Source organism: Clavibacter sp. AC415, assembly GCF_979252985.1.
On the sequence record NZ_CEEDAR010000015.1, the window covers coordinates 109555 to 164644 of the forward strand.

General features: G+C 73.2%; 59 protein-coding genes and 2 pseudogenes (2 of these 61 running past the window's edge). 32 read left to right on the forward strand and 29 right to left on the reverse strand.

Annotation, left to right across the window (positions count from 1 at the left end):
* Positions 1–383, reverse strand: the 5' portion of a protein-coding gene (locus tag ACZ411_RS06895) for a hypothetical protein (RefSeq protein WP_464169466.1). 10 nt of this gene lie to the left of the window's left edge; the window shows 383 of its 393 coding nt (coding positions 1–383); the start codon lies at positions 381–383; the stop codon falls past the left edge of the window.
* Positions 384–884: 501 nt separating this feature from the next.
* Here ACZ411_RS06895 and ACZ411_RS06900 point away from each other — a divergent pair.
* The 4 genes from ACZ411_RS06900 to ACZ411_RS06915 all read left to right on the forward strand — a co-directional run bounded on the left by ACZ411_RS06900 (position 885) and on the right by ACZ411_RS06915 (position 3955).
* Positions 885–1766, forward strand: a complete 882-nt coding sequence (locus ACZ411_RS06900) for an ABC transporter ATP-binding protein (RefSeq protein ID WP_094114886.1) — start codon at positions 885–887, stop codon at positions 1764–1766.
* A 53-nt stretch (positions 1767–1819) separates the two neighbouring features.
* Positions 1820–2890: an ABC transporter permease gene (locus ACZ411_RS06905; RefSeq protein WP_094116879.1), complete on the forward strand. Its 1071-nt coding sequence runs from the start codon at positions 1820–1822 to the stop codon at positions 2888–2890.
* Positions 2887–3354, forward strand: coding sequence for a small multi-drug export protein (locus ACZ411_RS06910; RefSeq protein ID WP_104290989.1), 468 nt, complete (start codon positions 2887–2889; stop codon positions 3352–3354). Before ACZ411_RS06905 ends, ACZ411_RS06910 begins: the two co-directional genes overlap by 4 nt.
* Positions 3355–3550: 196 nt before the next feature.
* On the forward strand, positions 3551–3955 hold the full coding sequence (locus tag ACZ411_RS06915; RefSeq protein ID WP_094114885.1) for a hypothetical protein: 405 nt from the start codon (positions 3551–3553) through the stop codon (positions 3953–3955).
* Positions 3956–4888: 933 nt separating this feature from the next.
* Here ACZ411_RS06915 and ACZ411_RS06920 read toward each other — a convergent pair.
* Complete coding sequence (locus ACZ411_RS06920) at positions 4889–5167, reverse strand: hypothetical protein (protein WP_464169469.1); 279 nt, start codon at positions 5165–5167, stop codon at positions 4889–4891.
* Between the two features lie 135 nt (positions 5168–5302).
* Positions 5303–6001 carry a hypothetical protein gene (locus ACZ411_RS06925; RefSeq protein ID WP_464169471.1) on the reverse strand — a complete coding sequence of 233 codons (699 nt, stop codon included), beginning with the start codon at positions 5999–6001 and terminating at the stop codon, positions 5303–5305.
* 161 nt (positions 6002–6162) lie between these two features.
* On the opposite strand from ACZ411_RS06925, the gene ACZ411_RS06930 reads away from it, so the two are divergent.
* The 6 genes from ACZ411_RS06930 (at position 6163) to ACZ411_RS06955 (ending at position 14426) form a co-directional block, all read left to right on the forward strand.
* A complete protein-coding gene (locus ACZ411_RS06930) occupies positions 6163–6834 on the forward strand; it encodes a hypothetical protein (protein ID WP_464169473.1) in 672 nt (223 codons plus the stop codon).
* A 66-nt stretch (positions 6835–6900) separates the two neighbouring features.
* Positions 6901–9006, forward strand: coding sequence for a tubulin-like doman-containing protein (locus ACZ411_RS06935; protein ID WP_464169475.1), 2106 nt, complete (start codon positions 6901–6903; stop codon positions 9004–9006).
* A gap of 99 nt (positions 9007–9105) precedes the next feature.
* A complete protein-coding gene (locus ACZ411_RS06940) occupies positions 9106–9360 on the forward strand; it encodes a hypothetical protein (RefSeq protein WP_464169477.1) in 255 nt (84 codons plus the stop codon).
* Positions 9357–10154, forward strand: a complete 798-nt coding sequence (locus ACZ411_RS06945; RefSeq protein WP_464169479.1) for a hypothetical protein — start codon at positions 9357–9359, stop codon at positions 10152–10154. The genes ACZ411_RS06940 and ACZ411_RS06945 overlap by 4 nt, the downstream gene beginning before the upstream one ends.
* Complete coding sequence (locus tag ACZ411_RS06950; protein WP_464169481.1) at positions 10139–13456, forward strand: hypothetical protein; 3318 nt, start codon at positions 10139–10141, stop codon at positions 13454–13456. Before ACZ411_RS06945 ends, ACZ411_RS06950 begins: the two co-directional genes overlap by 16 nt.
* A gap of 676 nt (positions 13457–14132) precedes the next feature.
* The gene (locus ACZ411_RS06955; protein WP_464169483.1) at positions 14133–14426 is read left to right on the forward strand and encodes an HNH endonuclease family protein; all 294 of its coding nucleotides are present in this window, start codon (positions 14133–14135) and stop codon (positions 14424–14426) included.
* Positions 14427–14508: 82 nt separating this feature from the next.
* Here ACZ411_RS06955 and ACZ411_RS06960 read toward each other — a convergent pair whose 3' ends face one another.
* The 12 genes and pseudogenes from ACZ411_RS06960 to ACZ411_RS07015 form a co-directional block, all read right to left on the reverse strand.
* On the reverse strand, positions 14509–15159 hold the full coding sequence (locus tag ACZ411_RS06960) for a bifunctional 4-hydroxy-2-oxoglutarate aldolase/2-dehydro-3-deoxy-phosphogluconate aldolase (protein ID WP_104291132.1): 651 nt from the start codon (positions 15157–15159) through the stop codon (positions 14509–14511).
* Positions 15156–15461 (reverse strand): PfkB family carbohydrate kinase, encoded by a 306-nt coding sequence (locus ACZ411_RS06965; RefSeq protein WP_464169485.1) that lies wholly within the window; start codon positions 15459–15461, stop codon positions 15156–15158. The genes ACZ411_RS06960 and ACZ411_RS06965 overlap by 4 nt, the downstream gene beginning before the upstream one ends.
* Before the next feature lie 202 nt (positions 15462–15663).
* Positions 15664–16053, reverse strand: coding sequence for a PfkB family carbohydrate kinase (locus ACZ411_RS06970; RefSeq protein WP_464169487.1), 390 nt, complete (start codon positions 16051–16053; stop codon positions 15664–15666).
* Complete coding sequence (gene kduI, locus ACZ411_RS06975; RefSeq protein WP_094114879.1) at positions 16050–16895, reverse strand: 5-dehydro-4-deoxy-D-glucuronate isomerase; 846 nt, start codon at positions 16893–16895, stop codon at positions 16050–16052. Before kduI ends, ACZ411_RS06970 begins: the two co-directional genes overlap by 4 nt.
* 68 nt (positions 16896–16963) lie before the next feature.
* Positions 16964–17728 (reverse strand): 2-dehydro-3-deoxy-D-gluconate 5-dehydrogenase KduD, encoded by a 765-nt coding sequence (gene kduD / locus ACZ411_RS06980; RefSeq protein ID WP_464169489.1) that lies wholly within the window; start codon positions 17726–17728, stop codon positions 16964–16966.
* The gene (locus ACZ411_RS06985; protein ID WP_464169620.1) at positions 17725–18354 is read right to left on the reverse strand and encodes a fumarylacetoacetate hydrolase family protein; all 630 of its coding nucleotides are present in this window, start codon (positions 18352–18354) and stop codon (positions 17725–17727) included. The genes kduD and ACZ411_RS06985 overlap by 4 nt, the downstream gene beginning before the upstream one ends.
* Positions 18355–18370: 16 nt before the next feature.
* A complete protein-coding gene (locus ACZ411_RS06990) occupies positions 18371–18601 on the reverse strand; it encodes a hypothetical protein (RefSeq protein WP_464169491.1) in 231 nt (76 codons plus the stop codon).
* Positions 18598–19779, reverse strand: coding sequence for a glycoside hydrolase family 88 protein (locus ACZ411_RS06995; RefSeq protein ID WP_464169493.1), 1182 nt, complete (start codon positions 19777–19779; stop codon positions 18598–18600). The genes ACZ411_RS06990 and ACZ411_RS06995 overlap by 4 nt, the downstream gene beginning before the upstream one ends.
* Positions 19780–19802: 23 nt before the next feature.
* Positions 19803–20474, reverse strand: coding sequence for a YesL family protein (locus ACZ411_RS07000; RefSeq protein WP_104344937.1), 672 nt, complete (start codon positions 20472–20474; stop codon positions 19803–19805).
* Position 20475: 1 nt separating this feature from the next.
* Positions 20476–22329 (reverse strand): ABC transporter permease, encoded by a 1854-nt coding sequence (locus ACZ411_RS07005; RefSeq protein ID WP_464169496.1) that lies wholly within the window; start codon positions 22327–22329, stop codon positions 20476–20478.
* 55 nt (positions 22330–22384) lie between these two features.
* Positions 22385–23686 (reverse strand): ABC transporter substrate-binding protein, encoded by a 1302-nt coding sequence (locus tag ACZ411_RS07010; RefSeq protein ID WP_094114872.1) that lies wholly within the window; start codon positions 23684–23686, stop codon positions 22385–22387.
* A pseudogene (locus ACZ411_RS07015) lies at positions 23683–25880 on the reverse strand (DUF2264 domain-containing protein). Before ACZ411_RS07015 ends, ACZ411_RS07010 begins: the two are co-directional and overlap by 4 nt.
* A gap of 236 nt (positions 25881–26116) precedes the next feature.
* Here ACZ411_RS07015 and ACZ411_RS07020 point away from each other — a divergent pair.
* The 4 genes from ACZ411_RS07020 (at position 26117) to ACZ411_RS07035 (ending at position 30239) form a co-directional block, all read left to right on the forward strand.
* Positions 26117–27817: a heparinase II/III domain-containing protein gene (locus tag ACZ411_RS07020; protein ID WP_464169499.1), complete on the forward strand. Its 1701-nt coding sequence runs from the start codon at positions 26117–26119 to the stop codon at positions 27815–27817.
* Positions 27814–28974, forward strand: a complete 1161-nt coding sequence (locus ACZ411_RS07025; RefSeq protein WP_104344934.1) for a substrate-binding domain-containing protein — start codon at positions 27814–27816, stop codon at positions 28972–28974. Before ACZ411_RS07020 ends, ACZ411_RS07025 begins: the two co-directional genes overlap by 4 nt.
* 112 nt (positions 28975–29086) lie before the next feature.
* Complete coding sequence (locus tag ACZ411_RS07030; RefSeq protein WP_464169502.1) at positions 29087–29686, forward strand: hypothetical protein; 600 nt, start codon at positions 29087–29089, stop codon at positions 29684–29686.
* Between the two features lie 109 nt (positions 29687–29795).
* Positions 29796–30239, forward strand: a complete 444-nt coding sequence (locus ACZ411_RS07035) for a DUF805 domain-containing protein (protein WP_104291143.1) — start codon at positions 29796–29798, stop codon at positions 30237–30239.
* Between the two features lie 48 nt (positions 30240–30287).
* On the opposite strand, the gene ACZ411_RS07040 is transcribed toward ACZ411_RS07035, so the two are convergent.
* Both ACZ411_RS07040 and ACZ411_RS07045 read right to left on the reverse strand, forming a co-directional pair.
* Complete coding sequence (locus ACZ411_RS07040; RefSeq protein ID WP_464169505.1) at positions 30288–31316, reverse strand: Asp23/Gls24 family envelope stress response protein; 1029 nt, start codon at positions 31314–31316, stop codon at positions 30288–30290.
* A 122-nt stretch (positions 31317–31438) separates the two neighbouring features.
* Complete coding sequence (locus tag ACZ411_RS07045) at positions 31439–31888, reverse strand: Asp23/Gls24 family envelope stress response protein (RefSeq protein WP_094114864.1); 450 nt, start codon at positions 31886–31888, stop codon at positions 31439–31441.
* 216 nt (positions 31889–32104) lie between these two features.
* Here ACZ411_RS07045 and ACZ411_RS07050 point away from each other — a divergent pair, with 216 nt between their 5' ends.
* The 5 genes from ACZ411_RS07050 to ACZ411_RS07070 all read left to right on the forward strand — a co-directional run bounded on the left by ACZ411_RS07050 (position 32105) and on the right by ACZ411_RS07070 (position 35886).
* The gene (locus tag ACZ411_RS07050) at positions 32105–32728 is read left to right on the forward strand and encodes an RNA polymerase sigma factor (RefSeq protein ID WP_464169507.1); all 624 of its coding nucleotides are present in this window, start codon (positions 32105–32107) and stop codon (positions 32726–32728) included.
* Entirely contained in the window at positions 32719–33363 is a 645-nt protein-coding gene (locus ACZ411_RS07055; RefSeq protein WP_094114863.1) for an Asp23/Gls24 family envelope stress response protein, read from the forward strand. Before ACZ411_RS07050 ends, ACZ411_RS07055 begins: the two co-directional genes overlap by 10 nt.
* Positions 33360–33713, forward strand: a complete 354-nt coding sequence (locus ACZ411_RS07060; protein ID WP_104345086.1) for a hypothetical protein — start codon at positions 33360–33362, stop codon at positions 33711–33713. Before ACZ411_RS07055 ends, ACZ411_RS07060 begins: the two co-directional genes overlap by 4 nt.
* A gap of 69 nt (positions 33714–33782) precedes the next feature.
* Positions 33783–35063, forward strand: coding sequence for an NAD(P)/FAD-dependent oxidoreductase (locus ACZ411_RS07065; RefSeq protein WP_464169510.1), 1281 nt, complete (start codon positions 33783–33785; stop codon positions 35061–35063).
* A 166-nt stretch (positions 35064–35229) separates the two neighbouring features.
* Positions 35230–35886, forward strand: coding sequence for an NUDIX domain-containing protein (locus ACZ411_RS07070; protein ID WP_464169512.1), 657 nt, complete (start codon positions 35230–35232; stop codon positions 35884–35886).
* Here the strand turns inward: ACZ411_RS07070 and ACZ411_RS07075 are convergent.
* Positions 35883–37271: a DUF2254 domain-containing protein gene (locus ACZ411_RS07075; protein ID WP_464169514.1), complete on the reverse strand. Its 1389-nt coding sequence runs from the start codon at positions 37269–37271 to the stop codon at positions 35883–35885. The genes ACZ411_RS07070 and ACZ411_RS07075 overlap by 4 nt on opposite strands.
* A gap of 130 nt (positions 37272–37401) precedes the next feature.
* Here ACZ411_RS07075 and ACZ411_RS07080 point away from each other — a divergent pair, with 130 nt between their 5' ends.
* The 3 genes from ACZ411_RS07080 (at position 37402) to ACZ411_RS07090 (ending at position 40309) form a co-directional block, all read left to right on the forward strand.
* On the forward strand, positions 37402–37968 hold the full coding sequence (locus tag ACZ411_RS07080; RefSeq protein ID WP_464169516.1) for a TetR/AcrR family transcriptional regulator: 567 nt from the start codon (positions 37402–37404) through the stop codon (positions 37966–37968).
* Positions 37969–38105: 137 nt separating this feature from the next.
* On the forward strand, positions 38106–39155 hold the full coding sequence (locus ACZ411_RS07085) for a zinc-binding dehydrogenase (RefSeq protein WP_464169518.1): 1050 nt from the start codon (positions 38106–38108) through the stop codon (positions 39153–39155).
* A 50-nt stretch (positions 39156–39205) separates the two neighbouring features.
* A complete protein-coding gene (locus ACZ411_RS07090) occupies positions 39206–40309 on the forward strand; it encodes a threonine aldolase family protein (RefSeq protein ID WP_464169520.1) in 1104 nt (367 codons plus the stop codon).
* Between the two features lie 42 nt (positions 40310–40351).
* Here ACZ411_RS07090 and ACZ411_RS07095 read toward each other — a convergent pair whose 3' ends face one another.
* Complete coding sequence (locus ACZ411_RS07095; RefSeq protein WP_464169522.1) at positions 40352–40576, reverse strand: hypothetical protein; 225 nt, start codon at positions 40574–40576, stop codon at positions 40352–40354.
* Positions 40577–40603: 27 nt separating this feature from the next.
* Here ACZ411_RS07095 and ACZ411_RS07100 point away from each other — a divergent pair, with 27 nt between their 5' ends.
* Complete coding sequence (locus tag ACZ411_RS07100) at positions 40604–41059, forward strand: VOC family protein (RefSeq protein WP_464169524.1); 456 nt, start codon at positions 40604–40606, stop codon at positions 41057–41059.
* A 139-nt stretch (positions 41060–41198) separates the two neighbouring features.
* Positions 41199–41351 (forward strand): hypothetical protein, encoded by a 153-nt coding sequence (locus tag ACZ411_RS07105; protein ID WP_464169526.1) that lies wholly within the window; start codon positions 41199–41201, stop codon positions 41349–41351.
* A 53-nt stretch (positions 41352–41404) separates the two neighbouring features.
* On the opposite strand, the gene ACZ411_RS07110 is transcribed toward ACZ411_RS07105, so the two are convergent.
* Entirely contained in the window at positions 41405–41911 is a 507-nt protein-coding gene (locus ACZ411_RS07110) for a DUF6578 domain-containing protein (protein ID WP_104291302.1), read from the reverse strand.
* 571 nt (positions 41912–42482) lie between these two features.
* Positions 42483–42860, reverse strand: coding sequence for a nuclear transport factor 2 family protein (locus tag ACZ411_RS07115; protein ID WP_464169529.1), 378 nt, complete (start codon positions 42858–42860; stop codon positions 42483–42485).
* A 143-nt stretch (positions 42861–43003) separates the two neighbouring features.
* Here ACZ411_RS07115 and ACZ411_RS07120 point away from each other — a divergent pair, with 143 nt between their 5' ends.
* The 3 genes from ACZ411_RS07120 (at position 43004) to ACZ411_RS07130 (ending at position 44358) form a co-directional block, all read left to right on the forward strand.
* The gene (locus ACZ411_RS07120; RefSeq protein WP_464169531.1) at positions 43004–43231 is read left to right on the forward strand and encodes a hypothetical protein; all 228 of its coding nucleotides are present in this window, start codon (positions 43004–43006) and stop codon (positions 43229–43231) included.
* Positions 43232–43354: 123 nt separating this feature from the next.
* Positions 43355–43567, forward strand: coding sequence for a hypothetical protein (locus ACZ411_RS07125; RefSeq protein WP_464169533.1), 213 nt, complete (start codon positions 43355–43357; stop codon positions 43565–43567).
* Between the two features lie 332 nt (positions 43568–43899).
* On the forward strand, positions 43900–44358 hold the full coding sequence (locus ACZ411_RS07130; protein ID WP_464169535.1) for a hypothetical protein: 459 nt from the start codon (positions 43900–43902) through the stop codon (positions 44356–44358).
* A 120-nt stretch (positions 44359–44478) separates the two neighbouring features.
* Here ACZ411_RS07130 and ACZ411_RS07135 read toward each other — a convergent pair whose 3' ends face one another.
* Positions 44479–45351 carry a hypothetical protein gene (locus ACZ411_RS07135; protein WP_464169537.1) on the reverse strand — a complete coding sequence of 291 codons (873 nt, stop codon included), beginning with the start codon at positions 45349–45351 and terminating at the stop codon, positions 44479–44481.
* A 180-nt stretch (positions 45352–45531) separates the two neighbouring features.
* Between ACZ411_RS07135 and ACZ411_RS07140 the strand changes: the two genes are divergently transcribed.
* Positions 45532–45816, forward strand: a complete 285-nt coding sequence (locus ACZ411_RS07140) for an AAA family ATPase (protein WP_464169539.1) — start codon at positions 45532–45534, stop codon at positions 45814–45816.
* Between the two features lie 102 nt (positions 45817–45918).
* Positions 45919–46107 (forward strand): hypothetical protein, encoded by a 189-nt coding sequence (locus tag ACZ411_RS07145; protein WP_464169541.1) that lies wholly within the window; start codon positions 45919–45921, stop codon positions 46105–46107.
* Between the two features lie 54 nt (positions 46108–46161).
* On the opposite strand, the gene ACZ411_RS07150 is transcribed toward ACZ411_RS07145, so the two are convergent.
* Entirely contained in the window at positions 46162–46515 is a 354-nt protein-coding gene (locus tag ACZ411_RS07150) for a hypothetical protein (RefSeq protein ID WP_464169543.1), read from the reverse strand.
* Positions 46516–46680: 165 nt separating this feature from the next.
* Between ACZ411_RS07150 and ACZ411_RS07155 the strand changes: the two genes are divergently transcribed.
* On the forward strand, positions 46681–47115 hold the full coding sequence (locus tag ACZ411_RS07155) for a hypothetical protein (protein ID WP_464169545.1): 435 nt from the start codon (positions 46681–46683) through the stop codon (positions 47113–47115).
* A 180-nt stretch (positions 47116–47295) separates the two neighbouring features.
* On the opposite strand, the gene ACZ411_RS07160 is transcribed toward ACZ411_RS07155, so the two are convergent.
* Together ACZ411_RS07160 and ACZ411_RS07165 are read right to left on the reverse strand one after the other, a co-directional pair.
* The gene (locus ACZ411_RS07160) at positions 47296–47745 is read right to left on the reverse strand and encodes an FAD-dependent monooxygenase (protein WP_464169547.1); all 450 of its coding nucleotides are present in this window, start codon (positions 47743–47745) and stop codon (positions 47296–47298) included.
* Between the two features lie 53 nt (positions 47746–47798).
* A pseudogene (locus tag ACZ411_RS07165) lies at positions 47799–48605 on the reverse strand (FAD-dependent monooxygenase); the annotation flags it as partial.
* On the opposite strand from ACZ411_RS07165, the gene ACZ411_RS07170 reads away from it, so the two are divergent.
* Positions 48536–49081, forward strand: a complete 546-nt coding sequence (locus tag ACZ411_RS07170; protein WP_464169549.1) for a MarR family winged helix-turn-helix transcriptional regulator — start codon at positions 48536–48538, stop codon at positions 49079–49081. The pseudogene ACZ411_RS07165 and the gene ACZ411_RS07170 overlap by 70 nt on opposite strands.
* Positions 49082–49150: 69 nt before the next feature.
* On the opposite strand, the gene ACZ411_RS07175 is transcribed toward ACZ411_RS07170, so the two are convergent.
* Positions 49151–49621, reverse strand: coding sequence for a hypothetical protein (locus ACZ411_RS07175; RefSeq protein ID WP_464169551.1), 471 nt, complete (start codon positions 49619–49621; stop codon positions 49151–49153).
* 183 nt (positions 49622–49804) lie between these two features.
* Here ACZ411_RS07175 and ACZ411_RS07180 point away from each other — a divergent pair, with 183 nt between their 5' ends.
* A complete protein-coding gene (locus tag ACZ411_RS07180) occupies positions 49805–50008 on the forward strand; it encodes a hypothetical protein (protein ID WP_464169552.1) in 204 nt (67 codons plus the stop codon).
* 773 nt (positions 50009–50781) lie between these two features.
* On the opposite strand, the gene ACZ411_RS07185 is transcribed toward ACZ411_RS07180, so the two are convergent.
* The 3 genes from ACZ411_RS07185 to ACZ411_RS07195 all read right to left on the reverse strand — a co-directional run.
* Positions 50782–53508 carry a phosphoenolpyruvate carboxylase gene (locus ACZ411_RS07185; RefSeq protein WP_464169554.1) on the reverse strand — a complete coding sequence of 909 codons (2727 nt, stop codon included), beginning with the start codon at positions 53506–53508 and terminating at the stop codon, positions 50782–50784.
* A 104-nt stretch (positions 53509–53612) separates the two neighbouring features.
* Entirely contained in the window at positions 53613–54848 is a 1236-nt protein-coding gene (locus ACZ411_RS07190; protein ID WP_464169556.1) for an MFS transporter, read from the reverse strand.
* A 194-nt stretch (positions 54849–55042) separates the two neighbouring features.
* On the reverse strand, positions 55043–55090 hold the 3' end of the coding sequence (locus ACZ411_RS07195; protein WP_464169558.1) for a hypothetical protein. The gene runs 156 nt beyond the window's last position; only the last 48 of its 204 coding nucleotides appear in the window; the start codon falls outside the window, past its right edge; the stop codon is at positions 55043–55045.

The following is a 55090-nucleotide window of genomic DNA, read 5'->3' on the forward strand; positions in this document are numbered from 1 at the left end:
GAGAAGGCGGCGGCCGCGGCCCCCAGCGTGTACCCCTGCTCGCGCAGCCGGTGCACGGCCTCGCGCCGGAGCAGCGCCGCGCGCCGCACCGCCTCCCGGGCCTCGACCTCCGCGCGGGCGCCCTCATCCCACAGGCGACGCACCTCGGCGGGCACCTCCACCTCGACCTGCACCTGGAGGGCCCCGGGATCGACGTCCAGCCACGCGGCGGCGAGGTCACGGGCCTCGGAGGCCAGGCTCGCAGCGGAGACCGCCGCGCCGACGGCGGTCACGGTCGTCCCGTCCGGCCCCGGCTGCGTGAGCTCGGGGATGGTGATGGTCCACCACCTGCCGCCCTCGCGGTGGGCGCGAGCGCGCAGGACGCGCCGGGGGGTCTCGTCCATCTCAGTCGTCCCACTCTCTCGGGGTGTCGGGGAGGATCGCCCGGAGCTGCCGGATGATCCCGAGGGAGACCTCGCCGCCGTGCTGGCTGACGGGGAAGGTCAGGGCCGAGTCCGCGGGCCCTCACATCTCGTGGCTGCCCCACTGCCGCTTCAGGATCCAGCCCCTGCTCCGCAGGAACCGCGCGACGTCCCGGTGCTTCCGCGGGGACGTCACGAAGGTAGACCAGGGTGGGCTGGCAGCGATAGGCAAGGGGCCCCTTGTGCTCGCGACGGCACGCAGATGGACGGATCGGCCGACGGCATCCCGGGAGGATCGCGCGCGCGGCACCCCGATCCTCGCGGCCGACGCCGTGCTGCGGATCCGGCGCCGCTCGCCCACCTGAGGAGGGAGCCGCCCGGCACGTCCCCCACGGGGTTCCCCCGGACGGCGGACTCGCCCGGCGCCCCTCCCCTCCTAGCGTGAGCAGCACGGATCACCCACGCCCACCGAGGAGGCCCTCCGTGCTCGAAGTCCACAACGTCACACGATCGTTCGGGGACCGCCGCGTCCTCGACGACGTGTCCTTCACCGTGAAGCCGGGGAGGCTGACCGGGTTCGTCGGCGGCAACGGCGCCGGCAAGACCACCACCATGCGCATCATGCTCGGCGTGCTCACCGCCGACTCCGGCACCGTGTCGCTGGACGGCCGCGACCTCGGCACCACGAGCCGCCGCACCTTCGGCTACATGCCGGAGGAGCGTGGGCTGTACCCGAAGATGAAGCTGCAGGAGCAGATCGTGTACCTCGGCCGCCTGCACGGCATGAGCGCCGCCGACGCGACCGCCAGCACCGATCGCCTGCTCGACCGGCTCAGCCTCGGCGAGCGCCGGAACGACGCGATCGAGTCGCTCTCCCTCGGCAACCAGCAGCGCGCGCAGATCGCCGCGAGCCTCGTGCACGACCCCGAGGTGCTGGTGCTCGACGAGCCGTTCTCCGGACTCGACCCGATCGCCGTCGAGACGGTGCTCGGCGTCCTCACCGAGCGGGCCGCGCAGGGCGTGCCCGTGCTCTTCAGCTCGCACCAGCTCGACATCGTGGAGCGCCTCTGCGACGACGTGGTCGTCATCGCCGAGGGCCGGATCCGCGCGTCGGGCGACCGCGAGGAGCTGCGCGACCAGCACAGCCGCCCCCTCACGGAGCTCGTCATCGACGGCGACGGCGGCTGGGTGCGCGACGTGCCCGGCGTCGAGGTCGTCGAGTTCGACGGCGGCTACGTGCTCTTCGAGGCCGACGACGACGCCCGCCAGCGGGTGCTCGCCGAGGCCGTGTCCCGCGGATCCGTCACGGGCTTCTCCCGCCGGCGTCCGACCCTCAGCGAGATCTTCCAGGAGGTGGTGCAGTGAGCACCGCACGCACGGCCGGCCGGAACGCCGTCCCGTCCTTCGCCCAGTCCACGATGCTCGTGACGGGCCGCGAGGTGCGCATGCGCCTGCGCAGCAAGTCGTTCCTCATCAGCACCGCGATCCTGCTCCTCGGGATCCTCGTCTCCATCGTCGTCAGCGGCTTCCTCGTCGCCAACGCCGGCGGGGACGAGGACCGGACGCGCGTCGCGGTGGTCGGCACCGCCCAGCAGGCCGTGTCCGCCGCGCCGTCGCTCGAGGGCGTGCCCGCCGACAGCGTCGAGGACGCGCGGGGGATGGTGCGCGACGGCGACGTGGAGGCCGCGGTCGTCCCCGACGACCAGGCCGCCGACGACGCGGGCGTGCTCGTGATCGGGGACGAGTCCGCCCCCGACGGCGTGGTCAGCGCCCTCACCGAGACCCCGCGCGTCGAGCTCCTCGACGAGCCGACCACCAACCCCGCCATCGCGTACCTGGTGGCCATCGCGTTCGGGCTCGTGTTCTTCATCTCGGCGCTCACGTTCGGGCAGATCATCGCCCAGAGCGTCGTGGAGGAGAAGCAGACCCGCGTGGTGGAGCTGCTCATGTCGACCATCCCCGTGCGGGCGCTGCTGGCGGGCAAGGTGCTCGGCAACAGCATCCTCGCGTTCACGCAGATCGCGCTCATCGCCCTGATGACCGGCGTCGGCCTCCTCGTGACCGACCAGACGGCGCTCCTCGCGCTCGTCGGCCCGGCCGTGCTGTGGTTCGTCGTGTTCTTCCTGTTCGGGTTCGTGCTGCTCGCGTCGCTGTTCGCGGCCGCCGCATCGCTCGTGTCCCGCCAGGAGGACGTGGGCGCCGTCACGGCCCCCGTCACCTACCTCGTGATGATCCCGTACTTCGCGGTCATCTTCTTCAACGACAACCCCGTGGTGATGACGGTCATGTCGTACGTGCCGTTCTCGGCGCCGGTGGGCATGCCGATGCGCCTGTTCCTCGGCGAGGCGCAGTGGTGGGAGCCGATCCTGTCGCTCGTCGTCCTCATCGCCACGACCCTGGTGGTGGTCGCCCTCGGGTCCCGCATCTACAGCAACTCGCTCCTCCGCACCGGATCGCGCGTGAAGCTGAAGGAGGCGCTGAAGGGATGATCGAGGCGCTGCAGGACTTCACGGCCGGCCTCCCCGAGGTGCTCCGGTGGTTCGGGGTCATGGTGACCGCGATGATCCCGTTCCTCGAGGTCGAGCTCGCGGCGGTGCTGGGCGTGCTCAGCGGCCAGCACGTCGTGGTCGCGGTGCTCGCGGCCGTGGTCGGGAACGCCGCCGTGGTCGCGCTCATCGTGCTCGTCGCCTCGCGGACCCGCACCCGCCTCACCCGCGACAGCGCGAAGGAGGAGACGCCCCGCCGCGCGAAGGTGCGGCGCACCTTCGACCGCTACGGCGTGCCGGGCGTCAGCCTCCTCGGGCCGATCCTGCTGCCGACGCACTTCACGTCGGCCGCCATGGTCTCCTTCGGCGCCCGCCCCCGCGCGGTGCTCCTCTGGGAGACGATCGCGATCGTCGTCTGGGGCGTCGCGTTCGGCGCCCTCGCGGCGCTGGGGCTCGCGGCGGTCTGAGCCGCGCGGCTCCCGCGCACCCCTCTCCCGCGCACCCTCCTCCGACGCTCCGCATCGACCGGCCGCATCCGCTCCCCCGCGGATGCGGCCGGTCCGCGTCCTGCGACCGTTTGGGCCCGGACCCGGATTCCTCCCATACTGGAAACGCTGTCGCGCGTTCCCCGACAGGACCGCGGCGACGACGAGAGGCAGGACGATGGCCGTTCGACCGTCGACGACCCGCCTCCGGCGGGGCACGGCCGACCCCGTCCCCCTCATCGCCGGGTACGCGCTCCTCGTCGTCAGCCTCGCCCTCGCCGTCGGTGCAGCGCTCCTCGCGAGCGTGCCGGTGACGTTCGGCCCGGTCGCCCTGCCGATCGTGCAGGAGGGCGCCTGGTGGATCCCGCTGCTGGGCTACGTCGCGACCCCGCTCCTGCTCGTCGTCGCCTACGGCCTCGACGTCGTCGGTCAGCGACGCCGGCTGCGCGACGACCGCAACTTCGCGCCCCGGCCCGACTACACGACGCAGCTGCGCCTCCTCATCGCGGTCGGCCTCGTGCTCGGCATCTGGCACACCGTCAACCTGAGCGTGACGCTCTCCGCGTGGTGGGGGCTGTCGTGATGCGCCGCCTCGCCGCGGGCGTCCTCGCGGCGGCGCTCGCGCTGGGCAGCCTCGCCGCCGGCGCCGCCGCCTCCGCCACGGAGACGGCCGGGGCGATGGCCCGGGGACCGCCGCCGCCACGGCTGCCGTGCAGGCGACCGCCGGCGGGAGCGCCACCGGGCTCTCCGACACCGGGCGCGGCGCCATCGACGACCTCCGCACGTGCCTCGCCTCCTCGGACGTCCTGAACGTGTACTACCTGGTCGACAACTCGGGCTCGCTCAGCTCCGGCGGCGCGACCGGGCGGGGCTCCGACCCGGACGTCGCCCGCGCCGACATCCTCGGCGGGAGCCTGGCCGAGCTGGGGGCGCTCGGCGACGACCTCACGGTCAACTGGGGCGCCGCGTTCTTCAGCTCCGCCTTCCAGCCGGCCGTCGGCTGGACCGCGTACGACGACGGCAGCCCCGACCGGCTCCGCCAGACCATCCGCGACAAGCGCCCCACGGGCGACACCGACTGGCTCGCAGCGCTGCAGGGCGTGCAGGCGCAGCTGCAGGACCAGCCGAGCGCGGGATCCGCGTGCCAGCTGGTGCTGTGGATGACGGACGGCCGGATCGACCTCGGGAACGCGTCCGCCACCGCCGACGCCGTGAACGCGCTCTGCGGACGGCCCATCTCCTCGGGCGCCGCACCCCAGGGCTACGGCCTCCTCGCCGCGCTCCGCCAGTCGGGCGTCGTCGTGATCGGCACCCTCCTCGCCGACGGGGCCGCGCGGGACCAGGCGGCGGTGATGTACCCGCTCGTGGAGGGATCCGGCCCGTACCAGGGGTCGACCGTGGCGTGCGGCCCGCCCGAGGCGCCCGAGGGGGCCGTGCGCGGTGCCGTCGTCGACGCCTCCGACCCGGACGCCCTCGCCGCCGTGTTCCTCCAGCTCGGCAGCCGGATCGCGGGCGGCTACCCGCAGCCGCTCGCCGCGGACGGCTCCTTCTGGATCGACGCGGGCGTCTCGCGCGTGCAGATCGTCGTGGCCGACGACGGCTGGTCCCTCGAAGCCCCGGCCGGCTCCGGCCTCGGCACCGTCACCGAGGCCGACCTCCCCGCCGGGGTGACCGTGCGGCAGTCGTCGGGCGCCCGCCTGGTCGAGGTGGACGCCGCCGATCCCGCCCTCGCCGGCCAGTGGCGGCTGACCGCCGACGGCGTCGAGGACGTGTACTTCTTCAGCGACCTGCGCATCGTGTTCGACGACGCCAACGAGGTGACCCGGAGCGCCGACGGCTCGCTGGAGGCGACCCTCTCCGCGCGCGTGGAGCGCGCCGACGGCCGCCCCGCGGACCTGCGTGCCTTCGAGACGGCCGCGTTCTCGGGGAGCTACACGGTCGACGGCGTGACCTCGCCCCTCGACGGCGCCGCGGTCGACGCGGCGTCCGGGGCCGTCACGCTGCCGCTGCCCGACGACGTGGGCGCGTCGGAGCTCCTCGTCACCGCGTCGCTGGATCCGCTCGTCACCTCGCCGCACGCGGTCCAGCTCGCCCCGGTCACCACCCAGCAGCGCATCCGCACCGTCCTGCCCGGGCAGTTCCCGAGCGCGGCCGGTTCCCTGCGGCTCACCGACCTCGAGGGCGCCGACGGCCTCGCGACGGGCGAGCTGACGATCACGGGACCGACCGAGGGCGGCGACGGCACCGTGTGCCTCACGGGCGAGCCCGCCATCACGAGCGACAACGCCGACCGCGCCGGCACCTTCGCGTGGACGGTCACCGCCGCCGACGGCACCGCGCTCTCCGCCGACGACTGCGTGACGGTGCCGCAGGGCGGCAGCACCGTGCTGTCCGTCACCGCCGCGAACCCCACCCCCGCCGACGCGGACGTCTCCGCGACCCTCCCGCTGTCCGTGGCCTCGGGCGCGGGCGACGCCGTGCCGCAGGACGTGCCGGTCGGGTTCCGCTCGACCTTCCCCGTGAACGTGGGCGCGGTGGTGGGCCTGACGCTCGCCCTCATCCTGCTGGGCGTGCTGATCCCGCTCGTCGCGCTGTGGGTGCTCAACCTCGTCACGACGCGCATCGCCATGCGGGGCTCGTTCCAGCGCGCGGTCGTGCCGGTGCGCATCTCCGAGTCGGGCGTGACCGTGGAGGAGGCGCCCGACCGCGTCGCCGAGCGGTTCCGGGAACATCCGGGAGGCGGAGGCGCGCAGCCTCGAGGACGCCGAGCTCGGCGGCCTGAAGGCGGTCGTGCCGCTCTGGCCGCTGCGGGCGCCGACGTTCCGCGTGGGCCCGCCGCCCGGCCGCGTCGTCCTCGCGGGACGCACCGGATCCGGGTCCGCGCGTACCGGCGACCGTCGCGCCGACGGCTCCCTCCGCTTCGCGTCCCTCCCCCTCGACGCCTTCTGGGCCATCACGGCCACGGAGTCGGCGATCGACGCGTCCCGTCCCGGGGAGCCCGTCGCCGGCACCGCCGTGCTCTACCACCGCTACGTGACGACCGAGGACGCCGGGCAGTACGCGACCCGCATCGCCGACCTCGAGCGGGACGCCGCCCCGACCGCGCACGAGACCGTCACCGCCCTGCGCGCGCGACGGGCGGAGCGCCGCGCGGCCGCCGCCCGGACCCCGCGCGGCGGGGACGGCGCGGGGACGACGGGCGCCCGGGGACCCGCCCCGCGGAGCGACACGCGGCCGACGCCGCCGCCCGCGCCCGGTGCCGCGCCCGCTCCGGGAGCCACCGGGTCCGGCCCGTCCGCCCCGCCCCCGCCGCCCCGGCGCGGCCCTGCATCCGGACCCTCCGCACCGCCTCCTGGACGCACCCCGCCGCCGCCCGCCGGAGGCGCCCCGCCGCCGCCCGCCCGGAGCTCCGGGAGCCGTCCCCCCGGCACCCCGCCGCCGCCCCCGCCGCGCACCCGCTGACCCGACCGGCCTCCCGCACCCCCGCCGCGCACCCGCGCACCGCACCACCGACGAAAGCGACACCTCATGCTCAAGCCGTTCCTCCTCATCGGCGTCGGCGGCTCCGGCGGCAAGACGCTCCGCGGCATCAAGTACCAGCTGGAGCTGAAGCTGCAGCAGCTCGGCTGGAAGGACGGGATCCCGGCCGCCTGGCAGTTCCTGCACTTCGACACCCCCACGGTGCAGGACGGCACCGAGTTCCCCGCTCCGTTCCTCCCGCGCCAGGACTACCGCGGGCTCGTCAGCACGGCGGCGACGTACGAGATCATCCACGGCACCATCACGAACGCGCACTCCACGAACCGGGAGCTCGCCGCCGACATCGGCCGCCAGCTCCCCGACCCGCGGTTCGTGCGGGTGGACGTGACCAAGGGCGCCGGCCAGTACCGCGCGGTCGGCCGGGCGGTCGCGCTCGCCGCGACGAAGGACATCGCGGCCGCGGCGCGGAACGCCATCAACCGCCTCAACGACGCGACCGCCCTCGCCGAGCTGCAGACCCTCGGGGCGCACCTCGGCGCGCGCGACGACGGCGGCGACACCAGTCCCACGGTCATCGCCATCTCGTCCATCGCGGGCGGATCCGGCGCCGGCCAGTTCCTCGACGTCATCGAGGTCGTGAAGTCCACCGTGAAGCAGTACCAGTGGGCGAACGAGTTCTTCAGCATCCTCTACGCGCCCGACGTGTTCGACCAGCTCGGCGTCACGGCCGGCATGCCCGGCAACGCGCTCGCGGCCATCGCGGAGACGATGAACGGCTACTGGACCGACACCCCCTCGCCCGCCACCATCGAGCTCCTGCGCACCCAGGGCGTCGCCCCCTCCTACGGGTCGGCGATGGACCGGGTCGGCGCCGCCTACCCCTTCATCGTGGGGCGCAGCAACAGCAAGGTGACGTTCGAGGACCAGACCGCCGTCTACAACGCGGTCGCGACGAGCCTCACCGCGTGGATCACCGACGAGCGCGTGCAGGCCGACATGGTGCAGTACTCCTCCGGCAACTGGCAGGCCCGCTCCGCCGCGAACGTGCTGCCCGACACCACGGGCCTCCGCTCCCCCTCCGGCCGGAACTCCCCGCCGTTCTCCTCCATCGGCTTCGGCCGCGTCACGCTCGGCCGCGAGCGGTTCCTCGAGTACGCCGCCGAGCGCCTCGCCCGCTCCGCCGTCGACCGCATGCTCTACGCCCACACCGAGGACGACCCGATGCTCGAGCGCATGACCGAGCGCGAGCACGTGGAGCGCACGGCCGACAGCGAGTACCAGCGGTTCCTGCGCGACCTCCGCCTCAACGAGGAGACGGAGGCGCACAACGACGTCACCGACGCCCTCCGCGACCGCCCCGAGCTCGACGCGCTGCTGGGCGAGCTGTACCGCCGCGCCGACGAGCAGCTGAACGATCCCGCCTCCCTCGACCGCGCGGGCGGCGCCGACCTCACCACCTGGACCGACCGCCTGATGAGCGCGTACGGCACGCTCAGCCCGCGCCTGCTCCAGCGCGACAGCGACGCCCGCCAGCACCGGCTCGACGAGTGGATCCGGACCATGCCGGCCCACATCCTCACCACCGTGAGCGAGCACGTCGCGGGCCAGGGCCTCCCGGTCGCCGTGGCGATGCTGGGCCGCCTCGAGCGCGCGCTGCAGAGCACCATCGGCGGGCTCGAGGCCGAGTCGCGGCAGAACCGCGAGTGGACCGAGGGCCTCCGCAGCTACGTCGCCGACGACCTGCGGACCTCCATCAACCAGCAGTCGATCCGTCCCGACAGCGACGCGTTCCGCCAGGCGCTGTCCCGGCTGCAGCAGGGCCTGGAGTGGGAGTCGGAGGCGCGGCTGCGCCACTCGGCCGCCGGTCTCCTCACCGAGCTCCGCGACACGCTGCTCGTGCCGCTCGCCGCGCACCTGCAGGGCTCCCTCATCGCGCTCCGGCAGCGGGTCAGCGCCCGGAAGACCGCGGACGACCGGGAGAACGACTACGAGTTCTGGCCCACGCGCGTCGACGCGACCGTGCCCCGGAAGACTACCCGGCGCCCAACGAGCGCCTGCTGCTCGACGCCGGCGACTACCCGGAGGAGTTCGAGCGGCTCGTCCTCGCCTCCGTGGACGGCCGGGCGAAGTACCAGGACGCGGTGCTCGAGGTGATCCGCACCATGCTCGTCGGCACGCGCCTCGGCGAGGAGGACCCGGGGCGACGCCCTGCCGTGGTCCCTCATCGAGAACCCCCGCGCCTGGAAGCCGAAGGTGACGGCCGAGGCCGACCTGTCGCGTGCCGCCCAGACCCCGCGCTTCGAGGTCGCCAGCGAGCCCGAGCACTACGCCGCCCGCGCGCGCGAGTGGATGAAGCGCGACGGCACCCCGTTCAACGCCTACATCGGCGAGGACCTCCGCAGCTTCTTCGACGAGGACGCCCTCGCCCCCGACGTGTTCGCGTCCCGCCGCGAGCGCTTCCGGGAGCAGCTGCAGTCGGCGCTCGGCGCCGCCGAGCCGCCGGCGTGAAGCTGAACCCCGCCCTCCTCCGCACGGTCCACGACAAGGCCGTCAACGAGAGCACGAGCCTCGTCTTCAGCTCCATCCCCTTCCGCGAGGGCACGAAGATGCACGCCGTCACGAAGGGCGTCCTCGCGCAGATGGGCGTCTGGGACGACGCGACGAGCGACTCCTGGTTCAAGGACCAGCGCGTCGACTCGATCGAGGTGTTCGCGATGTCCGGGTTCCCCTACGAGCCCGTGGTCATGGACTCCGTCATGGAGCCCATCACGCGCGGCTGGCTCGAGCAGTCCAACCTCACGTCGAGCCGCGACGCGTTCTGGCAGTTCAAGCGGTTCGCGCCTGCTCGGCGAGTCCATCCCGGCCGACCCGTCGGTCATCTCCGCGATGATCCGCGGCTGGTACGTCGCCAAGACCCTCGGCCGGCTTTCGGTGCACGACGACCGCGGCGAGAAGGGCCCCAAGCTCGGGGTGTGGGATCCGCGCAGCCGCACGGTCGCGCACTTCCCGTACCCGCTGCTCAGCGGCGAGGAGGAGGTGCCGCCGCTCGACTACCCGGGCGTGGTGCTGGAGTCGCTGTCGCTCGCGATGGCGCTCAGCAACAACGCCGGCACGCTCGAGCCCCTGCTCCCGTACCAGGTGCTCGCGGCCCTCGGCGGGTCGGGCGGCACGTCGCGCGCCCTCGGGGACTGGGATCCGCCACGGCGCGCTCGACGCGGGCGCCGACCAGCCGGCCGCCGCCCGGGCCGGCGACGCCGCCGGGACCCTCGAGTCGCGCCGGGACGCCGTGCAGCGCTACCTGAGCGCCGAGCTCGACGGCTTCGAGCGCAAGGTCGTCCACCAGGCCGACCTCGTCTCCGTGTACTCGTACCCCGTCACGTGGGAGATGCGGGACGGGTTCGTCGAGGAGCTGCGCTCGGCTCGATCTCCTCCACGTCCTCCACCGTCCCCGAGGACAGCGGGGTCTGACGTGTCGGACCCCTTCTGGCGCGACGCCAAGGCCAGCGTCGTCCTGCTCCCGAGCGGCACGCAGGGCGAGGACATCCTCGCCCTCGCGGAGCGCTGGACGGGGATGGGCCTGCTGTCCCCCGCGCTGTACGTGATGCCCGAGAACGTGGGCGACTCCACGCAGGGGCCGCCCCGGATCGACGCCATCGTGCTCGGCACCGGGGAGGACCTCGCGCCCCTCGCCGTGAGCGTCGACCTCTTCGAGGCCCTCGCGGAGGAGCAGCTCGCCGTCCTCCGGCTCGTGAAGCTGCGCGCGGCCACGCTGTCGCGCGAGGTGGACGAGGCGCAGGACGCGATCGCGGACCTCGTCCGCTCGTACGTGCGCCTGTCCATGCCGCTGCCGAGCCCGGCCGCGAACATCCGGGAGCAGACCACCACGCTCAGCAACGTCACCCTCGTGTGCGCGCCCAGCGGGTTCCAGCTGCGCCAGCGCGTCGACTGGGCGAGCAGCGAGACGGGGATCGTGGTCGTCGCCTCGCCCGAGGACCGGTCGAGCCCCTGGTCGGGCGACGCCTTCGTGCGCGACGACGAGCGCTTCGTCGGCTTCACGCTCATGCACCTCGCGAGCGTCGCCGGCCTGCTGGGCCGGGCTCCCGACGGAAGCTTCGAGCTGATGGAGCGGCAGACCTCCGGCAGCGACGGCGTCTACGTGTCCCGCGTGTTCCTCAACGCGGTCCTCACCGAGTCGCTCGGCCAGCGGATCGCGGCGGGCGTCCTCCAGGGCGCCGCGGATCCGCGCTCCCTGCTCATCGACCCGTCCGTCAGCCCGCCGCCGCGCGGGACCGCGTACATCGACCCGTCGCAGATCACCGCGTACGTCGACCGCATGGTCGACGGGGCCATGGCGCTGGACGACGGGCTGCTCGCCTTCGACGCCCCCGCCGAGGCCCAGGATCCGCCCCGGCGCCGCTTCGGGTTCTGGATGACGCTGTGGCGCTTCCTCGTCTTCTCCGGCGCCAAGCTCGGCCAGATGCCGTGGTGGACCTGGCGGTGGATCAGCTCCCCGCGCCCATCGGACGCTCACGCGGACGCTGCACACGGAGGACGGATCCGCGGTGTCGGGCCCGTCGTACGCGGAGGTCCTCGACATCCGCGACCGGCAGGTCATCGAGCAGTCCCGGCACCTCCTCGAGGCCGAGCGGACGGCGCGCGCCGAGGCGTCTGTCCCCCGCGGGCCTCGCGAGCGTGCAGGACCACCCCGCGGCTCTGGGCGGGCCTCCGCGAGCTGGTGTTCGGATCCCTCGACGGCAGCGCGGACCTGAGCTCCGCGGGCTTCGCCCCGGTGGAGGGCCAGGTGCCCGTGTTCGGACGCGTGTCGGACGTGCTCGCCCTCCCCGGCGAGCCGTGGCTGTCCGATCGACCGCGACGTGCCGCCGGACTTCCCCGCATCGATCGACTGGTACGCCGTGGCGCTGGAGGACCCGCGCGCCCGCCTCGGCGCGTGGGTCGCCGCCGCCGACTCCCTGCCGCCCGAGCTGGTGCCGGAGACGGATCCGGCATCCGATCCCGCCGGGGACGGCCCGCCCGCCGGCGACGACGCGACCGCCGCGGACGGCGCGACCGCCGACGACAGCGCGACCGCCGCGGCCCGGGGCGTCGACGGGGACCCGGCCGCCGTGGCCGCTCCGCCCGTCGCGACGCCCGAGGCGCGGATCCCCCGCCCGGCTGGCGGCGATCGCGGCCGCCGAGGAGGCGCGCCGCCGCGCGGCCCGCGAGTCCCGCACGGCCGCCCTCGACTCGTACGACGAAGTGGGCCGCCGCGCAGAGCCACTCGTTCGTGTGGCGCCTCCTCGGGCGCCTCGCCGACGAGCGCCGCAGCGCCGACCTGCTCGTCGCCCGGCTCGTCCGCGAGATCGGCGCCGTCGCGCCCTTCGAGCCGGGGACGCTCCTCCGCCTCCGACGCACGTTCCACCGCACGGTGCTCATCACGGTGATCGTCGCCGCGGTGCTCGGCGCCCTGGGCCTCGGCATCCTCCGCGGGCTCGCGGACGCGGCCGTGCGGGATCCGGACGCACAGTACGGCGCCTGGCAGCGCATCGTGCTGTGGGCGCTCGCCGCGGTGCTCGCCGTCGTCGTCGCGGTCGTGCTCGGGGCGCTCGTGCGCTACCACGCGGGCTGGTCGGCGTTCGAGCGGCGCATCGACGTCGAGCGCGCGAAGCTGCGGCAGCTCGGCGCCCGCGCCCGGCGCGCCCGCGAGGAGGGGGCTCGGCTGCGCTCCCTGCACAAGCAGGCGGTCGAGTGGGTGACGCTCCTGTCCACTGCCATCCACCGGCCCTGGCACGTGCCCGCCGCCTGGAGCGAGCGCGACCACTTCGACGTGGTCCGGGGCGCCATGCCGTTCGCCACCCGGATCGCCACCATCGACGACAGCGAGAGCGCCTCCACGCTCCGCATGCGCAGCTCCATGGCCGGGCACCTGCTGCGGAAGGGCTGGCGGCATGACGCGTTCGAGGCGCTCGTGCAGGAGATGGCGGCCGACAACGGGGCGCGCCAGGGCTTCAGCCTCCGCGCGCTCGACGAGGACCTGCCGCACGCGTCGAACCACACCCGGCAGATGCTGCTGCGCGCGCTCGACGACGAGGCCCTCCTCACCCGCGTCGCGACCCCGCGGCTGGTGGACCTCGTGCGGGCGTCGCAGCGCGAGGAGCAGGAGACCGGGCGGCCGAAGGTGCGGCCCGTCGGGTCCAACCCGCTCGACGTCCTCCGCCGGTCCGGCGACCACGGCCGCGCCATCGCCGAGGACGTGCCGTGGGACGACTTCCTGCTCACGTCGCTGTCGCGCGCATCCGACCCGATGACGCCGCTCAGCGTGTCGTCGCTGACGGACCTGCGGCTCCCGGAGCGCCACCACGAGCGGGTGACGTCGTTCCTGGTGATCCCGGAGCGGCTGCGCGACCGCGTCTCCGGATCCCGCGACGCCGACCTGCACGTCGTCCCCGTCACGGCCGCCACCGGCGCGGCCGTGGACCTGGCCTGGCGCGTCGACGTCGTCGGGCCGGTACCGAAGGCCGCCATTCGCCTGTGGGAGGCGGACGGCCGACGCCGGTCTGCGCCGACCGCGCCGCTGTCGACGGACGCCCCGGACACGGGCGTCTGAGCGCGTGAGCGCGCCGCCTCCCCCGCCTCCGCGACCCCGGGGGGTCCCCGTCCGCCGCCCGGCCCGCCGTCGCGCGCGGGCGGCCCGTCAGGGGTGCGCCGAGACCGGCGCCGCGTGCGCCGGGCACGCCGGGTGCGCCGGGCACGCCGGGTGCGCCGGGCACGCCGGGTGCGAGGTCCCGCGCCCGGCGCCGGATCGCGATCGCGGCGGCCGCGGTGGTCGTCGCGGCGTCCGTCGTCGCGGTGGTCGTGTCCGCGGTCGTCGGCGGCGCGGCCGGCCCCGACGACGCGTCCTCGCCCGCGCTCCCCGTCGCGGAGCCGTCGACGCGCACGACCATCCCGTCCGGACCCGCGACGGCACCCGCGCGCACGACGGCGCCGCCCCCGCCGTCGGCCGCGCCCGATCCGCCCGGCTCGGCGGCGCGCGGGGTCCTGTCGGCCCTCCGCGAGGACGACGACCGGGCCGCCGTCCGCTACGACCGCGACCTCTTCGGCGAGCCCTGGTACGACGTCGACCGGGACGGCTGCGACACGCGCAACGACATCCTCGGGCGCGACCTCGCCGATCCGGTGCTCCGGCCGGGCACGGGCGGCTGCAAGGTCACGGGCGGGCAGCTGGTGGACCCGTACGACGGCACCCTCGTCGGGTTCGTCTCGGGCCGGAGTCCTCGCGCCTCGTGCAGATCGACCACGTCGTCGCGCTGGCCTGGGCCTGGCGGCACGGCGCGGAGTCGTGGTCGGACGACCAGCGCCTGCGGTTCGCCAACGACCCGCTCAACCTCCTGGCCGCCACCGAGGCGACGAACCAGGCGAAGAGCGACTCCGGCCCCGCGGAGTGGCTGCCCGCCGACCCCGCCCGGGCGTGCGCGCACGTGGAGCGGTTCGTCGCCGTGCTCGCGGCGTACGACCTCGGCATCGACGCCGCCGAGCGCGACGCGGCGGACCGGGCCCTCCGCGCCTGCCCGGCCTAGCGCCGGCTCGTCAGCCCGGCCTGTACTGCGCGCGCCTGCCCGGCCTAGCGCCGGCGCCTCACCCCGGCCTGGACCCGGCGCCTCAGCCCGCCCGGGTCCGCGCCAGCAGCTCCCCCATCAGGTCGAGCTGGGCCGGGTCCTCGAGGGCCGAGCCGACCGCGGCGACGCGGACGCCCGCGTCGAGGTACTCGGGGAGGTTCCGCGCGTCGAGCCCGCCGGTGGCGACGAAGCGGACCCCGGGGAAGGGGCCGCGCATGTGGCGGAACCAGGCGGATCCGAGCCAGGTGGCGGGGAACGCCTTCATCCACGTGAGCCCCAGCGAGACGCCGAGCTGCACCTCGGAGGGCGTCGCGACGCCCGGCAGGAACGGCAGGCCCTCGTCGGCGGCGGCGGCCACGACGCGCGGATCCAGACCGGGCGACACGAGGTAGCCCGCACCGGCGGCCCGGGCGCGCGCGACCTGGTCGACGCGCAGGATCGTGCCCGCCCCGACGGTCTTGCCGCGGGCGGCGCCGAGGCGGGCGACCTCGCGGAGCGCGACCTCGTCCTCCGGCGTCTGCAGCGGCACCTCGACGGAGTCGATGCCGAGGTCCCAGGCGGTCGTGGCGAGGGCGATCGAGCGCTCCACGCCCATCCCGCGGAGGATGGCCATGAGCGGCGCCCCCGCGAACACGGCGTCGAACGGCGACGCGGCCTCCGGGTCGGGAACGGTGCGGGTGGGTGATCCGGTCATGGTGCCGGTGTCCTCTCGTCGACGGAGTCGCCCGCGTGGGCGAGGGTGAGCGCGGCGCGGTCGTGCCCGCGCCGCAGGCGGACGGCGAGGTCGGCGCCCTGCATGCGGGCCACCAGGTAGCCGCCCGCGAAGGCGTCGCCGGCGCCCACGGCGTCCCGCACGACCACCTCGTGCGACGCCTCGAAGGCCGTGCGGGTGCCCGCGAACGCGGTGCAGCCGATCTCGGCGTCCTTGACGACGAGCTCGGCGACGTCGGGGAACGCGGCCCGCGCGTCCTCCGCGGTGCGCGTGCCCCACCGCACCCTCGGCCTCGTCGCGGCCGACGAGCACCACATCCGCGAGGCGCGCGACGTCGGCGAGCACGGGGACGGCCTCGCCCGCGCTCCAGAGCGCCGGCCGGTGGTTGACGTCGAGGCTCACGGGGATCCCCCTGATCGCGCGCCCGGGCGACGGACCGGCGCAGGAAGCGGGCGGCCTCCGGGGAGAGCGCGGCGGTGATCCCGGTCAGGTGCAGGTGCGCCACCCCGTCGAAGGGCGCCGCGTCGGCGTCGGCCTCGTCGAGGCGGACGCCGCGGAGCCCCGGCGGTGGTAGACGACGCCGCGCCCCGGGTCCTTCACGTAGAGCCCGGTCGGGTGCCGCGGGTCGACGACCACGCTCGACACGTCGATCCCCCGCGCGGCGAGCTGGCGGAGGACCCGCGCGCCGAGCGCGTCGTCCCCCAGCCGGCTGTGCCAGCGCGCCGGCACCCCGAGGGCCGCCGCGTGCGCGAGCACGTTCGACTCGGCGCCGCCCGCGTCCACGTGGAACGCGGCGGCGTCCGTCGCGCTCCCCGCAGCCGGGTACAGCACGGCCATCGTCTCGCCCATGGCGAGGAGCGCCCCCGCCGCGGTCATGCCAGGTCGGCGACCGGGGCCGGGTCCATGTCGTCGAAGGCCTGGTTCTCGCCGGCCATCGCCCACACGAACGAGTACGCGGCGGTGCCGACGCCGGAGTGCAGCGACCAGCTCGGCGAGATGACCGCCTGACGGTCGCCGACGACCAGGTGCCGCGTCTCCTGGCGCTCGCCGAGGAGGTGGATCACGCGCGCGTCCTCCGGCAGGTCGAAGTAGAGGTAGCACTCGGTGCGTCGGTCGTGCGTGTGCGCCGGCATGGTGTTCCACATCGAGCCCTCGTGCAGGGTGGTGACGCCCATGACGATCTGGCAGCTGCGCACCCCGTCCTCGTGGATGTACTGGTTGAGGGTCCGCCGGTTGCTGGTGGCCTGCTCGCCCAGCTCGCGGACGGTGCCCTCGCCGGGCGAGACGAGCACCGTGGGGTACGCGGTGTGCGCGGGCGCGGAGAAGAGGTAGAACCGGGCGCCCTCGGCGTCCGCGTCGCCGTCCGCGGCCGCGTCCGCGAACGCGATGTCCTCGACGCCCCGGCCGAGGTAGAGGCAGGCGCCCGCGACGAGCGTGTGCGTCTCGCCGTCCGCGGTCACCGTGCCGGTGCCGCCCACGTTGACGATGCCGAGCTCGCGGTGCTCGAGGAAGGTCGCGCTCCGGATCTCCGGGTAGCCCGTCAGCTCGAGGCGGCCGCCCGCGGGCACGGCGCCGCCGAGGACGATGCGGTCGTGGTGCGTGTACACGAGGCGGATCTCGCCCTCGACGAAGACGTCGGGGACGAGGAAGGCCTCCCGGAGGTCGGCCGTGGTCATGCCGGGGACCTGCGTGGGGTCCTTGGCGTAGCGCTGTTCCATGTCGGTGCTCCTGTCGGGCGTTCGGGGTCGGGGTCGGTGGTCGGGCAGGGTCGGGCTCGGGGTCGGGCTCAGCGGACGAGCCAGCCGCCGTCGACGGGGAGGACGGTCCCCGTGACGTAGGCCGACGCGTCGGAGGCGAGGAAGACGAAGGCGCCCTGGAGGTCCGCGGGCTCGCCCCAGCGGCCGGCGGGGATGCGGGCGACGATGGACGCCTCCCGCTCGACGTCGGCGCGCAGCGCGGCCGTGTTGTCCGTCGCGAGGTAGCCGGGCGCGATCGCGTTGACCGTCACGCCGGACGACGCCCACTCGTTGGCGAACGCCTTGGTGAGCCCGGCGACGGCGTGCTTGGAGGCCGTGTAGCCGGGCACGGTGATGCCGCCCTGGAACGACAGCATCGAGGCGACGGTGATGATGCGGCCGGATCCCTGGGCGAGCATGATCCGCCCGGCCGCCTGCGTGAGGTGGAAGACGCTGTCGAGGTTCACCCGAAGCACCTCGTCCCAGTCGGCCGCGGTGTGCTCGGCCGCGGGGGCGCGGCGGATGGTCCCGGCGTTGTTCACCAGCACGTCGATCCGCCCGAGCTCCGTGACGACCTCGTCGACGGCCGAGCGGAGCTCCTCCGGCGTGGCCGTGGCCAGGTCACGGCGGATGGGGTGGGCCCGACGGCCGAGCGCCCGCACGAGCTCGGCGGTCTCGGTGGCGTCGCCGCGGTCGATGAGGGCGATGTCCGCGCCCGCCTCGGCGAGGGCGAGCGCGGCACCGCGGCCGATGCCGCGGCTGGTGCCGGTGACGGCGGCCACGCGGCCGTCGAGTCGGAAGCGGTCGAGGATCATCGGGGGTCCTTCCGGAAGGCGGTGGTCAGGGATCCGATGCCCTCGACGCGCACGGTGACGGCGTCCCCATCGGCGAGGGGGCGGTGGGCGGCGAGCGCGTCGGGCAGCTTCTGGGGGCTGCCGGTGGAGATCACGTCGCCGGGCTCGAGGGTCATGCCCTGGCTGAGGTGGTGCACGAGCGCGGACATGGGGAAGACGAGGTCGGCCGTGCCCTGCGAGACGGTCACGCGGCCGTCGCGCACGACCTCGAGGCGGAGGTCGTGCGGGTCGGGCACGTCGTCCGGCGTGACGAGCCACGGTCCGAGCGGCGCGAAGCCGTCGGCGCACTTGCCGAGGGTCCACTGGCTCGACCGGCCCTGCCAGGTGCGCTCGGACACGTCGTCCATGAGCGTGTACCCGCCGATGTGGGCGGCGGCGTCCGCGAGCGGGATGTCGCGGCCGCCGCGGCCGATGACGAGGGCGATCTCCCCCTCGTAGTCCGCGTCGTCCGCACCCGCGGGGATCGTGACCGGGTCGCCGGGAGCGGCCAGCGTGTTCGGGGTCTTGACGAAGACGTCCGGGACCTCGGGGACGGGCCGCTCCGGATCTCCCCGGCGGCACGTGGCCGCGGATCGTACCCGATGCAGAGGATCTTGCCGGGCGTCACCGGGGCAGCAGGCGGAGGTCCGCGACCCGGGGCAGCGCCGCGGCGTCCTGGCCGGAGCCGTCCTCGGCCGCGGCGAGGCGGCGTCGGGCGTCCGCGAGGAGCGCGTCGTCGGCGAGGACCCGGGCGACGGGGACGGCGCCGAGGTCGAGCGCGCGGTCGCCGTCGGGCCGGGGGACGACGACCGCGGTGCGGTCGCCGTCGGGCGAGGAGTGCCGGAGGAGCCTCACCAGTAGGGCCGCCATCCCGGACGGGAGGCGCGGGCGAGCGCCTCGAGGAAGAAGTAGTCGCCCCAGAGGGTGCCCTCGTCGACGCCGACCCCCTTCGGCAGGTCGTAGACGCCGTGGAGGAGCACGGTGTCGGCCGCGTCCGGCGTCGCCGGGGTGCACCGCGCGATGAGCGCGTCCAGCAGCGCGAGCGCGCTGTCCCGCCAGTGCGCGGCCCGCTCCTCGTCGGTCTCGACGGCCGCGAGCTCGAGCAGCCCGCAGACCGCGATCGCGCCCGCGGAGCTGTCGCGGGGTGCGTCGGCGCCGTCCGTGTAGACGAGGTCCCAGTACGGCACGAGGTCGTCGGGCAGGTGCGACAGGAAGTACCCGGCGCAGGCGCGCGCCGCCTCCAGCTGGGCGGGATCGGCGGACACGCGGTAGCTCAGGGAGAAGCCGTAGACGCCCCACGCCTGGCCCCGCGCCCAGCACGAGTCGTCGAAGGCGCCCTGCTCGGTGGCGCCCCGGAGCGGCGTGCCGATCTCGGCGTCCCAGTAGAAGGTGTGGAACGTCGACGCGTCCGGACGCACGATGTGCCGGCGCAGCTGCTCCACGTGGCGGGCGACGGCGGCGGACTTCCGCTCGTCGCCGGTCTGCTCGGCCGCCCAGGTCAGCAGGGGCATGTTCATCAGCGAGTCGATGATGGTGCGGCCGCGCTGCCGGGGATCCCGCAGGTCGCCCCACGCCTGGAGGATGCCGGCCGTGTCGAGGAACCGCGTCATCAGGACGTCCGCGGCCCGCAGCGCGGTGGTGCGCGCCCGCTCGTCGCCGAGGAGGCGGGCGGGGGCGACCGCCGAGAGCGTGTAGAGGAACCCGAGGTCGTGCGTGTCGAGGTCGTCGCCCGCCTCCAGGCGCCGGGCGAAGTCGTCGAGGTGGCCGAGGGCGGCCGCGCGGAAGGCGTCGTCGCCCGTGAGCTCCCACGCGATCCACTGCATGCCCGGCCAGAAGCTCGTGGTCCAGCCCCGGTTCGCCCCCTCGGCGAAGCCGGGCACCGCGGGACGGAGCGGGTAGCGGCCGTCGACCGTGGTGTCGTCCGGGTAGGCGGCGCCGAAGGCGCGGATGCCGCGGCGGACGACCTCGACGGCGTCGCCGAGGGCGCGGTCGACGCTCGTCGTCGTGCCGGAGGGCGGGCGGGTGGATGTCATGACGGGGAGCCCTTCGTCGGGGTTCATGCGGCGACCGGCTGGTCGGCGGGGAGTGCGGGCAGGAGGGTGTAGCGGGCGTTCGACCAGACGAGGTACAGCGCCGGGGCGGCGGAGACCCCCAGGGCGAGCGCCGGGGACAGCGTGAAGAGGCCGGCCTGGACGACGAGCACGACGAGGGACGCCAGGGTCAGGTGCCACCGCCGCACCGCGAGGTACGCGGCCGTCCGGCACGCCGCCGCCAGGCGGGTCCCGGGCGCGTCGACGAGCGCGACGAGCACCACCGGCAGCGTGCCGGCGACCAGGAGCACGACGACGGCCAGCAGCGGGATCACGACGACCCCGATCTGCGTCGGCGCGAGGAAGCGCAGGTCGGCGAGCGCCACGGCCACGACGGCGGTCGCGACCGCCGCGGCGGCCGTGGTGCGGCCCCAGCCGGAGCGCCAGGCACGCCAGAAGGTGCGGAGGATCGCGGATCCGCCGCGGCGCTGCTCGGCGAAGACCGCGAAGGCCCCGCGCACCGCCGGCGCGCACAGCGGGAGCGCGACGGCGATCAGCGGCCACGAGCCGACGGGGTCGGTCGTGATGAGGATCGCCACGAGCGGGAGGCAGCCGACGACCAGCAGCACGTTCGTCGTGAGGATGAGGTGGACGACGCCGAACAGCGAGGCGTAGAGGCCGTGCGGGATCCGGCGCATCTCAGCCCTTCAATCCGCTGGTGGCGATGCCCTCGACGAAGTACTTCTGCCCGAGCAGGAACACGACGGCGATGGGCACGACGGAGATGACGAGCCCCGCGAACAGGAGCGCGTAGTTCGCGTCGTAGAGGCTGGTGACGAAGCTCTGGAGGCCCAGCTGGATGGTCCAGAGGCTGGGGTCGCGGAGGTAGATCAGCGGCCCGAGGTAGTCGTTCCACGTGCCGACGAACGTGAGCAGCGTGAGGCTCGCGATGGCGGGGATCGACAGCGGCACCATGATGCGCGCCCAGATCCCGTACTCGCTCAGCCCGTCGAGACGGGCCGCCTCCGACAGCTCCTCGGGGATGGTCTCGTAGAACTGCTTCATCAGGAACACGCCGAAGGCACCGAACGCCTGGATGAGGATGATCGCCCAGAGGGTGTTCGACACCTTCGCGTTCGACAGCAGGATGAACTGCGGGATCATGTACGACTGCCACGGCACCGCGATGGTCCCGATGTAGACGAGGAACAGCACGTCCCGGCCGGGGAACCGGATGCGGGAGAAGCCGTAGGCGGCGAAGGAGCCGGTCAGCACCTGGAGGAACGTGACGACGACCGCCAGCAGCATGGTGTTGCGGATCCACGTCATCATCCCCGACTGCGCCCAGATGTCGACGTAGTTCGACCAGACCCAGGTCTCCGGGAACCACTTCACGGGCACGGAGAAGACCTCGTTCGGCGTCTTCAGCGAGCTCATGATCATCCAGAAGAAGGGCAGCAGCAGGGCGGCCGCGGCGATGCCCATGACGACGTAGCCGAGGGCGCGCCCGACGGCGCGGGGGCGGGAGCGCCCGGCGGGCGTCCGTCGCGGGGGCAGGGGCTCGTCGACGCGCACGAGCGCGGGCGCCGGCGCGCCCTCGGGGGCCAGGATTCCGGTCATCGGGATTCGCTCCTCTTGTTCAGGAAGAACTGCGCGAGCGTCACGGAGATGCAGAGCAGGAACAGCACGACCGAGACGGCCGAGGCGTACCCGAACTGGTTCTCCTGGAAGCCCTTCTGGTAGATGAACTGGGACAGCACGAGGGTCGCCTGCCCAGGGCCCGCCCTGGGTCATCACGAGGATCAGGTCGAAGATCTTGAACGAGTTGATCGTGAGCATCACGGTGACGAAGAAGGTCGTCGGCCGCAGGCACGGGATGGTGACGTTGACGAAGCGCTGCCAGACGCTCGCGCCGTCGACGCGGGCGGCCTCGTGGAGCTCCCGCGGCACCGTCTGCAGGCCTGCGAGGAACAGGATCATGTAGTACCCCATGTCCCGCCAGGTGCTGATGATGACGACGGACGGCATCGCCCACTCGGACGAGGTGAGCCAGCCGGGCGGGTCGGAGATGCCGATCGCGCCGAGCATCTGGTTGATGGGGCCGTACTCGGGGCTGAAGAGCAGGTTCCAGACCACCGCGATGGCCACGATCGAGGTGATGTACGGGAAGAAGGCGGCCGTGCGGAAGAAGGCGACGCCGCGCAGCTTGTTGTTGAGCAGGAGCGCGAGCCCGAGCGACACCACCAGCGTGAGCGGGATGTGGAGCGCCGCGTAGTAGAGCGTGTTCAGCAGCGCGATGCGGAAGCTGCCGTCGCCGAGGAGCCGCTCGAAGTTGGCGAGGCCGATCCACTTCGCCTGGCCGAACACGTTCCAGTTCGTCAACGACATGTAGAAGAGGGTGATCACCGGCACGAGCGTGAGCGCCGCGAAGCCGAGGAAGTTGGGCAGGATAAAGGTCCAGCCGATGAGCGTGTTCCTCATCCTGTACGCGGAGCGGCGCCGTCTCGGCGGTCGTGTCGTCGTGCCGGCGTCGGCGGCGGCGAGGGTCGTCATGGGACCTCCAGGGTCATGGGCGGTGGCCGGCCCGAGGGCCGGCCACCGCGCGGGATCAGTTGGTGCCGACCTCGTTCTCCACGCGGCCCTCGGCCGTGGAGATCGCGTCGTCGATGCTCGTGGAGCCGGACATGACGGCCGTGTGCAGGTCGAGCAGGATGTTCTGCACGGCGGCGGTCTCGGCGGAGGTGGGGTTCTCCGCCTTCGTGTCGTGCTCCGACCAGGCGGTCTTCGACAGCTCGTCGGCGGGCGCGCCCTCGACGCCGAAGTACGCGTCCGTCACGGCGCTGCTCGTGAGGGCGGGCGTCACGCCGATGCCGGCCATGACCTGCGCGCCCTCCTCGCTGGCGGCGAAGGCGAGGAAGCCCTTCGCGGCCTCCTGCTTGGAGGAGTCGATGGCGGCGTTGACGCCGAAGCCGGTCGGGTCGCCGAACGTCACCGGGGTGTCGCCGGATCCGGTCGTGGAGGAGTCGTCCTGCGGGATGGGCGCGATGCCCCACTCGAAGTCGTCCGAGTCGCCCGAGGCCTGCTGCGCGATGAGCGAGGCGACGAACCAGGTGCCCATGGGCATCATCGCGGCGTTCTGCTTGCCGAACTCCGCCTGGTAGGTCAGCTTGTTCGCGACGACCGTGTTGTAGTCGACCTGCGCGCCCTCGTCCTGGAGCTCCAGGGCCCGCTCGTAGTAGGGCTCGAGGTAGGAGTAGTCGCCCGACAGCACGTCCGCCTTCGGGGCCTGCGCGTTCGCGAAGCCCTGCACGGTGGACTGCCAGCTGTGCTCGTAGGTGCCCGCGGCGGAGCTGCCGGCCGCGGTCAGGCCGTCCTTGAGGGCCTTCGCCTGCTCGGCGTAGTCGTCCCAGGTCCACGAGCCGTCGGGGTAGCCGACGCCCGCCTGGTCGAAGAGCGCCTTGTTGTAGAAGAGGACCCACGCGTCCTGGCGGTACGGGACCGCCCACTGCGTGCCGTCGACCTCGTAGGCGTCCTTCCCGCCGATGCCGTCCGGCAGCTCGACGTCGGAGACGTCGAGGAGCTGGCCGCCCGCCTGGTAGGTCACCACGTTCTTCACGTTCTTCTGCGTGATGAGGTCGGGCCCGCTGCCGGCCGCGAGGTCGGCGGTCATCAGGGTGTCGTAGTTGGTCGCGTCGTACTCCTTGACCTCGACCGTGACGTCGGGGTCCTTCTCGTGGTAGGCGTCGGCGAGGGCCTGGAACTCGGGCGTGGTGCTGAGGCTCCAGCCGGAGAGGGTGAGGGTGACGGGCCCGTCGGCGGGCGTCGCCTCCTCGCTGCCGGATCCCGAGCAGGCCGAGAGGGACAGTGCGGCGACGAGGACGATCCCCGCTGCGGTGGATCTCTTCTTCATGCGTGGTGCTCCTTTGCATCTGCGCCCCGGTGCTCACCGGGGTTCCGCGGGTACCGGGCCGGCCGTGCGGCGCGTCCGGAGTCTGTGAGGCGGTGGTCGGTGACGAGGCCGTCGGGCCAGGTCACGGTCACGCGCAGGTCGTCGCCCTCGCGGGCGGTCACGACGGCGCAGGAGCCCGCGGGCTCGCCTGCGGCCCGGGCGCCGCCGGCCGCGCCGCCCCGCACCTCGCCGGTGAGCGTCGCGTACGCGACGACGGGCTCGCCGACGACGACGGGGAGGGTCAGCACGGGGACGCCGACCCGGGGGCCGAGGGGCGAGGACCCGTCCCGGGCGATCACCTCGGCGTGCGCCGCGCCGTCCGAGAGGAGCTCGAGGCCGCTCGTCCGCCCGGCCGCGGAGGCCGACGCGGCGCCGGCCCCCACGCGGGTGCGCACGTCGTCACCCGCGACCGGCCATCCGCCGATGCGGAGGCGCACGGCGTCCGGGAGGACGCCGTCGGCCAGGGACTCGACGACCGCGACGCGGACCTCCCCCGCCCCGCGGACGAGCGAGTGGACGACCAGCCGGCCGGCCGCGCGGGCCGCGCCCGCGAGCCCCTCGCCGTGGCGGTGGGCGGTGGGCGCCGCCTCGATCCAGTGCGCGTCCCAGCGGGATCCGGCCACGCCCACCCGGCCGTCGGCCTCGATCCCGGCGCCCGCGGGGTCCATGCCCGTGCGCGAGGTGGCCGCGCCGTCGGCGTCGACGAGGGCGACGCCCTGCTCGAGCGGCTCCGCCCAGCCGCGCGCGTCGAGGAGCGGGGAGGTGGCGGTGGAGTAGCCGATGCGCGCGTAGAGCGGCGAGTCGACGGCGACCGCGCCGGCCTCGGCCTTGTCGGTGCCGTGGTTCACGACGCGGACGATGCCGTCGTCGTGCGTGCCCGACACGATCCACCCGGGGGCCGCGATCGCCCGGAGCTGGTCGCCGCGCTCGACGGGCAGCGGCTCCGACGGCGCCGCCCACACCGGATGGTCGGCCGGGAGGGCGATGCCGAGGAGGCCCTTGACCGCCCAGTACGGCGACCCGGGTCCCGAGTACGACTGCGCGAGCGCGCCCCACGGGTGGTGCCAGCCGGTCGAGAGCAGGCCGTCGTCGCCGGGGGCGCCGCGGTCGGCGAAGTGGGCGACCACGGCGTTCGCGGCGTGCCGCAGGAGGCCGGGTGCGTGCGACGGGACCTCGGCGATGACGCCGGCCCAGAACGGCGCCGCCGCCGCGAAGCGGTAGATGAGGCTGCGGCCCTGGAGGAGCGGGGAGCCGTCGGCGCCCACGAGCGCCAGCGCATCCGCGAGGTAGCGGTCGAGGCGGGCGACGTCGGCGGCCGTGCGTCCTCCCGCGAGCTCGTCGGCGCCCTGCATGCGCGACCAGAGCACGGGGAACAGGTGCAGCGCCCAGCCCACGTAGTGGTCGTACGCGCGCCCGGGCCCGTCGGCGAGCCAGCCGTCCTCGCGGACGAGGGAGTCGTGGAGGGCGAGGTCCGCGGCGACGTCGTCGGCCGACCACCGGCCGCCGACCGACCGGAGGAACGTCTCGACGACGATGCGGAACCAGACCCAGTTCGTCCGCGGGTAGGTGTCGTCGCCGACGGCCGGCTCGAGGTACGCGATGAGGCGGGCGCGGGTGAGGGAGTCGAGCCGGTCCCAGATCCAGGGGCGCGTCATGTCGAGGACCAGGGCGAGGGACGCGGCCTCGACCTTGGCCTGCGCATGCTCCTCCATCCGCACCCACCGGTCGGGGCGTCCGGGTCGACGCCGGTCGCGATGCCGCGCGAGTACGCGTCGATGAGGTGGTCGACGCCGACGCCCCGGGCGCCGGCGATGCGGAACCCCGCGAGGAGGAAGGTGCGGGCGAAGCCCTCGAGCCCGTCGACCGCGCGGCCGTAGCCGCCCTCCGCGCCGGGGAGGAGGATCCGGCCGCCGCCGACGCTCGCGTGCACGAGGGCCTGCTCGAGGAGGCCGTCGGCGAACCCGACCCACTGGTCGCGGCTCCACTCGGCGTGCGCGGTCACCTCGGGCACCTCGTTCTCCTTCGAATCGACTGCCCGACGCGACTCCGCGATCGAACAATTCAGGAGAGTACACAGCCCAAACGATCTGAGCAAGCCATTCTTGGCGCTCCATGATCGGTTACGATCGCTTTCATGGTGACGACAGCGGAACATGCGCCGGATGGGATCGACGGGTTCCGGGGTCCGCTCGCCGACGCCTTCTCCCCCTCCGGCCCCCTCTCGGCGCGCGGGCTCCTCGCCCCCGCCGACCGCGCGCTCCCCGTCCCCCGGCCGCCGACCGCGACGCCTGGTCGCGCGTCGACGGCCCGACGCTCGCCGCCGTCACGCGTCGCGCCGAGGCCGATCGCGGGACGCCGTGGCCGCAGCCGCTCGCGAGCCAGGCCGCCCGGGTGCACGGCGACGGCGACCGCGACACGTGGGAGCAGGCCGCGTACGCGCGGCAGCGGCGGCTGAGCCGCGCCGTGCTCCTCGCCGCGACCACGCTCGACGACGCCTGGCTCGACGAGGTCGTCGACGGCGTCTGGATGCTCTGCGAGCAGAGCTCCTGGTGCTGGCCCGCCCACGAGGACGACCGGAGCCGCGACGGGTCCGTGCTCGCCGACGCCCGCGACCCCTTCGTCGACCTGGGCGCCGGCGAGGTCGTCGCCCAGCTCGCCTGGATCGACCACGTGCTCGGTGGACCGCTCGACGACCGCTACCCCGGCGTGCGCGCCCGCATCCGACGCGAGGCGCGCCACCGCGTGCTCGATCCCTTCGCGCGCCGCGACGACTGGCACTGGATCGGGCTCGACGGCGACGTGCACAACTGGAACCCCTGGATCGCCGGCAACGTGCTGGTCGCGGCGCTCCGCCTCCTCGACGACGCGGGCGGGGAGGACCACCGGGCCGACGTCGTGACGCGCGCCGTCGCGTGCCTCGACCGGTACGTGCGGGCGCTGCCCGAGGACGGCGCCGTGGACGAGGGCTACGCGTACTGGTGGAACGGTGCCTGCCGTGCGCTGGAGGCGCTCGACGTGCTCGCGCATGCCACGGACGGCGCCTGGGATGCGGCGTCCGTCGCCGCGCTGCGCGCCACCGTGGCGTTCCCGCACCGCTCCCACCTCGGCGGCGACTGGTACGTCGACCACGCCGACAGCAGCGCACGGCAGGACGCGGAGCAGCCGTGGCACGCCGTGCACCGGGCGGCGCGGCGCGTGGGCGACGACGCGGCGGCCGCGCACGCCGCCGCGCACCGCGGGCCCGGCGTCCCCGCCGCGACGGAGCGCGAGGGCCTCGGCCGGCTGCTGCGCGGCGCCACCGACGCCGCCTGGATCGACGCCGCGCCGACGGATCCGCCGCTCCCCCGGCAGGTGTGGCTCCCGTCGGTGCAGGTCATGCTCGCCCGCGTCGCCGCGGGCAGCGCCGCCGGGCTCGCCGTCGTCGTCAAGGGCGGCCACAACGGCGAGCACCACAACCACGACGACGTCGGGTCGTTCATGGTCGCCTGCGACGGGATCCCCCTCGTCGTCGACGCGGGGCGCCCCACCTACACGGCGGCGACGTTCGGCCCCGGCCGCTCGCGCATCTGGACCATGCAGAGCGACTGGCACAACGTCCCGTCGGTGCGCGGCACGCCGCAGGCCACCGGCCGTCGCGCGACCGCGACGGACGTGTCGGTCGTGCTGGAGGACGCGTCGAGCGCCTTCGAGGCAGAGCTCGCTGCCGCCTACCCGGGAGCGGGCCTCGTCTCGTGGCGCCGCCGCGTCGCGCTGGAGCGCTCCCCCGGGCGGGTCGCCGTGGAGGACCGCTGGGTCCTCGATCCGTGGGAGGGCCCCGGGGAGGAGCCGCCGACGACCCTCCGCCTGCTGCTCGCGGGCGAGGTCGACGCCCGCCCCGGGGAGGCGCTCGTCCGGCACCCGGGATCGGCGCGGGGCATCCGCATCGCATGGGACCCGCGGTGCGCGCACGCGCTCACGGACCAGCCGCTCAGCGACCCCATGCTGACGTCCGTCTGGGGAGATCGGCTGCTGCGGCTCGACATCGACGCGGCGGGGGTGCGGTCGCTGCGTGTGACGGTAGACATGGACACATCGATCGGAGACCGCACATGAGCGATCAGAACGCACCCCGCCCGCTGGCTGCGGAGCGGCGCGCGCACATCCTGTCCGCGCTGGGCGCGGAGGGCGCGGTCCGGATCTCCCAGCTGCGGGAGTCCCTCGGGGCGGCCATGGTCACCCTGCGCCGCGACCTGGCCGACATGGAGCGGGAGGGCCTGCTCACGCGCGTGCACGGGGGCGCCGTCGCGGTCGCGACCACGGGCGCGCCGCGGGCCGCGCACGCGGCGGGCGAGACGCTCGGCTCCATCGCGGTCCTCGTCCCCTCCCTGGCCTACTACTGGCCGGGCGTCCTCCGGGCCATGGAGGCCACGGGCCGCGACCTCGGGTATGAGGTGATCCTGCGCGGCGCCTCCTACGAGCTGCAGGACGAGCGTCCCGTCCTCGAGCGCCTGCTGCGGGACGAACGGGTGAAGGGCCTCATCGTGGCGCCGAACACCGACACCGAGCACGGGCCCGCGGTGATCCGCTGGCTCGCCGACTGCGGCGTCCCGTCGGTGCTCGTCGAGCGGGACGCGGTCCTCGAGCCGGAGGGCGTGCCCGTCGAGTCCGTCACCACCGACCACGCCCTCGGCGCCGTGCTGGCAGCGCGGCATCTCGCCCGGCTCGGTCACCGGAAGGTGGGGCTCATCCTGTCCCGGTCGTCCCCGACGTCCCGCAAGATCACGGCCGGATGGCTGCGCGCCTGCGAGGAGCTCGGCCTCACCCCCGCGGAGCACTTCGAGCAGCAGCTCCCGGACCGCGCGAGCCCGGACTTCTCGGCGGTGGTCAACGCGACGCTCGAGACGGCGCTCGAGAACGGCGTCACCGCGATCCTCGTGCACTCCGATCCCGAGGCGATGGCCTTCGTCGACCTGGCGCTCGACCGCGGCATCTCGGTGCCCGGGGACCTGTCCGTCGTCGCGTACGACGACGAGGTCGCGCGGCTGTTCACCCCGGCGCTCACCGCGGTCAGCCCGCCACGGGCCGGCGTCGGCGAGGCCGCCGTGCAGCTGCTCGTCCAGCGGATCGAGAACCCGGGGCGGCCGTCGCACCGCGTGCAGCTCGACCCGCAGCTGATCGTGCGCGACTCCTCGGCCGCACCCGCCCCCCGCCGTCGCGAGCCCGTGCCGGTCGGCGCCGCGGACCTCGGCCCCGGCGGCATGGGAGCCTGACCCGCCCCCGGGGAGACGTGGTGGGCTCATGCACCTGGGGACGGAGTGAGCACGTAACCCGCTTATCGAGAATCATTCTCATTCCATCGTCATCCGAGTGAGAAGGATCCCCATGCTCCACCTCCCGTCCCCCTCCCGCGCCCTCTTCCGCCGACCGGCCGGCGGCAGCCCGCGACGGCGCCTCGCCCTCGTCGCCGCGGCGGCGCTCACGGCCGTCACGTGCGTGACCGCCGCGGCGGGCCCGGCCGCAGCGGCCGTCCCGCGTCACGACGCGCCCGTCGTCGTCTCGGCCCCGGTCGCGCCGACCGCGGAGACGCCCTCGTCGCAGGCCCCGTCGGCGGACGCCCCGTCGGCGGACGTCGGTCCCGGTTCGGACGAGGCCGCCCTGTCGGTGGGCGCCGCCGTGCGCGCGGGCGCCGGTCGCCCCGCGGCCGCCGTCGCGATGCGCGAGGGCATCATGGGATGGAACAGCCACGGACCCTGGCTCGACATCTCCTACGCGCTGCAGAAGGTCATCATCGCCGTGACCTCGGCGACCGCCACGATGCAGATCTGCCGCATCGGCGGGGAGGAGGGAGCGGCGATGTGCGCCCTCGGCGCGATCTTCTTCACCGGCGTCTTCGAGCTGCTGAAGTCCCACCGCATCTGCCCCGCGGGGGAGTCGTTCCGGCTGTACTACGTCTCGCACCACCCGTCGTACTGCCACCGCTGACCTCCGAGCACGACCGACGCCCGCGTCCGCCATCGGCGGGCGCGGGCGTCGGTCGCGCCCGCCCGGCGCATCCGCCCGGTCGGCGACGCGGCATCGGTACGGTGGGTGGATGACCGACGCGACGCCGCCCGCAGCCCGTCCGCCCCTGGAGCTCCCGCACTACGGCGCCCCGTGGTCCGAGGCGATGCGGCGCTTCTTCCTCAAGTACGCGACGTTCCGCGGGCGCGCGAGCCGCAGCGAGTTCTGGTGGTGGATCCTCACGGGCTTCGTCGTCACGACCGCCCTGGACACGCTGAGCACCCTCAACACGGGCGGGCGCGATCCGATGGACATCGCCGGCCGCTTCGACATCGTCGATCCGTGGAGCGCCGTGAACTCGATCCTGCAGCTGGCCGTGTTCATCCCGTCGCTCGCCGTGTCGTGGCGGCGGCTGCACGACATCGACCGGAGCGGTGCGTGGTCGTTCTTCTTCCTCGTGCCGCTCGCCGGGCCCATCGTCTACGTGATCATGACCGCGTCCGGCCCGCGTCCGACCGGCGCGCGCTTCGACTGACGCGCGGGCCTCGGACGGACGGCCGCCCGACGCCCGCGCCGCGGATCGCTAGGGGCGGTCGGCGGGCGTGGAGCCCTCGTCGTCCCGGTGCGCGTCGTCGTCCCGGTGCGCGGCGTCGTCCCGGTGGGTGTCCTCCCCGTCGACCTCCACGCGGTCGCCCTGCACCTCGACGGTGGCGGGGCCGTCGACCTCGATGCGGGTGGATCCGTCGCCGTGCCCGTCGACGATGACGGTGACCTCGGGGGCGGGGTGCTCGCCGTCGTGGCCGTAGGTGTCGAAGTCGGCGGCTTCGGCAGCGGCACGCTCGTCGAGGCCGGCGCGCTCGTCGGCCGCGGCGTCGCGGTCCTCGGCGGCGTCGCGGGTGGCCTGCGCGTCGGCCCGCGCGGAGTCGGCGAGCACGGCGCCGGCGGCCTTCGCGCGGTCGGCCACCTCGGAGCCGATGCCCTTCGCGGTGTCGGCGGCGCGGGATCCGGCGTCCTGCGCCCGATCCGCGGCGTCGGCGGACGCGTCCCGGATCCGCTCGGACGCCTCGGTGCCCGCCGCGCGCGCGCGGTCGGCCGTGTCGGACCCGGCCGCCTTCGCACGGTCGAGCGCGTCGGACCCGGCCGCCTTGGCGCGGTCGACCGCGTCGGCACCGGCGTCCCTCGCCTTCTCGAGCGCGGCGCCCGCCGGCGACTGCTCGTCGTCGAACGGCCCGTGCACATCCGTGACGCGGATGTTCACGCGCACGGCGCCGGGCGCGATCTGGCGGGCGGCGTGCGCGACCTGCTCGCGCGCCTCGTCGACCACGTCCTGCACGGGGTGCGGGTACTCGACCACGAGGTCGAGGTCGATCACGGTGCCGCCGTCCTCCTCGGAGACCGTGACGCCGGGGCCGGTGCTGGTGCCGCGGATCGCCCGCGACGCGGCGTCGAGGGCCCGCGCGGCGGTGCCGCCCAGGTGGTGGACGCCGGTGACGCCCGCGGCGGTCTCGGCGGCGGCGACGCCGATGCGGTGCGCGGCGGTCTCCCCCTCCGGGTGCGCGGCGTCGATGCCGGACAGGTCGATGGGACGGATGGCGGGTGCGGCGTCGTTCACGGCGGTGCTCCTTCGGTGGTGCGGTGCGGGTGGTGCGGGGCGCGCGGGGCGGGATCCGCGATCCGCCTCCCCCGCGCGCGGCGACGGGACCGGGGCGTCCCCGGTCCCGTCCGCGGGAGGTGCTACTGGACGCGGCTCGTGCTGCCCTCGTCCTCGTCCTTGTCGTCCGACGGGATGTGCACGTCGGAGACGGTGACGTTGACCTCGGTCACGTCCATGCCGACGACCTGCGAGATGGCGTCGGTGACGGACTCGCGGATCCGGTCCGCGAGGTCCTGCAGGGCGACGGGGTACTCGGCGACGACGATGATGTCGGCCGCGACCTGCTTCTCGCCGACCTCGACGGAGATGCCCTGGCCGCGGTCCTGCTGGCCGATGACGTTGCGGATCGCGCCGACGGCACGGGCCGCGCCGTTGCCGAGGTCGTGCACGCCGGGGACCTGGCGGGCCGCGATGCCGGCGACCTTCTCCACGACGCCGTCGGCGATCGTGTTCTTGCCCGAGGCGGAGCCGGCGGGGGTGTGCTTGGCGGCGGCGCGGCTGGAGGCGGTGGCGGGGGTGACGTCGGTCATGTGGTGCTCCTGGTGGTGGGTGGGGCGCGTCCCGGAGGGGATCGCGGTGCCGGCTGGATGACCGGCACGTCAAGGAGACGGGCGGCGCCCCCGGCTCGTCCCGGACGTCCAGCGTTCCTCCAGGCGGGAGCGGCCGCCCTTCGCTCCGCGGCCACCGGACGGCGTGCGGCGTGCGCTTTCCGGCCAGCGCGGGGATCGGCCCCGCGACCGTCGGGCATGCTCGTCCCGGGGCACGGCCGGGAACGCGGACGTGGACGACGACACCGGCTGGAGGCGATCATCGGCACCGACGAGGACCCGCTCCTCCACGCCGCCGACGCCACCCTCGCGTCCCGCGCGGCCGACGGCGACGTGCAGGCGTTCGCGCAGCTCGCCCGCCGGCACGGACCGCTCCTGCGCGTGTACGCGGCGCGCATCCTCGGCTCCGACGTGGAGTCCGACGACGTCGTGCAGGAGGCCTTCCTCACCGGGTGGCGCCGCCTCGGCGAGCTCGACAGCCCCGCGGGCATCCGCTCGTGGCTGATCCGGATCGTCACGCACAAGGCCATCGACCGGATCCGCGTGCGCCGCCACCACGACGACATCGACGACTGGGATCCGCCGGCACCGGCCGCGACCGGTCCCGAGCGCATCGTCGAGACCCGGCTCCAGCTCGACGCGGTGTGGGACGCTGTCGGGAGGCTGCCGGGCGACCAGCGGAGGTGCTGGCTCCTCCGTGAGACGGCGGGCCTCAGCTACCAGGAGATCGCGGACGAGCTCGACCTCCCCCTCTCCACCGTCCGCGGCCTGCTGGCCCGAGCCCGGCGGTTCCTGCTCCGCGAACTGGAGGCATGGCGATGACGGACGACGCGCGCGAGCGCCCCGAGCCGCCCGACGACCTGATCGACGGGCGCACCATCGACGAGCTCGCGGACTACCTCGACCGCGGCCGCACGCCCGCCGATCCCGGCATCGAGGGGTCGGCCGCCTGCCGCCTCGCCCTCGCCAACCTGACCCGCCTCTCCGAGCTCTCCGCCTCCGGCCTGCGCCGCGAGGCCGACCGCGATCCCGACCGCGACGCCGCGTGGATCTCGGGCCTCCTCGACACCATCGGCGCCGAGGTGCGCTCCGGCCGCGACATCCCGATCAGCCACCCGGACGCGGCCCTCCGCCTCACCCTCACGGAGGCGGCCGTCCGCGGCATCGTGCGCCGCGCGGGCGACAGCATGGGCGGCGTCATCATGGGCCGCTGCGTGCTCGACGGCGACGTGGGGACGCCCGGTGCGGTGATCCGCGTCGAGGTGACCTGCGCCATGGAGTTCCCGATGCCGGTCGCCGGCACCGCCGACCGGCTGCGCGAGCGCATCCGCCAGGCGCTCGCCCGCCACACGGAGCTCACCGTGGGCGAGGTCGACGTGACTGTGGACGACATCCGGATGCCCGGCGACCCCGACGCCGCGGCCGACGCCGACCCGACCGAGGAGCCCCGCCGATGACCGACGACGCCGACCTGTCCCGCCGTCTGACCGCGGCCGTGCGCGCCGTCGACGGCGTGACGGGCGTCTACGCCGCGCAGCCGGTCCTCGAGGCCGCCGCCGTCGCGATCGTCGAGCGGCTGCGCCTCGAGGCCCCCGGCATGCTGGTCGACGTCGACCGGGCCGACGGCTCCGTCCGGGTCGCCGTGCACGTGGCGACGGCGGCCGACCGCCCGGCCGCCGACGTGATCCGCGCGGTCGGCGAGCGCGTCCGCGACCTGGTCGCGGCGGAGCCCGACGGGGACGGCACGGTCCTCGTCCACGTCACGGGCCGGCTCGTCGAGGACGCCGTGGCCGCCGGCCCCTCCTGACGATCGCGCCCGCGGGCCCCGTCCCGCCGCTCCGACCGGGATGTCGGACCCCCGCCCTAGGGTGAGGCCATGACCGATGCCTCCGGCACGACCCCGCACCACGACGTCCTCGTCATCGGCGGGGGGAACGCGGGGCTGTCCGTCGCGGGGCGACTGCGTCGCCTCGGCGTCTCCGACGTGGCGGTCGTCGAGCCGCGCGGCACCCACTACTACCAGCCGATGTTCTCCCACGTCGCGGGCGGCACGGCGCGGGCCTCGGAGGCCACGCGGCCGCAGGGCTCCGTCACCCCGCGGGGCGTCACGTGGATCCAGGACCGCGTCGCCGACGTCGACCCGCACGCGAAGGCCGTGACCCTGGCGTCGGGCCGCCGCGTCTCGTACGGGCAGCTCGTCGTCTGCCCCGGCATCCAGAAGGACTGGGACCGGGTGCCCGGCCTCGTCGCGGCCATGGCGTCGCCCGTCGGCATCTCCAACTACGAGCACGCGTACGCGGCGAAGGCCTCCGCGGTGCTCCGCGAGGTGCGCTCCGGCACGGTCGTCTTCACGCAGCCGGCCGGCCCCGGCACCTGCTCGGGGGCGTCGCAGAAGCCCATGTACCTCGCGTGCGACCACTGGCGCGCCCTCGGCGTGCTGGACGACATCCGCGTGGTGCTCGTCGTGCCGACGCCCACCATGTTCGGCATGCCGCTCATCGACGCGGAGCTCGAGCGCAAGGTCGCCGAGTACGGCATCGAGGTGCGCTACGGCCGGGAGCTGGTGGAGGTCGATCCCGTCGCGCGCACCGTCGTCATCGCCGGGGACGACCGCGCCCGCGCGCTCATGGGCGCCGACCGGCCGGCGCGCGCCGCCGACGCCGACGCCGAGGCCGACGTGCACCGCGAGACCCTCGCGTACGACGTGCTGCACGCCGTGCCGCCGCAGTCCGCACCCGACTGGCTGGCCGGCACCGGCCTCGCCGCTCCCGGCGATCCCGGCGGCTTCGTCGAGGTGGATCCGCTGACCCTCCGCCACCCGCGCTTCCCCGACGTGTGGGCCCTCGGCGACGCGGCCGCCACCACCAACTCGAAGTCCGGCGGCGCCCTCCGCAACCAGACCACGGCGGTCGCGAAGAACCTCGTCGCGGCGCGCGAGGGCAAGCCGCTGCCGCAGACCTACGACGGCTACTCCGTCTGCCCGTTCGTGGTCTCCCGCTCCACCGTCGTGTTCGCGGAGTTCGACGACCGGTACCGGCCGAAGCCCACGATCCCGGGCTGGAAGGGCCTCGCGAAGGAGCGCCGCATCACCTACCTCGCCGACCGGTACGTGCTCCCCTGGGTGTACTGGAACCTCATCCTGCAGGGCCGCGCCTGATCCTCCGCATCGCGTCGGCGGCCGGGTCGTCGGCCGCGGGGTCGCCGACCGCCGGGTCGCATCAGCGGGTAGCTCGCGTCAGCCGTCGGGTCGCCGCAGCCGTCAGGCCGACGGATGCGACCTCCGGCGGACGCGGCGCCCCCGCTCCGTCCCCGACGATGGGAGCATGACGCGCCCCGGTGAGACCGTGCCCGACTCGCGGGGCCGCACCGGCCTCCACCTCCGCGGGACGGACCTCGACCGCAATCCCGACGTGGTCGTGAAGCGCGTGGAGGTGACCTCCGACGGGTGGCACGTGCTCCGCCGCACCACCCTCGACCTGCGGCTCCGCGACGGGACGTGGCAGGCCCAGCAGCGCGAGACGTACGACCGGGGCGACGGCGCGACCGTCCTGCTCTACGCCGCCGACACGCACCGGCTCCTCCTCACCCGCCAGTTCCGCTACCCCGCCTACGTGAACGGCCACCCCGACGGGATGCTCGTCGAGGCGGCGGCGGGGCTCCTCGACGAGGACTCCCCCGAGGACGCGATCCGGCGCGAGGCCCGCGAGGAGCTCGGCGTGGAGATCGTCGCGCTCACGCACCTCTTCGACCTGTTCATGAGCCCCGGATCCGTCACGGAGCGCGTCCACCACTACCTCGCGGCCTACGCGCCCGCCGACGTCGTCGGGGCGGGCGGCGGGGTCGCGGAGGAAGGCGAGGACATCGAGCGCGTCGAGGTCACGCTCGAGGAGGCGCTGGCGATGATCACGGACGGCCGCATCGCCGACGGCAAGACGGTGATCCTGGTGCAGCACGTGGCGCTGCACGGCTTCCCGGCCTAGCCGCGCGCGTCCGCCAGCGCCGCCTCGAGCCCGGCGAGCCGCTCCCGCATCGGATCGGCGTCGACCGGCTCCGGATCCGTCCGCTCGTACGACGCCGCGAGCGCCCGCAACTCGTGGTGCAGCGTGCGGCGCACCTCGTCGTCAGCGACCGCGGCCAGCCGCTCGGCGAGGCGCAGCATCGCGCGCATCACGAGCACGTGCCCGACCCCGTACGCCCGCACCGCCAGGAACGCCTCCGACACGAGCGCGGAGGGCCGCGGCCAGCGGATCTCGACGCGCGGCACGCCGTCGTCGTCCCGGAGCACGTCCACCTCGGGCGTCGGGCGGAGGCACAGGGTGCGCAGCGCGCCGGAGAGGGCGTCGAGCGCGCCGACCGCCGTGTACGGGTCGTTCGTGCCGGAGGCGAGTCCGCGCACGCCGATCTCCACCATCTGCTGCACCGCGTAGCCGATGTCCTGGTGCGGCGTGCGGGCGGGCTGCAGGTCGACGGCGAGGCGGGCGGCGGCGTCGGCGGCGTCGGCAGGATCCGCATCACCGCCAGCACCGCCGCCGCCGCCCACGACCTCGAGCAGCGGGTCCCCGTCCACCACGTGCGTCCCCGGCAGCGCGACGACCCGGTACCGCGCGTCGGCGCGCGCGGCGGCCGCGACGAGCGCCGCCAGGTCGACGCCCGCGACGTACCCGGTGCCCGTGGCGCGCACGACGCGCACCGCGCCCGAGGGCACCGCACCCGTCGGCCCCGGACCCGTAGGCCCCGCGTCCGCGCCCACCCCATCCGCAGGCGCCGCGTCCGTGGCCGCGCGCCCCGCCGCGTCGTCCCGCTCCGGCCGCGTCACGTCGATCACGCGCTCCAGGTCCTCGAGCACGCGCGTCTGCAGCGTCGTGACCTGCACGGACACGGCGATGTGGTGGATGAAGTACACGAGCACGGCGACGTCCGCGACGGCGAGCAGCACCGCGGCGCTCACGGCGAGCACCGGCACGAAGCCGACCACGCCGTCGTCCTCCGTGTGGATGGAGCGCAGGACGATGAGCGCGTACAGGAACGTCGAGGTGAGCACGGCGAGCACGACCTGGTTGCCGCGGTCGGCCATGAAGTTCCGCACGAGCCGCGGCCCGTACGCGGACGACGTGGTGGCGAGCACGGAGATGGTGATGGAGAAGGAGGTGGCGGCGACGCCCAGCATCGTGCCGCCGATCGCGGAGAGGATCGCGCGCCCGCCGGTCGCCGACAGGTCCTCGATCAGCGGGATGTCGTCGATCCCGGCCGCGACGAGCAGCCGGTCGACCTCGACGAGCCCCAGGGCGAGGACCACCGCCCCGACGCCCAGCAGCGCGGGCAGGAGCCAGAAGGACTCGCGGGCGTGGAGCAGCCGGGATCGCATGGTCGAAGGCTAGGCGCCACTCCGGGCGGGCGTCGGGTGACGGCTCCGGACGGACATCCCCCGGACGACCGCGCGGCTCCGTCGTCCCGCGGCCTTGACACGGGTCACGAGTTAGTGTTCGATCAGTCACATGACGACGCCCGGCACCCCCACCCGCTCCACCGCCGAGGCGCAGCGCGCGCGGATCACGACCGCCGCCGTCACCGCCTTCGCGCGCACGGGGTACCACGCCACGCCCGTCACCGACGTGGCGCAGGCGGTCGGCGTCTCCCCCGCCTACGTGTTCCGCCTCTTCCCCGGCAAGCTCGGCCTCTTCGTCGCCGCCGTCGACCGGTGCTACGAGCTCGTCGCCGCCGCGCTGGCGGAGGCGGGCGAGCGGACGCCCTCCACCGATCCCGCCGACCGCCTCGACGCGATGACGCTCGCCTACATCGCCCTCATCGAGGACCGGGACCTCATCCGCCTCCAGGTGCACGCCCAGAGCGCGTGCGAGGTGCCCGAGATCCGGGAGGCGGTGCGGCGCGGCCTGGCCGCCGTGGTGCGGGCCGTGACCCTCGGATCCGGCGCCGACCACGCCGCCGTCCAGCGCTTCATCGCCTACGGCCAGCTCTGCCACCTCGTCGTGCAGGCCGACCTCGCCGCCGTGCCGTCCGAGTGGGCCGGCATCATCTCCGCCGGGATCCGCCACACGGGCTGATCCGCGACCGGCGCCCCCTACGCCCGGCGCGTGCGACGCATCCCCTCGCACCTCCGCCCCTCATCTCACCCCACCCCCTCCATCCGCACTCGTCCACCCGCAGTTGTGACTGTCCGATCACTCACCTAGGAGCCCTCATGTCCCCGTCCTCTTCCCCCGCGCCCCTCCGCACCACCCGGGTCGTCCTCCCCGGCGTCGTCGACCCGTCCGGCCTCCGCGTCGAGGAGGCCGCGGTCGACCACCCGGGTCGCGGCCGGGTCCTCGTCCACGTGGAGGCGACCGGCGTCTCCTACGCCGAGCAGTCGATGCGCCTCGGGCGCTACCCCGGCCAGCCGCCGTTCCCCTTCACGCCCGGCTACGACCTGGTGGGCCGCGTCGTCGAGGTCGGCCCCGGCGGCGACGCCTCCCTCGTGGGCCGGCGCGTGGCGGTCATGACGAAGACGGGTGCGTGGTCCGGGTACGCGGTCGTGCGGGAGCGCGACGCGATCCCCGTGCCCGAGGGCGTCTCGCCCGAGCAGGCGGAAGCCGTCACCGTCAACGGGGTCACCGCGTGGCAGATGCTGCACCGGACGGCACGGGTCGAGCGCGGCGGCACCGTGCTCCTCTTCGGCGCGAGCGGCGGGGTCGGCGGCATCCTCATCCAGCTGGCGCACCACGCCGGCATCCGCGTCATCGGCGCCGCGTCCCCGCGCCACCACGACGCCCTGCGCGCGGCCGGCGTCGTGCCCGTCGACTACGCCGATCCGGATCTCGCCCGTGTCGTCCGCGAGCTCGCGCCCGGCGGTGTGGACGCCGTGTTCGACAACATCGGCGGCGCGACCACGCGGCTCGCCTGGAGCCTGCTCGCCCCCGGCGGCGCGCTCGTCGTCTACTCGATCATCAGCGTCCTCCGGGGCTCCGGCAGCATCTGGCCGCCCTTCCTCCGCGCCCTCGCCCAGGTGCTCGCGTGGGATGCCCTCCCCACCGGCCGCCGCGCCGCGTTCTACGACCTGTGGGCCGGCCACTCCACCCGGCCGCGACGGTTCCGTGCGCATCTCGAGCACGACCTCGGGCGCGTGCTCGCCCTCGTGGCCGAGGGGACGGTCACGGCGAGCATCGCCGCCCGCTTCCCGCTCGCGGATGCCGGGGCGGCCCTCGCCCTCGCGGAGTCACGCACGGTCGCGGGCAAGGTGATCCTGACGCCGTGAGCCGGGACCCCGTGATCCCGAGGCCGCAGGCGGTGCGGGAGGATGGACAGGTGACCGACGCGCCCACCTCCCCCGCCTCCGCCTCCCCCCTCCACCTCCACGACACCGCCGCCCGCGGCTTCGCCTCCGACAACTACTCCGGGATCCATCCCGAGGTGCTCGAGGCCATCGCCGCGGCGAACGGCGGGCACCAGGTCGCGTACGGCGGCGACGCGTACACGGCGCGTCTGCAGGAGGCCGTAGGTGAGCACTTCGGGCGCGGCGCCGAGGCGTTCCCCGTCTTCAACGGCACGGGCGCCAACGTCACGGGCCTCCTCTCGATGCTGCCGCGATGGGGCGCGGTGGTCTGCGCGACCACCGCGCACATCAACACCGACGAGGGCGGCGCCCCCGAGCGCGTCGCGGGCATCAAGCTGCTCCAGGTGCCCACCGAGGACGGCAAGCTCACGCCCGAGCTCATCGACCGCGAGGCGTGGGGCTGGGGCGACGAGCACCGGGCCCAGCCGCTCGCCGTGAGCATCACGCAGACCACCGAGCTCGGCACCGTCTACACGCCGGCCGAGGTGCGCGCCATCGCCGACCACGCGCACGAGCGCGGCATGCGGCTGCACATGGACGGCGCCCGGCTGTCGAACGCCGCGGCCACGCTGGATGCCCCCTTCCGCGCCTTCACGTCCGACGCGGGCGTCGACGTGGTGAGCTTCGGCGGCACCAAGAACGGCCTCCTCTACGGCGAGGCGATCGTCGTGCTCGACCCCGAGGCGTCCGAGGGCCTCGTCTACCTCCGCAAGCTCAACATGCAGCTCGCGTCCAAGATGCGGTTCGTGAGCGCGCAGCTGCTGGCGCTCCTCGGATCCGAGGTCGACGGCGTGCCGCTGTACCTCCGCTCCGCCCGCCACGCGAACGGGATGGCCGCGCGCCTTCGGGCGGCTCTCGACGGCGTCGACGGCGTGGAGTTCACGCAGGAGACGCAGGCGAACGGCCTGTTCGCGATCCTCCCCGAGGGCGTCGCCGACCGCCTCCGCGGCGAGTTCCGCTTCTACGACTGGGACCCGGCCCGCCGCGAGGTGCGCTGGATGTGCTCCTTCGACACCACCGAGGACGACATCGACCGGTTCGCGGCGGCGATCCGCCGGGAGGTCGGCGCGGCGTAGCGCCGCCCCCGACAGCCTCCGGGCCGGAGGCCGTCGCGGCGCCTACTGCCTCATCCGTCGCGCTTCCTCGTCGCGTGTCCGCCCAGAGAGGTGGACCCCGATGGTGACCTGGCCCACGACCATGAGCACCACGCCTCCAGCCCGGAGCGCTTCGTGCTCCGTCACGAGGAACGTGATGCAGCATCCGATGGCCAGGACGCGGACCGCCACGCCGATGATGGCGCAGCGCGTGAAGCGGATGACGCGGTCGTGGCGCGGTGACGACATGGAGCCACCGAGCTCGATACTGATGCCATGGCATCACCGCTCATCTCCGACATCGCTCACTCCGGTCTCACCGTGGCCGACCTCGACGACGCGTTGGTGCTGTGGTGCTCCGGTCTCGGGTTCGTGCTGGAGCGCACCTTCACGCTCGACGCGGAGGTCACGGCGGCGACCACCGGCGTCCGGGGAGCCGTGATCCGCGCAGCGACGGTGACGCTCGGCCCCCACCGGGTGGAGCTGCTGCAGTACGACCCGCCCCGACTGCTCGAGTCCGCCGGCTCGCCCGCACACGTCGGCATGGTGCACATCGCGCTCACGGTCTCCGACCTCGATCGCGTGCTCGAGCTCTGCGATGGACACGGCTGGAGACCAGTCGCCACGCCTCACCGGATGACCGGTGGCGCCAGAGCCGGCACGCGCATCATCTACCTCGAAGGCGCCCTCGGCGGATTCCTCGAGCTGATCGCGCCCCCACAGCACCCGTAGTCCGCGTCGGCCATCCGATCTCGTCTGGTCGTCGACCACCGACCGCCGACCGCCGACCGGACGAACCGGCGCCTCCTGATCTCGTCTCCAGGGGAGATCCCTCCCCGGACAGGTCATACGCCCGGCTGCTCCGGTCTTCGTGTTCGCCCTCCAGTACGACGGACCCGTCGTCGCCCGCGTGCTCCTGATGATCGGATCCGGGATCACGGCGCTGCTCGTCGCCGTGAGGGTCGTGCGCGGATCCGTCGCGGTCGGCAAACGATCGAAGCTCGACTCCGACGACAGGGGCTAGGGCTCCGCGGCGACTCCGGGCCTCTGTCCGGGACTGGTGCGGTAGGGGATCCCCTACCAGGACGTGCTGGCGCCGTGTGGTGGCGCCACGTCCGTGTCATCAGCGATGGTGACGATGTACCCGTAGAGCGCATCCGCTGCATCCTGCGACGAGATGCTCGAGTACGAGCCCCACACGACCACCCGCCCATCGGCGTCGCCGGCCGGAGGTGGAGCCTCAGCAGCGGCAGCGGTCCCACCATGGCGCAGCCAGGAGCCCGACGTATCGCGCACGGGATGCATGACTGCTCCACCTGGCTCAGGAACCATGCCCTCATCAGAGCTCAGCTGTCGGCAGCGCACACTGCGGATCTCCGCCACCTGTCCGCGTACCCGCCTCGACGGTTGGACCACTGCGTCTCCGTAGGCATCGAGCTGCCAGGCGATGCCCGTCTGCCGATCCCCCATCAGCCGGGCCATCCAGTCGAGGTCCGCCGGGTAGACCGTCCAATCCACGACGCCATCCCTCTCGACGAACAGGTGGTCCTCCGCGACCTGCCAGTCAGTGAGCCATATCAGCATGGGCCGATCCTCGCAGGAGAAGGACCACGACATAGCGGCGCAGAGCGGTGTCGTGTCATTCGTCCCCGTCCACAGGCACCAGCCGACGGAGAGCTGTCCGGCTGGGGATCCCTACCCGGACCACCGCGACGGCGTCAACGCGGGACAGCGCGCCAGGGGCGCACCAAGTAGGACCTAGGGTCCTGTCCTCGGCGCCGACGGGGCGCGACTACGAGTCGCGCTTGAGGTCAACCGGGGCCTCGCCTGTTGAGTCGGCCAGTGACGCATTGGCCGAGTAGCCAAACGGCCGTGAAGACCCCGAATGCCAGGACGAAGGTCGGCACTGCTTCAAGGTCCGAGAACGCCACCGCCACTGCGGCCACGGGAAGCGCCAGCAGGGATAGCGTGCTGGCGGGGCGGGTGAACAAGCGACGGGCTCGGGTGCGGACTCGGCCCCCATCGCGATCACGTTGCATGCCCGAACTCTCGCATGCCCGCATGCCCGCATGCCCGCGCGCCCAGCTAAACGCATGCGTGCCGAACTCAGTCCTCTGTGGGTACGCGTCCGGAAGAGGATCCTTTAGCGGAACGATCAGGCGTTCGGTGCGGGTGCGAGTGTTGCGCTTCCGGAGACAACCATCCAGCGCCCGGCAATTCGTTGCCATGAGCGGACGTATTGAAGCCGAGCCTCGATCCGTTTGCCGTGGTCGATCACAACGACGTCTACGACGGACCTGGTCTGGGCGCCGCCGGCAAAGGCCAGCGTGCTGCGACTGATTTCAGCGATCGACTCGAACTTCGTCGTGCCCGACGAATGTGCTCCGAGATCTTCGTCCCGGCTGATGATCAAGCCCTCGGGTGTCGTGAAGATCAGCTCGGGTGCGAGCAGTTGACCAAGCGCATCGACGTCACTTGCGCGCATCGCGTCGAGCAATCGATCCTCGGCAGCATCGACGGTTTCGTGGGACATGGCTGGGGACGACATCCGGAAAGAGTATCTCTGCTCGTTGCGCGGCCTGCGTCCGTACGGGGATCCCTGTCTGGACAACGGGGTGCGACAGCCGATGGCCCACGGGTTGCCGCTGAGCAGCAGGCCTGTGAAAGCGTTGCTGCATGCCCTCACTGCGCCGCAGGCTCAACTTCAAGCTCACGCGCTTTGCGATGTTCGGGCTCCTCGCCAGCACCCTGGGCATCGTTTGCATGGTCGTGTTCCTGACATCAGAGAACAAGACGTTCCTGGTTGCCGGACTGGTGTTGGTCGTATCGGGTCAGATCGGCTTGTGGGTGCAGACTCTCGAGCGGATGCGTCAGGAGGACGCGAAGTGGTCGAAGCGCGAATGAGGGCCTAGTCCGGGTAGCCATCCCCTCGGCGTCCTGGTCGCGCGCGCTCGCCCCTGATCCATAGCCGACAGGGATACTCAGTTTTTCCTAGTCGTCAGGCTGTTCCCGACGCAGGGAGAGGTAGTGAGCAGAATATGTCGAAGCCCTTCCGGGCCCGAGTGGTTCCTCTATGGCCTTGGTGTGTTTGTGCTCTGCGGCGTCCTCCTGGGAGTCACGGCGATTGCTGGCGGTGAGCCACTGACCGGCCGGTGGGCGGCCTTCGTGGTGCTCGGCGTGCCCGCAGGTGTGGTGTTGATGCTGATCGGTGTGGTCACGACGTTCCGCAATAGACGCTGATGCAAGCGCGGCACAGGGAGCCGCTATCGCGTCCGGACGGGAATTTCTCTCCGGACGCCGAAGGCGCCGTCGCCCAGCCAACCGATCGGAGTGTCGCGGTCTCGTGCCTGAGAGGCGAATGCAATTTTCTGCGCGAAACATCTGAACGGGAACGACTCAACCAGCTCTCGGTATGGCTATCGCGCCCGAAGAGCGCGCATACTCCGGCCATGAAGCGTAGAAGCTCGAGTCTTGCTGTAGCGGGTGCAGCTCTGCTACTTGCTGGTTGCACCACGGCCAGCGCAGGGCCCCCATCAGACGCTCCCGAGGACGAGCTGACTGCGACGGTACTCGTGCTCGAAGACGAAGGTGGCTCCGGACCGATGCTGTGTGCGGGGGCAGTTGCTGCGTCATCACCTCCCGGATGTGCTGGATCCGCGATCGACGGGTGGAACTGGTCAGACGTCGACGACGAGACATCGGAGAGTGGGGTCACTTGGGGTGACTACGTCGTCTTCGGCACCTGGGATGGAACACGCTTCACGATGACGCGCCCAGCCGAGCCGGCTCCCGCAAACGCGAACGAGGCCTCCGTGCCGCGCCCAGACCCGGCTGACCAAGACGCCGTGACGCGTGCCATCGAGGACTACAGTTCCAGGCCGTTCTCGCCGACTGGAATGCTCGCAGTAGGCGACAGGGACGGTCGGGCGGCTGTTGACGTCTTCTATGACGACGGCACCATGCAAGCGGAAGCTGACGCCCTCTACGGAGAGGACGTCGTCGTGGTCACGTCTGCCCTGCGTCCGGCGTGAGCCCCAGCGGCTGAGGCCGCAGATGACGCCCCCCCCCCGACTTGGCGTTTACCGGTGGTCTGGGCGCTCCCAGCCATGTTCGCCAGGGGACCGCTACCCCTACCCGGACGCGCCGCGCAGCTAGTCCTCGAGTGCGTCCGGCTGCGGCAACCCGGCGAAGGGTGCCGCGCGGCGTTCGAACTCCGCGCGGTCTCCCGAGGGCAGGAGCCCGCTGGCTCCGAAGCTGATGTTGACCGAGTTCTGCTCCCACCCGTAGGCGGCGGCGCCCTCGTTCCGCTTCGCGAACGTGCCGTCCGCGTCTAGGGACATGTCCTGGAGCGAGAAGAACATCCATTGACTTCCGGGCCCCTCGGCTCCCCCAGCCACCAGCACCTGGTCCTCCGGTCGCGACCCTCCGTACATCTCGACGAGGTCTTCGGGATCTTCCGGCCACCGTTCCTGATCCAGGTACGGCTCGGACCAGCCGTGGGCGACCAGCACCTCGCTCATGATCCGCATCGCCTCTCGCTTGCCGGTCCATGTGTGCGGCACCGCATCCGACTGCCACGTCGGCAGGTTCACCCCTCGCAGCATGGACGGCCCGCCCCACCTGTTCTCGGTCTCGAACGTGATCGACTCCGCCTGAGCAGGATCCGGGCCCGACGACCACGACATCCCGAACCTCGAAGCCAGCCGGTCCGTCATCTCCCGCACCATCGACTCCTGCGTAGCGATCGCCTCATCGAGCGGAGGAGCAGCCAGCGCTTCGGCGGCGCTCCACTCCGCATGCCCGGGGTGTTCACGCCACTGGATGCGCTCCTCGGTCCCGTCCGCCCGCACCACGGTGGTCACGACGGCCGGCGGCGACGTCGCCCAGACCGCAAGCCCCACGAGGGCTGGTACCCCGATGATCAGGGAGGCAATCAGCCAAGTACCGAGGCGTGTCGCTCGGCTCATCGGCGCTCTGCGTGCAGCAGTCGCCAAGCGATTGTGGCCGAGCTCGTGAGGTTCCATCGGTTCAGCTTCTCGGTGAGGGGCTCGTGCCCGCGTCCCTCCATGGAGTGACTGATCCCGCGCCAGGGGCGCATGACCTACACCGCAAGCTGGATTCATGAGGACAACCCGTCGCAATGAGCTATCCCTGACCGGACGGCTCTGCGAGGGCCAGCCGCAGGACTCCCTTAGCCTGACCGAATGGATCAAGGCGACCTCCTCGACCACATCTCGCGCCGCGCGCGGGAAACGGGGCACCCGCTCGTCATCGGCATCTCGGGCTACTGCGGGTCCGGCAAGTCGACACTCGCACGCGAGCTCGTCGCAGAGCTTCCCGAAGCCATGCGGATCCGCGGCGATGACTTCCTCGACCCCGTCCGCTCACACGGCCGGTCGACGGATTGGGACGGCGTGGACCGGCAACGGCTCGCGACCACGGTGCTCGTGCCGTTCAGAGATGAACAGACCAGCGAGTTCCGACGGTAAGACTGGTCCGCACGAGCCCTCGGGGCAGCTGAGCCGCTCCCCCACGCAACCATCCTCGTCGTCGATCTGATCGGGCTCTTCCACCCCGACACGCTTCCCTTCATGGACGTGGCGATCTGGTGCGACATCGACCTCCACACGGCCGCGACACGCGGCATGGCCCGCGACGCCGAGCTCGGCCGCGACCACGAGGCGCTGTGGCGCGACGTCTGGCTTCCCCACGAGATCGACTTCGCCGCACGCTTCACCCCACGAGCGAGCGCGTCAGTCATCTACAAAGCGTCCCGCTAGGGATCCCCTATCGGACCATGTAGCGGCTTGGTGGCCACGTGCGGCGTTGGGCTCTTAGATGTCGGTGTCGCCGATCCAGCGGATCTCCTCAGAGTTCGGGTGCACTTGACCTGCCCAAGGGACTGTCCTTGGCTCACCCGAGCCTGACGGGTCGATGAGGTCGCCATGCCAGGCCTCCTCCGCAAGCGTCGCGGGGGCGATGTCCGAGAAGAGTGCGGCGTAGTCCCTCAAGCCGTAGAGGCGGCCGAGGAGAGGGCCGCCTATTCGGTCGCGGTAGAGGATGACCGCGTCCACGTCCGTCACTGGCTTGACCGCGACGAGCTCCATCTCTAGCCGTGCTTCCGCTGCGCCGAAGCACTGCCTGATCTGGGCGATGAAGGCGAGGGTGAAGACGCGGTCGACAGGCATACGATCCGCAGGCATAGGGCCAGCATCATGCGCGCAGAGACTCACATCAAGTGCGCGCCGGTGCGATGTCCGCGCTGCGTATGTGCGACATCGGAGTGCGCCAGGTGGGTGTCCGCTTGACGCCGCTCGCTCCAGCAGTAGTCGGCCTGTTGCCATCATGCTGAGATGACCATCTCTGAGGACCAGCTCGACCAGCTGTTGGAGCTCGGTGACCCGAACACGAACCTCGCGCTGGCGCACGCGATCGCGATCATCGCGCAAGACGAGGCGCTGACCGGTTCACAGCTGTCTCGCCTTGCCGAGGTGGGGGAGGAGTTGATCGTGGCCGCGGTCGTGTTCAACTACTCGGCACCGACGGCGGCGATTCGCCTGGCCGTGGAGAAGTACCCGGATCTCCGGGAAGTCGCTGAGGGGAAACCGAACGCTCCCATGGAGTGGAAGCTCGATCTGACCGCCCCTGACGTGACCGCCCTGTCGCTCGAGGTCTTCTTCTCTGACGTGGCGGCGACGAAGGCCGAGAAGGCCAAGGTGAAACGTCGGTTAGGCGCCTACGACGGGCGCACTCTCCGCGACGTATGGCTGGAAGTACGGCCGAGCTAGTCCGGGTAGGGATCCCTAACCGAACGGCTCATCGCGCAGTAAGCCGGCAGGGTGCAGGTTCCACCGGCCTAGCTGAAGTCCCCGTTCCCAGTCACTGCGTTCACGGGCACCCCTGCGTAGCCCTCCGACCAGAGCATCTACAGAGACGAGGCGCGCTACCCATCGCTCCATCTATCGGCCTTACCGCACGAGATGCTTGTACTCCGGTAGGTCAATCGCCTCGGCGGGCGGCGTGAAAAGGCGGTCGCCGAGGGACCGTGCGACGGGCAGCGCCGCGAGGCGCACGACGAGGCCAAAGGCAGCACAGCCCGGCCGCGAAACCGGGTTTGCGAGGCGCGGTGTCCCCGGCGGAAGCTGCTGGGCGCGCTCAACGTAGGGGCGCATGATCCGCTCGTAGCCACGAAATGCATCACGGTGGTCGACGTGCGCGGCGATCTCGCCGGCGAGCACGTACGCACCCGCGAGCGACAGGCTCGTGCCCATGCCGCTGACTGGCGACGCACAGTATGCGGCGTCTCCGACCAGGGCGACCCTCCCTGATGACCACCGCGGCGCCCGCACCTGTGCGATCGACTCGAAGTAGAGGTCATCTGCCTTGTCGAAAGCATCAAGCACACGTTCGGCTCCCACCCGGCGCCCGCGAAGACGTCGCGGAGATGGGCCCGCTGCTCGTCGGGCGAGCGCCGAGCGCCGCTCCCCTGTCGTCCGTTGCGCGGCGTGACCACAGACAGCGCCGCCCGGATCGTGCCGTGAGGGTCCGGCCGGAGCGTCAGCGTCCGACCTCCAGGAGCCGTGTACCAACGCCACCAATCGTCATCGATGGGCATACGTGGAATCGTGGCCCACGACGTCTCGAGGCCCAGCGTTCGGATCTCCGGCTCGTCGCCGAACACCAGCCGCCGCGTGCTGGACCGGAGTCCGTCGGCCGCGACGACGAGATCGAAGCGCTCATCCGTGCCGTACTCGAACTGCGCGGTGACGCCTTTATCCGGATCATCGACCAAGGCGATGATCTGATCCCCGAAGCGGTACTCGACGTTCCCCGCGGTGCGTGCGACGAGCAGGGCGGCGAGATCACCCCGGAGGATCTCGAGCTCGGCCGTAGCACCGCCGGACTCCGAGGCTCGGACGGGGAACTCGGCCGCTGTGGTGCCGCCTCGACCCACGAAGCGGGTGCCGACCTCGCCGGTAGTGGCAGCGGCAATGTCGCCCTCGATGCCCATCCTGCTAGCGACCTCGCGTCCCGCTCCCCTCACGTCGACGTTCTGCCCGCCAAGGCGTAGCTCTGCCGCCCGCTCCAGGACAACGACCTCCCAGCCGTACCGGTGCAGCCAGAACGCCAGGGCCGGTCCGGCGATGCTGGCGCCTGAGATGAGAACGCGAGGTTGCGTCACGATGCCTCCATAAGTAGTCAATGCGATTGGCAATCTACACGGATAAGCTGTCGGTTGTGACCCATGAGACGCCTCCGACACTGGACTCGCGCTCACAGGCCGAGCGTGACGACCGTCGACGGGCCCGCCGTGACGGTCGCCCTCTGCCCGACGACGATCTCCGCTCACGCATACAACAGATCGCTGTCCGCCAGGAAGCATTCGAGCGGTACCTGAACCGCCAGCTGGCGGTCGACACCAACGGCCTGCGAGCCATGGATCACCTGCTTACGTCAGGCCCGACGACACCGACCGACCTCGCCAACCGGCTGGGCATCTCGACAGCCGCTCTGTCGCTGGTGGTACAGCGGCTGGAGCTCGCCGGGCACGTCCGTAAGGCCCGCCACCCCGGCGACGGCCGAAAAATCGTCGTCACGCCGGACCCCGGCTCGGCTCAACAAGTTCAGGACCTCGTCGCACCCCTCCTTGACGGCGTCGAAGCGTTGATCGCTGAGATGAACGGCGATGAGCGACGAACCGTGCAGTCGTTCCTTGATCGGCTCCTCCGCGCCTACGACGACGCAACTCGCTGAGGACGACGCTGCACACGATCTATCTGACAACGTCCGCTAGGAGATCCCCATCCGGACGCCGGTGACCAACTACCCGACCCAGGCCGCCCAGCTCTCGCCGGCGTCACGTTCCAGGGCCTTGAGATACACGCTGATCTTGCCGTAGAAGATGTAGACGGCCTCGCGATAGATCTCGTGCTGCACGAAGGGTGAGGCGATGAAGCCGTCGCCTCGGTCGATTCGTTCGACGCGTAGGTCATCTGCGCTGAGGCGGTCCATCGCCGTCTTCATGGCAACGTCGTGTGCCCTGAACCAGCGTTGCAGGCCGGCTACCGAGACGGGCACCGGCGGCGGAAGCTCACGATGGGACCAGTCCGAAGTGAAGGTCTCGAACGAGTGGGAGTAGACCCCTTGGAGGTCACCCATCTCGACCAGTAGACCGCCGAGCGTGGGGTTCTGGCCTGGCAGCTCGTACGCGAGGTCGACGTCGGACACGACGGTCAGGAGGTGGTCCCGCATGCTGTGGTGTCCGCGGATCTCCTCGTCGAATAGGTCGTTCACTCTGCAACCCCGATCTCTCATGCCCATTGTCTTCCGCAACGCCAGGATCGGCACCAGCGCTCGACTGCTCTTGCGGCTGTTCCCGCTCGTCGTTTCGGCGCTCTTCGTCCGCTTCAACAGCGGGATCCCTCAGCGAGACACCACTTCCCGTGGGGCCCTTCGTCGGAGCTCGATACTGATGTCATGGCATCACCGCTCATCTCCGACATCGCTCACTCCGGTCTCACCGTGGCCGACCTCGACGACGCGTTGGTGCTCTGGTGCTCCGGTCTCGGGTTCGTGCTCGAGCGCACCCTCACGCTCGACGCGGAAGTCACGGCGGCGACCACCGGCCTCCGTGGAGCCGTGATCCGCGCAGCGACCGTGACACTCGGCCCCACCGGGTAGAGCTGCTGCAATACGACCCGCCCCGACTGCTCGAGTCCGCCGGCTCGCCCGCACACATCGGCGTGGTGCACATCGCGCTGACGGTCTCAGACCTCGATCGTGTGCTCGAGCTCTGCGCCGGACACGGCTGGAGACCGGTCGGAACATCTCACCGGATGACCGGTGGCGCCCGAGCCGGGACACGCATCATCTACCTCGAAGGTGCCCTCGGTGGATTCCTCGAACTGATCGCGCCCCCACAGCTCCCGTAGCCCGCGTCGGCTATCGGGTTCGTCTGGTTCTCGATGTCTCAACTACCGACCGCTCACCGGACGGCCCCTGATGGCGGAGGTCCGGCCCTCACCCCGCCGGGGCCGCGAGTCTCAATAGACCCGTCCGGTGAAGTGTCCGGTGAAGGGGGTTTACGTGAGACACCTTCCGTGGCCTGTCAGCTGCTGATCGCGGCCTCCGCTCCCGCTCTCCGCATTCGCGGAAGTCAGGGGTACGGAATCGCCGTCGAGATGCTCATGACGTGGGCCACCCGGCAGGTCCTCGCCCGCCGCTCGACTCGTCGACACGGAGCCCGTGATCCGCTCCCGAGCGAGCCAGAGCCGCCCTCGCGTCGGATGTCGGTGAGCAGCAGCGCAGGGCCCTGACATCGTGAGACGTCTCGCGGCCCGGTGACGCGAGAGAGGATGGACAGTCAGCCGCACGCCACCGCCATCCCCTCCGGCGTCGTCCTCGGAGAAGACCGCGGAGACGGCTCCCGGAGCGCCACCCGGTGCCCGCGCGGGTCAACCCGTGTTCTGCAGGCCCGCCGCGATGCCGTTGACCGTGAGCAGGAGGAGCCGGTGGTCCGGATCCGTCGGGTCGGCCTGCCCGGGCGCGCCGCCGGCGGGAGCGTCGGCCGCCGTCCGCAACGCGCGTAGGGCCCTCAGCTGGAGGAGCGACAGCGCGTCGACGTACGGGCTCCGGAGGCGCACCGCGCGGCGGAGGACCGGTCGGCCCTCGAGGATCTCGCCGCGGCCCGTGGCCTTCCGCACCCACTCGCGCGTCAGCTCCATCTCGCCGCTCACGAGCGCGGCGAGGTCGGGCCGGTCGCCGAGGGCGAGGTAGCGCTCGGCGAGGCGGCCGTCGGTCTTGGCGAGCGACATCTCGACGTTGTCGATCATCGACGTGAACAGCGGCCACTCGTCGTACGCCTTCCGGAGCACGGCCTCGTCGCCGACCGCGGCCAGCGCGGAGCCGAGCCCGAACCAGCCGGTGAGGTTGATGCGCGCCTGCGTCCAGGCGAACACCCACGGGATCGCCCGCAGGTCCTCGAGCGACTCGACCGAGAGGCCGCGGCGGGCGGGACGCGAGCCGAGCGCGAGCAGCCCGATCTCCTCCATGGGCGTGACCTGCGCGAACCACGGCGCGAAGCCGGGCGCCTTCACGAGCTCGAAGAAGCGGGCGCGGGACGCCTCGTCCATGATCCGGACCATCTCGGCGGATCCCTCGGCCGCGGCCGCGTTGCGCTCCTCGTTGGAGGGCGCGGAGGCGAGCAGGGTCGCCGCCGCCATCTGCTCGATGTGGCGGGCCGCGATGCGCTTGTCGCCGTAGTGGGCGAAGATCACCTCGCCCTGCTCGGTGAGCTTGAAGCGGCCGTCGACGGATCCCGGCGGCTGCGCCCGCACGGCGCGGTCGGCCGGTCCGCCGCCACGGCCGAGGGCGCCGCCGCGGCCGTGGAAGAGGGTCAGCTCGATGTCGTTCTCGCGCGCCCACGCGGAGATGCGCGCCTGCGCGTCGAACAGGGCGAAGGTCGCGGAGACGGGCCCGACGTCCTTCGAGGAGTCGGAGTAGCCGAGCATCACCTCGAGCTTCCGGCCGGTGGCGGCGAGGCGCGCCTCGACCTGCGGCAGGCGGATCATCCCGTCGAGGATCTCGGTGCTCGCGTCGAGGTCGGCGAACGTCTCGAACAGCGGGATCACGTCGAGGACGGGCGCGTCCTCCGCCGAGCCGAGCGCCAGCGCCGCCAGCTCGTGCACGGTGCGGATGTCGTCCGCGGACTGCGTGAACGAGACGATGAAGCGGGAGAACGGCGCGACGCCGTGCCGCTCCTGGAGGCGGGCGAGCGTGCGGAACACGTCCAGCACCTCGACCGTCATGTCCGCGAGCTCGGGCGCGTCCGCTCCGGACGCGGCGGCGTCGGCCGCCGCCCGCGCCTCGCGGAGCGCCTCGCGGTGCACCTGCGAGTGCTGGCGCACCTCCATCTCGGCCAGGTGGAAGCCGAAGGTCTCCGCCTGCCAGATGAGGCCCTGCAGCTCGCCGCCGGCGATGCGGTGCGCGCCGGCGCTCCGCAGCGAGCCCTGCAGCACCCGCAGGTCGGCGAGCAGCTCCGCGGCCGACGGGTAGGCGATCGGGTCGTCGTGGCGCTCCCGCGTCGCGGCGAGGCGTCCCGCGATGACGAGCAGCACGCGGCGGTGCAGCTCGGCGGGCGCGCGCGTGCCGATGCGGGCCGTGAGGTGCGGCGCGAGCGCGTCCTGCGCGGCGGCCAGCTCCCGCAGCTCCGGGCTCGGCGGGGTGTCGGCGTCGCCCAGGGTCAGCGAGCGGCCGACGCGGAGCGCGACCCGCTCGAGCCCGAGGAGGATGTGCTCGCTCGCGATCCCGGCGGCCTCCTCGGTGACGGCGGCGGTGACGTAGGGGTTGCCGTCGCGGTCGGCGGCGATCCAGTTGCCGAGCCGGAAGAACGCGGGCGCCACGGCCTCGCGGACGCCGGCCTCGTCGCCCAGGAGCCAGTCGTCGAGCAGCCGATAGACGCGCGGCACGACCTCGAAGAGCGTCTGGTCGAAGACGCCCATGGCGGTGCGGACCTCGTCGAGCGGGGTCGGCCGGGTGGTGCGCAGCGGCGACGTGCGCCACAGGCCGTCGATCTCCTCGAGCAGGCGGCGGTCGACGTCCTGGCCCGTGAGGGTGCCGGCGGCGGCGCCGTCGCGCTCGGTGAGCAGGTCGCCGATGCGGCGGATCCCGGTGGCCACCGCACGGCGTCGCGCCTCGGTGGGGTGCGCCGTGAGCACCGGGTGGAAGCGCATCTCGCCGAGTCGGCGCATGGCCTCCTCGCGACCGAGCTCCTCGGTGAGGCGGCCGACCGCGTCGGGGACGGAGTCCGGCACGAAGCCCGCCGCCGCCTCGCGCTCGCGGAGCACCCGCACGCGGTGGTGCTCCTCGGCGAGGTTCGCGAGGTGGAAGTAGCAGGTGAACGCGCGGGCGACCTGCTCCGCGCGCTCGGGCGTGAAGGTCGCGACGAGCCGCTCGGCGTCGTCGATGGACGCGTCGCGCGCGCTCTCGTACGCGTCGATCACCAGCTCGCGGAGACGCTCCACGTCCCGGAGGAGGTCGTCGCCCCCGGACTCGCGGAGCACCTGGCCGAGCAGGCCGCCCAGGTGGCTGACGTCGGATCGGAGGGCGGGCTCCACGGCGTCGCGGGTGCCGTCGCGGGTGGAGTCGTGCTCGAGGGGAAGCGGCTTCGGGGGAGTCGTCACGGTCACGAGGATACGGAACCCGGGAGGGGGATCCTGCGCATGACGTCCGAGGACGGCCTCCAGGACGACCGATCCCGCCGTCGGAGACCCCGGCGGGAACGGGATCAGGCGGCGGGTGCGGCGGCGACCCGCTCGTCCCGGGGCATGCGGAGGGCCGCGTAGCCGGAGGCCGCGAGGAGCAGCACGGCGCCCGTGGCGAAGGCCACGGGGAACGACACGGCGTCGGCGAGGTAGCCGGCGACGAGCGGGCCGACGATCGCGCCGAGGTCCGCCACCATCGAGAACACCGCGACGGGGCGCCCGCTGCGGCCGCCCGCGGCGTCGCCGACCGCGGCGGCCGGCGCCGTGCCCATGAACGACGCCGCCGCGCCGAACAGGCACAGCAGCACGGTGAGCACGATCACGTTCGGGGCGAACGGGATCGCGATCATGAGGACCCCCGCGACGCCGAACGCGCCGACGATGGCGGGGCGCCGCCCGACCGTGTCGACGAAGCGCGCGGCGGGCGCGAGCACGAGCGCCTGCACGACGGCGGCGCACGCGAACGCGATGCCGGTGGAGGCGGCCGGCTCCCGGATCACCTCGACCACGAGGAGCGGGATGAGCGAGCTGCGGACGCCCATGGACGCCCACCCGTTGCCGAGGTTCGCGAGGAGCGCCCCGCGGTACCGGGTGTCGCGCAGCACCTCGCCGAACGCGCGCGGCGCCTCGACGGGGGCCGCCGGGTCGACCCTCCCGGTGCGCTTCGAGAGCAGCAGCAGGCCGATGACGCCGGCGACCGCGAGGGTGGCGGCGTAGAAGAAGAAGGGAGCGGTGAGCGAGATGGTCGCGAGGACGGCGCCGAGCGCGGGCCCGGCCATGCCGCCGATGAGGAAGCCGCCCTGGTAGAAGCCGATCGCGCGGGCGCGGCGGGCCGGATCCGTGGAGCCGAGCAGCAGGGTCATGGCGGCGACCGAGAACATGGCCGACCCGATGCCGCCCGCGCCACGGAGGAGCAGGAGCTGCACGTAGTCCTGCGCGAGCCCCGCGAGCCCCGAGGAGACCGCGACGACGCCGAGGCCGACGGCGAGCACGGTGCGCTCGCCGGTCCAGTCCATGAGGCGGGCGACGAACGGGCTCATCACGAGCCGCATCAGCGCGAACGCGGAGATGACGGCGCCGATCTCGAAGCTGCCGACCCCGAAGCTGCGCGCGTACACGGGGAGCACGGGCACGACCACGCCGAAGCCGACCATCACGAAGAACGCGATGATGCCGAGGACGAGCACGTCGCGCGGGAGCTTCGCCCGGGGAGCGCGCGGGGCGCGGGATCCGCGTGCGGCGCCGCGCGCGTCGGGCATCGACCCGTCGCCGGGGGCGTCCCCCGGTCCGGGCTGGGGGGTGCGCGCGGACCCCGCACGCCGGAAGGACCGCATGCTGCAAGCGTACGTCCGGCCGGTGGCGCGCGATGCCGCGGGCGGCGGTCGCGGACCCGGTCGCGGGAGCGGGCGCGCGTGCGAGCACGCGGGCGGGCCGCCCGCTGCGCGCGTGAGCGTCAGCCGCGCCGCCTCCGCCACCAGCGGAGCGGACGCTCCGGGCGCGC

Bases quoted from the DNA above. Each gene is read 5' to 3' on its own strand.
- ACZ411_RS06905 (WP_094116879.1), top strand. From the start codon at position 1,820: ATGCTCGTGACGGGCCGCGAGGTGCGCATGCGCCTGCGCAGCAAGTCG.
- ACZ411_RS06910 (WP_104290989.1), top strand. From the start codon at position 2,887: ATGATCGAGGCGCTGCAGGACTTCACGGCCGGCCTCCCCGAGGTGCTC.
- ACZ411_RS06915 (WP_094114885.1), top strand. From the start codon at position 3,551: ATGGCCGTTCGACCGTCGACGACCCGCCTCCGGCGGGGCACGGCCGAC.
- ACZ411_RS06920 (WP_464169469.1), bottom strand. From the start codon at position 5,167: ATGCGCAGGTCGCTGAAGAAGTACACGTCCTCGACGCCGTCGGCGGTC.
- ACZ411_RS06925 (WP_464169471.1), bottom strand. From the start codon at position 6,001: ATGGCGATGCGCGTCGTGACGAGGTTGAGCACCCACAGCGCGACGAGC.
- ACZ411_RS06935 (WP_464169475.1), top strand. From the start codon at position 6,901: ATGCTCAAGCCGTTCCTCCTCATCGGCGTCGGCGGCTCCGGCGGCAAG.
- ACZ411_RS06960 (WP_104291132.1), bottom strand. From the start codon at position 15,159: ATGACCGGATCACCCACCCGCACCGTTCCCGACCCGGAGGCCGCGTCG.
- ACZ411_RS06970 (WP_464169487.1), bottom strand. From the start codon at position 16,053: ATGACCGCGGCGGGGGCGCTCCTCGCCATGGGCGAGACGATGGCCGTG.
- kduI (WP_094114879.1), bottom strand. From the start codon at position 16,895: ATGGAACAGCGCTACGCCAAGGACCCCACGCAGGTCCCCGGCATGACC.
- kduD (WP_464169489.1), bottom strand. From the start codon at position 17,728: ATGATCCTCGACCGCTTCCGACTCGACGGCCGCGTGGCCGCCGTCACC.
- ACZ411_RS06995 (WP_464169493.1), bottom strand. From the start codon at position 19,779: ATGACATCCACCCGCCCGCCCTCCGGCACGACGACGAGCGTCGACCGC.
- ACZ411_RS07000 (WP_104344937.1), bottom strand. From the start codon at position 20,474: ATGCGCCGGATCCCGCACGGCCTCTACGCCTCGCTGTTCGGCGTCGTC.
- ACZ411_RS07005 (WP_464169496.1), bottom strand. From the start codon at position 22,329: ATGACGACCCTCGCCGCCGCCGACGCCGGCACGACGACACGACCGCCG.
- ACZ411_RS07010 (WP_094114872.1), bottom strand. From the start codon at position 23,686: ATGAAGAAGAGATCCACCGCAGCGGGGATCGTCCTCGTCGCCGCACTG.
- ACZ411_RS07025 (WP_104344934.1), top strand. From the start codon at position 27,814: ATGAGCGATCAGAACGCACCCCGCCCGCTGGCTGCGGAGCGGCGCGCG.
- ACZ411_RS07030 (WP_464169502.1), top strand. From the start codon at position 29,087: ATGCTCCACCTCCCGTCCCCCTCCCGCGCCCTCTTCCGCCGACCGGCC.
- ACZ411_RS07035 (WP_104291143.1), top strand. From the start codon at position 29,796: ATGACCGACGCGACGCCGCCCGCAGCCCGTCCGCCCCTGGAGCTCCCG.
- ACZ411_RS07045 (WP_094114864.1), bottom strand. From the start codon at position 31,888: ATGACCGACGTCACCCCCGCCACCGCCTCCAGCCGCGCCGCCGCCAAG.
- ACZ411_RS07050 (WP_464169507.1), top strand. From the start codon at position 32,105: ATGCTCGTCCCGGGGCACGGCCGGGAACGCGGACGTGGACGACGACAC.
- ACZ411_RS07055 (WP_094114863.1), top strand. From the start codon at position 32,719: ATGGCGATGACGGACGACGCGCGCGAGCGCCCCGAGCCGCCCGACGAC.
- ACZ411_RS07060 (WP_104345086.1), top strand. From the start codon at position 33,360: ATGACCGACGACGCCGACCTGTCCCGCCGTCTGACCGCGGCCGTGCGC.
- ACZ411_RS07065 (WP_464169510.1), top strand. From the start codon at position 33,783: ATGACCGATGCCTCCGGCACGACCCCGCACCACGACGTCCTCGTCATC.
- ACZ411_RS07070 (WP_464169512.1), top strand. From the start codon at position 35,230: ATGACGCGCCCCGGTGAGACCGTGCCCGACTCGCGGGGCCGCACCGGC.
- ACZ411_RS07075 (WP_464169514.1), bottom strand. From the start codon at position 37,271: ATGCGATCCCGGCTGCTCCACGCCCGCGAGTCCTTCTGGCTCCTGCCC.
- ACZ411_RS07080 (WP_464169516.1), top strand. From the start codon at position 37,402: ATGACGACGCCCGGCACCCCCACCCGCTCCACCGCCGAGGCGCAGCGC.
- ACZ411_RS07085 (WP_464169518.1), top strand. From the start codon at position 38,106: ATGTCCCCGTCCTCTTCCCCCGCGCCCCTCCGCACCACCCGGGTCGTC.
- ACZ411_RS07095 (WP_464169522.1), bottom strand. From the start codon at position 40,576: ATGTCGTCACCGCGCCACGACCGCGTCATCCGCTTCACGCGCTGCGCC.
- ACZ411_RS07100 (WP_464169524.1), top strand. From the start codon at position 40,604: ATGGCATCACCGCTCATCTCCGACATCGCTCACTCCGGTCTCACCGTG.
- ACZ411_RS07110 (WP_104291302.1), bottom strand. From the start codon at position 41,911: ATGCTGATATGGCTCACTGACTGGCAGGTCGCGGAGGACCACCTGTTC.
- ACZ411_RS07115 (WP_464169529.1), bottom strand. From the start codon at position 42,860: ATGTCCCACGAAACCGTCGATGCTGCCGAGGATCGATTGCTCGACGCG.
- ACZ411_RS07120 (WP_464169531.1), top strand. From the start codon at position 43,004: ATGCCCTCACTGCGCCGCAGGCTCAACTTCAAGCTCACGCGCTTTGCG.
- ACZ411_RS07135 (WP_464169537.1), bottom strand. From the start codon at position 45,351: ATGGAACCTCACGAGCTCGGCCACAATCGCTTGGCGACTGCTGCACGC.
- ACZ411_RS07140 (WP_464169539.1), top strand. From the start codon at position 45,532: ATGGATCAAGGCGACCTCCTCGACCACATCTCGCGCCGCGCGCGGGAA.
- ACZ411_RS07145 (WP_464169541.1), top strand. From the start codon at position 45,919: ATGGACGTGGCGATCTGGTGCGACATCGACCTCCACACGGCCGCGACA.
- ACZ411_RS07150 (WP_464169543.1), bottom strand. From the start codon at position 46,515: ATGCCTGTCGACCGCGTCTTCACCCTCGCCTTCATCGCCCAGATCAGG.
- ACZ411_RS07155 (WP_464169545.1), top strand. From the start codon at position 46,681: ATGACCATCTCTGAGGACCAGCTCGACCAGCTGTTGGAGCTCGGTGAC.
- ACZ411_RS07180 (WP_464169552.1), top strand. From the start codon at position 49,805: ATGGCATCACCGCTCATCTCCGACATCGCTCACTCCGGTCTCACCGTG.
- ACZ411_RS07190 (WP_464169556.1), bottom strand. From the start codon at position 54,848: ATGCCCGACGCGCGCGGCGCCGCACGCGGATCCCGCGCCCCGCGCGCT.